The organism is Alloalcanivorax sp. (assembly GCF_964221125.1).
GTDB lineage: Bacteria > Pseudomonadota > Gammaproteobacteria > Pseudomonadales > Alcanivoracaceae > Alloalcanivorax > Alloalcanivorax venustensis.
Genome location: NZ_CAXPXK010000126.1, coordinates 1 through 55,327 on the forward strand (window position 1 = coordinate 1; position 55,327 = coordinate 55,327).

General features: G+C 66.9%; 52 protein-coding genes and 1 tRNA gene (1 of these 53 cut by a window edge). 36 read left to right on the forward strand and 17 right to left on the reverse strand.

The annotated features are described in order from the left end of the window. Positions 1 to 231: 231 nt before the first annotated feature. Together ACEQZD_RS14585 and ACEQZD_RS14590 are read left to right on the forward strand one after the other, a co-directional pair. Complete coding sequence (locus ACEQZD_RS14585) at positions 232 to 738, forward strand: hypothetical protein (RefSeq protein ID WP_370186307.1); 507 nt, start codon at positions 232 to 234, stop codon at positions 736 to 738. An 85-nt stretch (positions 739 to 823) separates the two neighbouring features. Continuing rightward, positions 824 to 2,497 carry an ABC1 kinase family protein gene (locus tag ACEQZD_RS14590; RefSeq protein ID WP_370186309.1) on the forward strand — a complete coding sequence of 558 codons (1,674 nt, stop codon included), beginning with the start codon at positions 824 to 826 and terminating at the stop codon, positions 2,495 to 2,497. Positions 2,498 to 2,500: 3 nt separating this feature from the next. Here the strand turns inward: ACEQZD_RS14590 and ACEQZD_RS14595 are convergent, their stop codons facing one another. After that, positions 2,501 to 3,091 (reverse strand): 2-hydroxychromene-2-carboxylate isomerase, encoded by a 591-nt coding sequence (locus ACEQZD_RS14595; RefSeq protein ID WP_214011798.1) that lies wholly within the window; start codon positions 3,089 to 3,091, stop codon positions 2,501 to 2,503. A 98-nt stretch (positions 3,092 to 3,189) separates the two neighbouring features. Then, positions 3,190 to 4,581, reverse strand: a complete 1,392-nt coding sequence (locus tag ACEQZD_RS14600; RefSeq protein WP_335629773.1) for a PLP-dependent aminotransferase family protein — start codon at positions 4,579 to 4,581, stop codon at positions 3,190 to 3,192. A 281-nt stretch (positions 4,582 to 4,862) separates the two neighbouring features. On the opposite strand from ACEQZD_RS14600, the gene ACEQZD_RS14605 reads away from it, so the two are divergent. From ACEQZD_RS14605 to ACEQZD_RS14635, 7 genes are read left to right on the forward strand one after another with little or no spacing between them, the layout of a single operon-like run. Continuing rightward, positions 4,863 to 5,345 carry an MSMEG_0572/Sll0783 family nitrogen starvation response protein gene (locus ACEQZD_RS14605; RefSeq protein ID WP_142949073.1) on the forward strand — a complete coding sequence of 161 codons (483 nt, stop codon included), beginning with the start codon at positions 4,863 to 4,865 and terminating at the stop codon, positions 5,343 to 5,345. Between the two features lie 12 nt (positions 5,346 to 5,357). Beyond that, complete coding sequence (locus ACEQZD_RS14610; RefSeq protein ID WP_335629774.1) at positions 5,358 to 6,398, forward strand: Nit6803 family nitrilase; 1,041 nt, start codon at positions 5,358 to 5,360, stop codon at positions 6,396 to 6,398. After that, positions 6,355 to 7,485, forward strand: a complete 1,131-nt coding sequence (locus ACEQZD_RS14615; protein ID WP_370186311.1) for an MSMEG_0568 family radical SAM protein — start codon at positions 6,355 to 6,357, stop codon at positions 7,483 to 7,485. Before ACEQZD_RS14610 ends, ACEQZD_RS14615 begins: the two co-directional genes overlap by 44 nt. Continuing rightward, entirely contained in the window at positions 7,482 to 8,024 is a 543-nt protein-coding gene (locus ACEQZD_RS14620) for an MSMEG_0567/Sll0786 family nitrogen starvation N-acetyltransferase (protein WP_335629776.1), read from the forward strand. The genes ACEQZD_RS14615 and ACEQZD_RS14620 overlap by 4 nt, the downstream gene beginning before the upstream one ends. Beyond that, positions 8,021 to 9,043, forward strand: a complete 1,023-nt coding sequence (locus ACEQZD_RS14625) for a sll0787 family AIR synthase-like protein (protein WP_370186313.1) — start codon at positions 8,021 to 8,023, stop codon at positions 9,041 to 9,043. Before ACEQZD_RS14620 ends, ACEQZD_RS14625 begins: the two co-directional genes overlap by 4 nt. After that, positions 9,024 to 9,308, forward strand: coding sequence for an MSMEG_0570 family nitrogen starvation response protein (locus tag ACEQZD_RS14630; RefSeq protein ID WP_142949077.1), 285 nt, complete (start codon positions 9,024 to 9,026; stop codon positions 9,306 to 9,308). The genes ACEQZD_RS14625 and ACEQZD_RS14630 overlap by 20 nt, the downstream gene beginning before the upstream one ends. Before the next feature lie 25 nt (positions 9,309 to 9,333). After that, positions 9,334 to 10,662 carry an MSMEG_0569 family flavin-dependent oxidoreductase gene (locus ACEQZD_RS14635; RefSeq protein ID WP_370186315.1) on the forward strand — a complete coding sequence of 443 codons (1,329 nt, stop codon included), beginning with the start codon at positions 9,334 to 9,336 and terminating at the stop codon, positions 10,660 to 10,662. 232 nt (positions 10,663 to 10,894) lie between these two features. On the opposite strand, the gene ACEQZD_RS14640 is transcribed toward ACEQZD_RS14635, so the two are convergent. Continuing rightward, on the reverse strand, positions 10,895 to 13,054 hold the full coding sequence (locus tag ACEQZD_RS14640) for a 3-hydroxyacyl-CoA dehydrogenase NAD-binding domain-containing protein (protein ID WP_370186317.1): 2,160 nt from the start codon (positions 13,052 to 13,054) through the stop codon (positions 10,895 to 10,897). A 24-nt stretch (positions 13,055 to 13,078) separates the two neighbouring features. Beyond that, entirely contained in the window at positions 13,079 to 14,290 is a 1,212-nt protein-coding gene (locus tag ACEQZD_RS14645) for an acetyl-CoA C-acetyltransferase (RefSeq protein ID WP_335629780.1), read from the reverse strand. A gap of 242 nt (positions 14,291 to 14,532) precedes the next feature. Between ACEQZD_RS14645 and ACEQZD_RS14650 the strand changes: the two genes are divergently transcribed. The 3 genes from ACEQZD_RS14650 to smrA all read left to right on the forward strand — a co-directional run bounded on the left by ACEQZD_RS14650 (position 14,533) and on the right by smrA (position 16,288). Beyond that, positions 14,533 to 15,303 (forward strand): glutathione S-transferase N-terminal domain-containing protein, encoded by a 771-nt coding sequence (locus tag ACEQZD_RS14650; RefSeq protein WP_335629781.1) that lies wholly within the window; start codon positions 14,533 to 14,535, stop codon positions 15,301 to 15,303. A gap of 106 nt (positions 15,304 to 15,409) precedes the next feature. Beyond that, entirely contained in the window at positions 15,410 to 15,577 is a 168-nt protein-coding gene (locus tag ACEQZD_RS14655; RefSeq protein WP_214011807.1) for a hypothetical protein, read from the forward strand. 117 nt (positions 15,578 to 15,694) lie between these two features. Then, complete coding sequence (smrA, locus tag ACEQZD_RS14660; protein WP_335629782.1) at positions 15,695 to 16,288, forward strand: DNA endonuclease SmrA; 594 nt, start codon at positions 15,695 to 15,697, stop codon at positions 16,286 to 16,288. Here the strand turns inward: smrA and sthA are convergent. Continuing rightward, entirely contained in the window at positions 16,285 to 17,685 is a 1,401-nt protein-coding gene (sthA, locus tag ACEQZD_RS14665; protein WP_142949082.1) for a Si-specific NAD(P)(+) transhydrogenase, read from the reverse strand. The two genes, smrA and sthA, sit on opposite strands and share 4 nt — an antisense overlap. 141 nt (positions 17,686 to 17,826) lie before the next feature. Here sthA and ACEQZD_RS14670 point away from each other — a divergent pair, with 141 nt between their 5' ends. Further along, positions 17,827 to 18,147, forward strand: coding sequence for a hypothetical protein (locus ACEQZD_RS14670; RefSeq protein ID WP_142949083.1), 321 nt, complete (start codon positions 17,827 to 17,829; stop codon positions 18,145 to 18,147). On the opposite strand, the gene hda is transcribed toward ACEQZD_RS14670, so the two are convergent. Together hda and ACEQZD_RS14680 are read right to left on the reverse strand one after the other, a co-directional pair. Beyond that, on the reverse strand, positions 18,125 to 18,814 hold the full coding sequence (hda, locus tag ACEQZD_RS14675; RefSeq protein WP_370186320.1) for a DnaA regulatory inactivator Hda: 690 nt from the start codon (positions 18,812 to 18,814) through the stop codon (positions 18,125 to 18,127). The two genes, ACEQZD_RS14670 and hda, sit on opposite strands and share 23 nt — an antisense overlap. A 6-nt stretch (positions 18,815 to 18,820) precedes the next feature. Then, positions 18,821 to 19,900, reverse strand: a complete 1,080-nt coding sequence (locus ACEQZD_RS14680; protein ID WP_335629784.1) for a DUF2066 domain-containing protein — start codon at positions 19,898 to 19,900, stop codon at positions 18,821 to 18,823. A gap of 139 nt (positions 19,901 to 20,039) precedes the next feature. Here ACEQZD_RS14680 and purM point away from each other — a divergent pair, with 139 nt between their 5' ends. From purM to ACEQZD_RS14700, 4 genes are read left to right on the forward strand one after another with little or no spacing between them, the layout of a single operon-like run. Continuing rightward, entirely contained in the window at positions 20,040 to 21,086 is a 1,047-nt protein-coding gene (gene purM, locus ACEQZD_RS14685) for a phosphoribosylformylglycinamidine cyclo-ligase (protein WP_370186322.1), read from the forward strand. Continuing rightward, a complete protein-coding gene (gene purN / locus ACEQZD_RS14690) occupies positions 21,083 to 21,733 on the forward strand; it encodes a phosphoribosylglycinamide formyltransferase (protein ID WP_214011814.1) in 651 nt (216 codons plus the stop codon). The genes purM and purN overlap by 4 nt, the downstream gene beginning before the upstream one ends. Continuing rightward, positions 21,684 to 22,400, forward strand: a complete 717-nt coding sequence (locus ACEQZD_RS14695; RefSeq protein ID WP_370186324.1) for a DUF3108 domain-containing protein — start codon at positions 21,684 to 21,686, stop codon at positions 22,398 to 22,400. Before purN ends, ACEQZD_RS14695 begins: the two co-directional genes overlap by 50 nt. Continuing rightward, a complete protein-coding gene (locus ACEQZD_RS14700) occupies positions 22,397 to 23,110 on the forward strand; it encodes a DUF3108 domain-containing protein (protein WP_335629786.1) in 714 nt (237 codons plus the stop codon). The genes ACEQZD_RS14695 and ACEQZD_RS14700 overlap by 4 nt, the downstream gene beginning before the upstream one ends. A 6-nt stretch (positions 23,111 to 23,116) precedes the next feature. Here the strand turns inward: ACEQZD_RS14700 and dcd are convergent, their stop codons facing one another. After that, positions 23,117 to 23,686 carry a dCTP deaminase gene (dcd, locus tag ACEQZD_RS14705; RefSeq protein WP_214011817.1) on the reverse strand — a complete coding sequence of 190 codons (570 nt, stop codon included), beginning with the start codon at positions 23,684 to 23,686 and terminating at the stop codon, positions 23,117 to 23,119. A gap of 50 nt (positions 23,687 to 23,736) precedes the next feature. Then, on the reverse strand, positions 23,737 to 24,825 hold the full coding sequence (apbC, locus tag ACEQZD_RS14710; RefSeq protein ID WP_335629787.1) for an iron-sulfur cluster carrier protein ApbC: 1,089 nt from the start codon (positions 24,823 to 24,825) through the stop codon (positions 23,737 to 23,739). Between the two features lie 89 nt (positions 24,826 to 24,914). Here apbC and ACEQZD_RS14715 point away from each other — a divergent pair, with 89 nt between their 5' ends. The 7 genes from ACEQZD_RS14715 (at position 24,915) to ACEQZD_RS14745 (ending at position 31,483) form a co-directional block, all read left to right on the forward strand. After that, positions 24,915 to 25,613 (forward strand): SIMPL domain-containing protein, encoded by a 699-nt coding sequence (locus ACEQZD_RS14715; protein WP_335629788.1) that lies wholly within the window; start codon positions 24,915 to 24,917, stop codon positions 25,611 to 25,613. A 6-nt stretch (positions 25,614 to 25,619) separates the two neighbouring features. After that, entirely contained in the window at positions 25,620 to 26,654 is a 1,035-nt protein-coding gene (locus ACEQZD_RS14720) for an AraC family transcriptional regulator (protein WP_370186327.1), read from the forward strand. 126 nt (positions 26,655 to 26,780) lie between these two features. Further along, a complete protein-coding gene (locus ACEQZD_RS14725) occupies positions 26,781 to 28,244 on the forward strand; it encodes a DUF3336 domain-containing protein (protein ID WP_335629790.1) in 1,464 nt (487 codons plus the stop codon). A 147-nt stretch (positions 28,245 to 28,391) separates the two neighbouring features. Beyond that, the gene (locus ACEQZD_RS14730; RefSeq protein WP_142949095.1) at positions 28,392 to 29,030 is read left to right on the forward strand and encodes a peroxiredoxin; all 639 of its coding nucleotides are present in this window, start codon (positions 28,392 to 28,394) and stop codon (positions 29,028 to 29,030) included. Positions 29,031 to 29,131: 101 nt separating this feature from the next. Beyond that, positions 29,132 to 29,205, forward strand: a tRNA-Gly gene (locus ACEQZD_RS14735). 367 nt (positions 29,206 to 29,572) lie between these two features. Continuing rightward, the gene (locus ACEQZD_RS14740) at positions 29,573 to 30,442 is read left to right on the forward strand and encodes a DNA ligase (RefSeq protein ID WP_335629791.1); all 870 of its coding nucleotides are present in this window, start codon (positions 29,573 to 29,575) and stop codon (positions 30,440 to 30,442) included. Between the two features lie 60 nt (positions 30,443 to 30,502). Beyond that, positions 30,503 to 31,483, forward strand: a complete 981-nt coding sequence (locus tag ACEQZD_RS14745; RefSeq protein WP_142949097.1) for an NAD-dependent epimerase/dehydratase family protein — start codon at positions 30,503 to 30,505, stop codon at positions 31,481 to 31,483. On the opposite strand, the gene ACEQZD_RS14750 is transcribed toward ACEQZD_RS14745, so the two are convergent. Then, on the reverse strand, positions 31,480 to 32,445 hold the full coding sequence (locus tag ACEQZD_RS14750) for a methyltransferase (protein ID WP_335629793.1): 966 nt from the start codon (positions 32,443 to 32,445) through the stop codon (positions 31,480 to 31,482). The two genes, ACEQZD_RS14745 and ACEQZD_RS14750, sit on opposite strands and share 4 nt — an antisense overlap. 158 nt (positions 32,446 to 32,603) lie before the next feature. Here ACEQZD_RS14750 and ACEQZD_RS14755 point away from each other — a divergent pair, with 158 nt between their 5' ends. Further along, positions 32,604 to 34,520 carry a transglycosylase SLT domain-containing protein gene (locus ACEQZD_RS14755; RefSeq protein ID WP_370186331.1) on the forward strand — a complete coding sequence of 639 codons (1,917 nt, stop codon included), beginning with the start codon at positions 32,604 to 32,606 and terminating at the stop codon, positions 34,518 to 34,520. 8 nt (positions 34,521 to 34,528) lie between these two features. On the opposite strand, the gene ACEQZD_RS14760 is transcribed toward ACEQZD_RS14755, so the two are convergent. Next, positions 34,529 to 35,275, reverse strand: a complete 747-nt coding sequence (locus tag ACEQZD_RS14760; protein WP_335629795.1) for a hypothetical protein — start codon at positions 35,273 to 35,275, stop codon at positions 34,529 to 34,531. Then, positions 35,275 to 38,157, reverse strand: coding sequence for a DUF748 domain-containing protein (locus tag ACEQZD_RS14765; protein WP_335629796.1), 2,883 nt, complete (start codon positions 38,155 to 38,157; stop codon positions 35,275 to 35,277). The genes ACEQZD_RS14760 and ACEQZD_RS14765 overlap by 1 nt, the downstream gene beginning before the upstream one ends. A gap of 127 nt (positions 38,158 to 38,284) precedes the next feature. Here ACEQZD_RS14765 and ACEQZD_RS14770 point away from each other — a divergent pair, with 127 nt between their 5' ends. Further along, positions 38,285 to 38,758: a hotdog fold domain-containing protein gene (locus ACEQZD_RS14770; protein ID WP_142949102.1), complete on the forward strand. Its 474-nt coding sequence runs from the start codon at positions 38,285 to 38,287 to the stop codon at positions 38,756 to 38,758. Here ACEQZD_RS14770 and ACEQZD_RS14775 read toward each other — a convergent pair. The 4 genes from ACEQZD_RS14775 to ACEQZD_RS14790 form a co-directional block, all read right to left on the reverse strand. Next, positions 38,733 to 39,374, reverse strand: a complete 642-nt coding sequence (locus ACEQZD_RS14775; RefSeq protein WP_335629797.1) for an alpha/beta family hydrolase — start codon at positions 39,372 to 39,374, stop codon at positions 38,733 to 38,735. The genes ACEQZD_RS14770 and ACEQZD_RS14775 overlap by 26 nt on opposite strands. A 77-nt stretch (positions 39,375 to 39,451) precedes the next feature. Then, positions 39,452 to 40,498 carry a PA0069 family radical SAM protein gene (locus tag ACEQZD_RS14780; protein WP_142949104.1) on the reverse strand — a complete coding sequence of 349 codons (1,047 nt, stop codon included), beginning with the start codon at positions 40,496 to 40,498 and terminating at the stop codon, positions 39,452 to 39,454. A gap of 84 nt (positions 40,499 to 40,582) precedes the next feature. Then, positions 40,583 to 40,894: a DUF2288 domain-containing protein gene (locus tag ACEQZD_RS14785; protein WP_142949105.1), complete on the reverse strand. Its 312-nt coding sequence runs from the start codon at positions 40,892 to 40,894 to the stop codon at positions 40,583 to 40,585. Positions 40,895 to 41,166: 272 nt separating this feature from the next. Next, positions 41,167 to 42,585 carry an alkaline phosphatase D family protein gene (locus ACEQZD_RS14790; protein ID WP_335629798.1) on the reverse strand — a complete coding sequence of 473 codons (1,419 nt, stop codon included), beginning with the start codon at positions 42,583 to 42,585 and terminating at the stop codon, positions 41,167 to 41,169. Between the two features lie 126 nt (positions 42,586 to 42,711). Between ACEQZD_RS14790 and ACEQZD_RS14795 the strand changes: the two genes are divergently transcribed. Beyond that, positions 42,712 to 45,501 (forward strand): 7TM diverse intracellular signaling domain-containing protein, encoded by a 2,790-nt coding sequence (locus tag ACEQZD_RS14795; protein ID WP_370186334.1) that lies wholly within the window; start codon positions 42,712 to 42,714, stop codon positions 45,499 to 45,501. Between the two features lie 73 nt (positions 45,502 to 45,574). Next, the gene (gene metG / locus ACEQZD_RS14800) at positions 45,575 to 47,602 is read left to right on the forward strand and encodes a methionine--tRNA ligase (RefSeq protein WP_370186336.1); all 2,028 of its coding nucleotides are present in this window, start codon (positions 45,575 to 45,577) and stop codon (positions 47,600 to 47,602) included. Between the two features lie 166 nt (positions 47,603 to 47,768). On the opposite strand, the gene ACEQZD_RS14805 is transcribed toward metG, so the two are convergent. Further along, positions 47,769 to 48,242, reverse strand: a complete 474-nt coding sequence (locus tag ACEQZD_RS14805; RefSeq protein ID WP_370186338.1) for a Spy/CpxP family protein refolding chaperone — start codon at positions 48,240 to 48,242, stop codon at positions 47,769 to 47,771. Positions 48,243 to 48,472: 230 nt separating this feature from the next. Here ACEQZD_RS14805 and rsxA point away from each other — a divergent pair, with 230 nt between their 5' ends. The 8 genes from rsxA to nth all read left to right on the forward strand — a co-directional run. Next, positions 48,473 to 49,057 carry an electron transport complex subunit RsxA gene (gene rsxA / locus ACEQZD_RS14810; protein ID WP_142949109.1) on the forward strand — a complete coding sequence of 195 codons (585 nt, stop codon included), beginning with the start codon at positions 48,473 to 48,475 and terminating at the stop codon, positions 49,055 to 49,057. Continuing rightward, entirely contained in the window at positions 49,054 to 49,638 is a 585-nt protein-coding gene (rsxB, locus tag ACEQZD_RS14815; protein ID WP_370186340.1) for an electron transport complex subunit RsxB, read from the forward strand. Before rsxA ends, rsxB begins: the two co-directional genes overlap by 4 nt. Then, on the forward strand, positions 49,635 to 52,127 hold the full coding sequence (rsxC, locus tag ACEQZD_RS14820) for an electron transport complex subunit RsxC (protein WP_335629802.1): 2,493 nt from the start codon (positions 49,635 to 49,637) through the stop codon (positions 52,125 to 52,127). The genes rsxB and rsxC overlap by 4 nt, the downstream gene beginning before the upstream one ends. Beyond that, on the forward strand, positions 52,124 to 53,143 hold the full coding sequence (gene rsxD / locus ACEQZD_RS14825) for an electron transport complex subunit RsxD (protein WP_194856968.1): 1,020 nt from the start codon (positions 52,124 to 52,126) through the stop codon (positions 53,141 to 53,143). Before rsxC ends, rsxD begins: the two co-directional genes overlap by 4 nt. Next, the gene (gene rsxG / locus ACEQZD_RS14830; protein ID WP_370186343.1) at positions 53,140 to 53,799 is read left to right on the forward strand and encodes an electron transport complex subunit RsxG; all 660 of its coding nucleotides are present in this window, start codon (positions 53,140 to 53,142) and stop codon (positions 53,797 to 53,799) included. The genes rsxD and rsxG overlap by 4 nt, the downstream gene beginning before the upstream one ends. Beyond that, positions 53,792 to 54,505 carry an electron transport complex subunit E gene (locus tag ACEQZD_RS14835; protein ID WP_194856970.1) on the forward strand — a complete coding sequence of 238 codons (714 nt, stop codon included), beginning with the start codon at positions 53,792 to 53,794 and terminating at the stop codon, positions 54,503 to 54,505. Before rsxG ends, ACEQZD_RS14835 begins: the two co-directional genes overlap by 8 nt. Before the next feature lie 187 nt (positions 54,506 to 54,692). Next, positions 54,693 to 55,220, forward strand: a complete 528-nt coding sequence (locus tag ACEQZD_RS14840) for a glycine zipper 2TM domain-containing protein (protein ID WP_370186345.1) — start codon at positions 54,693 to 54,695, stop codon at positions 55,218 to 55,220. A gap of 99 nt (positions 55,221 to 55,319) precedes the next feature. After that, positions 55,320 to 55,327, forward strand: the start of a protein-coding gene (gene nth / locus ACEQZD_RS14845) for an endonuclease III (RefSeq protein ID WP_370186347.1). Its footprint extends 631 nt past the window's final position; the window shows 8 of its 639 coding nt (coding positions 1-8); the start codon lies at positions 55,320 to 55,322; its stop codon lies off the right edge, out of view.

A 55,327-nucleotide genomic window follows, 5' to 3' on the forward strand; every position in this document is an offset into this window, starting at 1 on the left:
CTCTACTGGCATTTCATCCACCGCCACCGGCGGCGCTTCGAGAAGCACCCGCGCATGAGCATGATCTACAAAGCCTGGGGCCGCATGGCCGAGAGCAAACGGGACGCGATCCTCGCCCGCGCCGACACCCTGCTCGAGGATCCCGAACACCTTTAGGGCGCCCCTGAAGCGTGGTGAGCTTTTTTGTAGTACATTGTGGTGACTCGAACCAACAAGCCGTGACCGACCACCATGACCGACAAGCCGCGTAAAAGCCGCCGTGGAAGACGGCCGGCGCCGGAAAGTGAACGCAAGGACCGGGTGATCCAGACCCGCGTGCCCCAGGACCTGGAAGACAGCCTGCGCCACGCCGCCGAGCGGGAACGGGTAACCGTGTCCCACCTGATCCGCAATGTGCTGGAAGACAGCTTCCGGCTGGTGGACGGCATCGTCGCCGATTCCTCGCAACTGGTGGATAACGTGGCCCGGGACGCGCGCCGCCTGGCCTCCGCCGCCAAGGGCCAGGCCCGCGCGCCGGCCACTTTCGTGCCCGCCGATCAGGGCGGCACCGTGGCCCGTGCCCTGCTCGACGCCGTGGACGCCTGGCAGGAAGTGATCGTCAACAAGCCCACCCACTGCACCCAGTGCGGTGTCACCCTCTCCCGCGGGCAAAAGGCGCTGCGCGGGCTGACCACCGAGCCCGCCGCCCCGGTGGTGTGGCTGTGCCAGGACTGCCTCGACAAAGACCCCGCCGGGTAATTTTGTAACAAGTGTTCACATCGCCATTGCAAGACCGGTCCGGCTGTCCTATTTTGTAATACATTAAATGACAAGGGGCGCCCCTATGACCGTATCCCGGCAAGCCACCGACACTGCTGAACGGACCGACATGGAAAGCCACGACCGCCACTGGCCGGCGCTGAAAGCCTTCAGCGGCCACCAGCAGGACAGCGGCCTGCGCGCCTGGCTGGCGGTGATGGAAGGCACGCTCAAAGCCATCGAACGCACCGCCTGGCAGGGCCGTGAGCTGGCGCAGCAGGCGTTGTCCGCCTGGCGCGCCATTGAGAGCGGCGCCGGCGACGTGGCCGGTGAGTGCCAGGAGCTGGCCCGCGAGGCGAAGCGCTGGCCCGCCAGGCTGAAACGGCTGTCGGTGACCGGCTGGATGCTCACCCGCGTGGTGGCCAGTTACCGGCTCTGGGGCACGCGTTCGGCGTTCCTGCCCTCCAGCATGCAACAGGCGGCACTGACCGCCCTGCACCGCAAGAACGCGCGCCGCTTCCGCAAGACCTCCCTGGAACAGGGCGGCGCCTTCCTGAAGATCGGGCAGATCCTGTCCAGCCGCCCGGACCTGCTGCCCGCCGCCTGGGTGGAAGAACTGGCCCAGCTGCAGGACCAGGCCCGCCCGGAAACCTTCGAGGCGGTGCGCGCGGTTATCGAGGAGGAGTTCGGCGCCCCCCTGGAGCAACTGTTCCAGAGCTTCGATCCGCAGCCGCTGGCCGCCGCCAGCATCGGCCAGGTGCACCGTGCCCGGCTGGCTGACGGCCGCGAGGTGGCGGTGAAAATCCAGCGCCCCGGTCTGGATGAGGTCATCGAACTGGACATGACACTGTTGAAGGTGTTCATCGACAGTGTGCGCGGCGCCCTGCCGCCGATGGACTTCGACACCATCATCGGGGAAATCCAGCGTACTGTCCGCGACGAACTGGACTACCTGGGCGAAGCCGACGCCATGCGGCGGGTGCGCGCCCAGTTGGCGGCGCAACCGGCGGTCACCGTCCCCGCCACCGTGGACACCCTGTGCAGCCGGCGCGTGCTGACCAGCGAATTCATTCACGGGCGCAAGCTCACCACGGTGCTCGACGAGCACCACCAACGCGGTGACCAGGACGCCCTCAGCGGAATCCTGCACGCCCTGCTCGACGCCTGGTTCCGGCAGGTGCTGGTGGGCGGCGTGTTCCAGGCCGACCCGCACCCGGGCAACCTGATGGTCGACGACGACGGCCGCGTGGTGGTGCTCGACTTCGGCTGCACCATGACGCTGCCGGAGACCTACCGGCGCGGCTATTTCCGGGTGCTGCAGGCCGCCATTGTCGGCGAACGGACGGTGATCGCGGAGACCCTGGCGGAGCTCGGTTTCGCCACCCGCAGCGGTCGCCCGGACACCCTGCTGGCGTTCACCGACGCCCTGCTCGATCAGATACGGGTCGCCATGCTGGAAACCGGCGGCGCCGGCGCCCAGTGGCCCGGCCCGGAAGCGCTGATGGAACAGGTGCGCGCGCTGTTGATCCGCATGGAGGACGACCCGGTGGAAAAAATACCGGCGGAGTTCGTGATGCTGGCGCGGGTGTTCGGCACCCTGGGCGGCCTGTTTCTGCATTATCAGCCGCGCCTGGATATAGGCCGTCTGGTGCTGCGCTATCTCACCATGCCGGAAACACTCGGCGACGCCCCCCAGCGGGCGACGACACCTGAAACGCTTCCCTGGTGGCAGCGCTGGGGGCTGGCACCCCGGGCCTGAGTGCTAGCCCACCCAGGCGCGCTCCAGGGCCGCGCCGAGACGCTCGTTACCCCAGAACAGTTCGCCGTTCACCACGAACGACGGGGCACCGAAAATATCCCGCTGCCGGGCCGCCGCCACGTCGGCCCGGGTGCGCTCACCACCGCCTTCCGCCAGCGCCCGGTCCAGGGGCGCGCGGTCCAGCCCGGCCTGACGCAGGCACTCCTCGATCACCGTCGGCGTGGCCGGATCACGACGCTCGGCGAAGCCGGCCCGGAACACCGCCCGGCAGTACGCCGGCAGCCGGAACCCGGTGTCGATCCAGGTGGCGGTTTTGGTGGCCAGGGTGCTGTTGAACGGAAAGCGCGCGGGCCGGCGCCAGGCAATGCCCAGACGCCGGGTTTCGCGCTGCAGATCCAACCACAGGTAACGGCCCCGCGCCGGGTAAAGGTTGAAGGGCGAATCGGTCCAGCCCTGCTCGCTGAAAATCGGGCCCAGCAGGAACGGCTTCCAGACCACCCGCACGCCGGCCTCGGCGGCGGCCGGCTCAATGGTCTCCGCCGCCAGATAGGCGTACGGGCTGGCGAAATCGAACCAGAATTCCAGATCCGCCATATCAGCGCTCCCCCACTTTGACTCTTCCCCACTCGGACAGTGGGCCAAGCATTCCCCATCGGGCCGGCGTTGGCCAGCCCTCCGAAAGTACGGACGGCTCAGAAAAAGCCGGCACTGGCCGCGCCCGGCTGCTGCAGAGCGTCGGCGATCACATGCAGGGCATGCCCCAGATCCTGGCGGCTGGCGGGGCCGCCCAGGCAAAGCCGCACCGCTTCCGGCGGCTTGCCGTTAACCGCGAAGGCGTCGCTGACCACCACATTGATGCCCTGGGCGCGCAGCCGCGCGGCGAACGCCACCCGGCTCCAGGCGGGCGGCATCCGCAGCCAGACGTGGAACGCTTCCGGGTGCGATCGGTAGTCGGCGCCGGCCAGGATTTCCGCGACCAGTTCCTGGCGCGCCTGGGACTCACGGCGGGTCAGCGTCAGTGCCAGGTCGGCGGTGCCGTCCTGGACCCAGCAGGACGCCAGCGCCGCGGTGATCGGCGATGCCATCACGGTGGTGGCGCGCAAGGTTACCGCCAGCCGTGAGCGCAACCGGGCCGAGGGCAGCGCCAGGTAGGCGATGCGCAGCCCGGCCCCCAACGACTTGCTGAAACCGCACAGGTAATAGGTCAGCTCCGGGGCCAGCGCCGCCAACGCCGGCGGCCGGTGGGTGGGCAGCAGGCCGTAGGCGTCGTCCTCGATAATCGGCAGGTTATGACGGCGGGCGATCTGCACCACCCGGTGCCGGCGCTCTTCGCTCAAGGTGACCGCCGCCGGGTTGAGCAGCACCGGATTACAGTACAACGCCTTGGGATGATGTTCCGCGCACAGCTTCGCCAGCGCGTCCGGATCAATGCCGTCGTCGTCCAGCGGCACCCCCACCAAACGCAGGCCCAGCTGCCCGGCAATGGCCCGCAGCCCCGGGTAGGTCAGCGCCTCGCACAGCACCACGTCGCCGGGCCGGGCCAGGTTGCCGAGCACCGCCAGCAAGGCGCTTTGCACCCCGGGGCACACCAGCACCCGGTCCTCGCTCACCGTCAAAGGTCGCCGCTCCAGCCAGGCCACCGCCGCTTCGCGGTCCTCCATGGAGCCGCCGAATTCCTGGTAGCGCATCAACGGCTGAAGGTCCGGCCCCAGGGCGCGCAGCCCGGCTTCCATGCGCTCGCGCAGCAGCGGGTCGCGGGGTTCCGGCGGCAGGTTCATGGTCATGTCCACCGCCCGGTCGGCGCTGGCGCTGCGGCGGCTGGCGCGGCCCGGCCGGCACACGAAGGAGCCCTGCCCGACCCGCGAATAGATCAGACCACGGCGCTGCGCCTCGCCGTAGCCCCGCGACACGGTGGCGTAGTTCAGTTGCAGGGTTTCGGCCAGATCCCGCAGCGGTGGCAGGCGCTCGCCGACCCCCAGCCGGCCGGCCAGGATGTCGTCGCCGATGGCGTCGGCGATACGAATATAGACTGGCTGGCCGCTGTTCTTGAGAACCGGTCGCCAGGCCTCCTGGGATGAGGTCATAGGCACGCTCCGCGCCGGCCGGCGGCGCCTTTTCGCACTGATCGGAGCCACCCCGTGCACCAGTGTCGCTCATCAGGGTGGGCGCCGCCCGGCGCTTTGATTGGTTGCCCGCCGGCCGGTTGTTCGCGGCGCCACGGGATTCGCCGCCTATTGAGCCATAAGGGCACCGACCAATCAATCATTTCACCTCTTGATTGGCATATTGATTGCAATTGAACGGTTACGGAGCGCGGCCCCATCGGCGCCGCCTTCGGCCAACCTCAAAGCATAGGGAGACGGTTATGCCCACCGTAGAGAAAGCAGCGCATCAGAAAGGCGATTTTTTCGTCGACTACGAAGAAAAGGTGTTCGAAGACGTCAAGGCGGAGCCGGGCGAGAAAGCCCTGGTGACCTTCCATACCGTGGCGTTCGAAGGGTCCATCGGGCTGGTCAATATGTTGCAGGCCACGCGCTTGCAGCGCAAAGGGTTCGACACCTCGGTGCTGCTGTACGGCCCCGGTGTCACCCTGGGCGTGCAGCGTGGCTTCCCGACCCTGGGTGACGAGGCGTTCCCCGGCCATATGGCGGTCAACAACCAGATCACCAAGTTCATGGGGGAAGGCGGCAAGGTGTACGCCTGCCGGTTCGCGCTTCAGGCGCTGTACGGCCACGGCGAGCCTTCATTGATTGAGGGGATCAGACCAATCAATCCCCTGGACGTGCTGGACCTGGTGCTGCTGCACCGCCGGGACGGCGCCTTCATCCTCGACACCTGGACCACCTGAGGGAGCGGCGCCATGAACGAAGCCGCAACGGTACGGGCGGCGGCGGCGCAGATCGCGCCGGACCTGCGCACCCCCGGGGGCACGCTGGACAAGGTGTGCGCCACCCTCGAGGAGGCCGCCGGGCGGGGCGTGCAACTGATCGTCTTCCCGGAAACCCTGCTGCCCTACTACCCGTATTTTTCGTTCGTGCGCGCCCCGGCGTTCTCCGGCGCGGACCACCTTGCCCTCTACCAACAGGCGGTGACGGTGCCCGGCCCGGAGTTGGACCGGGTCGCCGCCCTCGCCGCCCGCCATTCGATGGTGGTGGTGCTGGGCGTCAACGAACGGGACCGGGGCACGCTCTACAACACCCAGGTGGTGTTCGACCGCGACGGCCGCCTGCTGCTCAAGCGCCGCAAGATCACGCCCACCTACCACGAGCGCATGATCTGGGGCCAGGGCGACGCCAGCGGCCTGAAGGTGGTGGACAGCGGCGTCGGGCGCATCGGCGCCCTGGCCTGCTGGGAACACTACAACCCCCTGGCCCGCTACGCGCTGATGACCCAGCACGAGGAAATCCACTGCGCCCAGTTTCCCGGTTCCATGGTCGGCCAGGTGTTCGCCGACCAGATCGAGGCGGCGATGCGCCACCATGCGGCGGAATCCGGCTGTTTCGTGGTCAACGCCACCGGCTGGCTGGAGGACCACCAGATTGAATCAATCACCGACGACCCGGCCCAGCAAAAGGCCCTGCGCGGCGGCTGCATGACCATGATCGTGTCCCCGGAAGGCAAGGTACTGGGTGAGCCGATCACCGAAGGCGAAGGCCTGTGCGTGGCCGACCTGGACATGGCGCTGATTCTGAAACGCAAACGGATGATGGATTCGGTGGGCCACTACGCCCGCCCGGAACTGCTCAGCCTGATGATCGACCGACGGCCGGCGGCCACCTGGCACGACGTCCCGAAACCGGACGACCAGGCGCCCACCGTGGCCACTTTCCAATCTCCGTCCGAGAGGAGCGATAGCGATGACCGCGAGCAAAGCGTTGTCCACCGAACAGCTCATCAATGAGCTGCAGACCCGCGGCGTACGCCTGGAGGACGCCGGCCACGGCGCCCCCAGCCGGCGCGGCGGCGCCGGCCCCTCGGACCACAAGGCGCTATCGATCGATGGCCGGGTGGTGATGATCCCGGTGCACACCGCCGGCGCCGATCAGTCACCGTACAGCCTGGGCACCGCCGGCGACGACGGCGGCGCCCTGTCCCGGGAGGGCCGGGAAATCGCCCGGCTGGCGTTCACCCCGACACCGCGCTTTTACGACCTGCGCACCGACGATGGCGTGCCCTATTCGCACATCGCCACCCTGCACGGTAAGGACGTGCTCGCCACCACCGTGCTGCAAACCTGCATCCGCTATAACAACCGCAAGGTCTCCTGCCAGTTCTGCGCCATCGAGCAGTCGCTCAAGGAGGGCCGCACCATCGCTCATAAAACCCCGGCGCAGCTGGCCGAGGTGGCGCGGGCGGCGGTGGCGCTGGACGGCGTCAAACATATGGTGATGACCACCGGCACCCCCAACCTGCGGGACCGGGGCGCGCGCATCCTGTGCGACAGCGCCGCCGCCGTCACCGCCGCCGTGGACCTGCCGATCCAGGCGCAATGCGAGCCGCCGGACGACCCGGCCTGGTTCCGGCGCCTGCGCGACAGCGGCGTGGCCAGCCTGGGCATGCACCTGGAAATCGCCACCCCGGCGCTGCGCGAAAAAATCATGCCCAGCAAGGCCTCGGTGAGCCTGGCGCAGTACATGGACGCCTTCGCCGAGGCGGTGGCGGTGTTCGGGCGCGGCCAGGTCAGCACCTATTTGCTGGCCGGACTGGGCGACACCCCGGAAACCACCCTGGCGCTTTGCCGGCGGCTGATCGAGCTGGGCGTTTACCCGTTCGTGGTGCCGTTCGTGCCGATCTCCGGCACACCGTTGGCGAACCATCCGTCGCCGTCGTCCGCTCACATGGCCAGCATCCTGGAACCGCTGGCGACCATGCTGCGCGACGGCGACCTGCGTTCCCGTGACATCAAGGCCGGCTGCGGACGCTGCGGCGCCTGCTCGTCGCTGTCGACCTTCGAGGACGCGTCGACGGATATGGAGAGCCTGCCATGATCCTGGAACCGGTCACCCCGTTCCGCCCCCGGGAGTACGCCGTCAAAGTGGCGGACCAGGCCTGGGAGCAGCGTGCCGCCGCCGCGCTGCGCCGCCGCGTGTTCTGCCAGGAGCAGGGGCTGTTCCAGGACCACGACCGGGACGCCCTGGACCAACACGCCACCACCCTGGTGGCGCTCTCCTACCTGGCCGGCGGCCCGGACGAGGTGGTCGGCACGGTGCGCATCCACAGCGACCGGCCCGGCATCTGGTACGGCTCCCGGCTGGCGGTGGCGCCGGGCTACCGGCGCGACGCCCATCTGGGCAGCGCCCTGATCCGGCTGGCGGTGGGCAGCGCCCATGCGCGCGGCTGTAACGCTTTTTTCGCCACCGTGCAGGCCGCCAACCAGGCCCTGTTCGAAAGCCTGCACTGGCGCACCCTGCGTAGTCTCGACCTGCACGGCAGGCCGCACGTGCTGATGCGCGCCGATCTGGCCCACTATCCGCCGGTGCACGGTGGCACCCTGCCGCTGGTGGCGGTGGGCAGGAGGGCCTCATGACCCTCACCGCCCTGATGGACGCCCTGCGTGACAGCCCGGCGTTCCAGCACAAGCAGGATATCGCGCCGATGCTGCGCGACCTGGAGGCCGCGCACGGCGCCGTGCCGGTGGGCGACGACTGCGCCGTCCTGGCCGACGGCGACGGCTACCTGCTGTTCGCCATTGAAGGCTTCCTCAACGGCTTCGTGGCGCGGGACCCGGATTTCGCCGGCTATTGCGGGGTGATGGTCAACGTCAGCGACATCTACGCCATGGGCGGCCGGCCCACGGCGGTGGTGGACGCGCTGTGGAGCGCCGGCGCCGATCAGGCGGACGCGATCATGGCGGGGCTGCGCCGGGCCGCCGGCAAATACCAGGTGCCGGTGGTGGGCGGCCACAGCAACGCCCACAACGACCGGGCGCAGTTGTCGGTGGCCATTATCGGCCGCGCCAAACGCCTGCTCACCAGTTTCGATGCCCGGCCCGGCGACCATTTGATGGTGGCCTGCGACCTGCGCGGCGCCTATCGGCCGGCCGCCCCCGGCGAACCGGACAGCCACAACTGGGACGCCAGCAGCGACGCCCCCGGCGAGCGGCTGCGCGGCGACCTGGAGCTGTTGCCGCTGATCGCCGAGCGCGGCCTGTGCCGCGCCGCCAAGGACATCAGCATGGCCAGCTTCGTGGGCACCACCCTGATGTTGCTGGAGTGCTCCGGCGTAGGCGGCCACCTGGCACTGAACGCCCTGCCCCGGCCCGCCGATGTGCCCCTGGCGCGCTGGCTGAGCACCTTCCCCAGCTACGGCTTCGTGCTGGCGGTGCCCGAGGCCCACCGCGACGCGGTCACCGGCCTGTTCCGCCAGCGCGATCTGGCGATCGCCGACGTGGGCCGGGTGCACCCCGGCCACCGTCTCACCCTCTCCCTGGAGGAAGAAGCCGGCCTGTTCTGGGATCTGGGGCGCACCCCTTTTATCGGCGCGCCCGCCCTTCAATCCGCTATTCAACCCGAGCCTGGAGCCCACCATGCCCGAAGTGCATTTTGACGTCCGCTGGCCGGACCAGAGCGAAAGCCATTGTTATTCCCCTTCCACCGTGATCCACGACTATCTGCGCAGCGGCGAAGACTACCCGCTGCCGGAATTCCTGCGCCTCAGCCGCGAGGCGCTGACCCTGGCCGCGGACCGGGTGGAACAAAAGTTCGGTTTCCGCTGCAGCAGCGCGGAAACCCAATTGCTGGCGATCGAAACCCGGGGCCGGCAGTTCGCCGGTGTCGAGGACGCCCGCGTCACCGTCACCCGCATTGGCTGACACTTAATCAATGAAAGGAGCCACCATGACCACGCCCTTTTTCGCAGGACAGCACTACCCGGTGATCGTGGTGGGCGGCGGCCAGGCCGGCCTGTCCGCCAGCTACTGGCTGTGCCGCCATGACATCGACCATCTGGTGCTGGAAAAGCACCAGGCCTTCCACGCCTGGAAAAACGAACGCTGGGACAGCTTCTCCCTGGTCACGCCGAACTGGCAGTGCCGGCTGCCCGGCCACCCCTATGACGGCGACGACCCGGACGGCTTCATGGTCAAGGACCAGATCGTCGCCTGGATGGAGCGCTTCCGGGCCGCCTTTTCGCCGCCGCTGCGGGAAGGCGTCACCGTGCAGGAGGTCACGCCGCGATCCGGCGGCGGCTACCGTGTGCGCACCGACCGGGGCGCGCTGAGCGCCGACCGGGTGATCATGGCGGTGAGCGTCTACCACCAGCCCAAGGTGCCGCCCTGCGCCGACGCCCTGCCCGACCACCTGACCCAGCTGGACGCCTCCGCCTATCGTAATCCGGACGCCCTGCCCGAGGGACCGGTGCTGGTGGTGGGCACCGGCCAGTCCGGCTGCCAGATCGCCGAGGACCTGCACCTGGCCGGCCGCGAGGTGCACCTGGCGGTGGGCCCCGCGCCGCGGGTCTCGCGCTTCTACCGGGGCCGCGACGTGGTCGCCTGGCTGGACGACATGGGCCACTACCGCATGCCGGTGCGCGAGCACCTCAGCGAGGATCAGGTCAAAGCCAAGGCCAACCACTACGTCACCGGGCGCGACGGCGGCCGCGACATTGATCTGCGCCGCTTCGCCCTGGAAGGCATGCGCCTGTACGGGCGCCTGGAAGACCTGGAAGGCGGCCGGATTCTGTTCGGCCACGACCTCAGGGAAAATCTCGACAACGCCGACGCCACCAACGCCCGCATCAAGGCCAGCATCGACGAGCATATCGCGCGGCACAACATCGACGCGCCGCCGGAAGCGCCCTACCGCCCGGTGTGGGAGCCGGCACCGGACCATCCCACCCGCCTGGATCTGGACGCCACCGGCATCACCACGGTGATCTGGTGCATCGGCTACGCGCCGGATTTCAGCTGGATCAAGGTGCCGGCCGCCTTCGACGACAGCGGCTACCCGAAACACGAGCGCGGCGTCACCGCCAGCCCCGGCCTCTACTTCCTGGGCCTGCCCTGGCAGCACACCTGGGGCTCCGGACGCATCTACGCCATCGCCGAGGACGCCGAGCATGTGGTCACCCACCTGGCTGATGAGCTCTGTGGGAGCGGGCCCGCCCGCGAAAGGCCGGAAACACCGGCCGGCAGGATCCCAGAGGCCGATAAAGCAGAACACCAGTAAGGTCTCTGGTATCCCGCCGGGTGGCTGGCGCCACCCTTTCGCGGGCAAGGCCCGCTCGCACAAGGCCACAAAGAATTGCCGGGAGCAATTCTTAACGTCGCACCAGCGACGGCCCGCAGGGTGGCCGCCAGGGATGGCGGCCATAAAAAAGCCCCGCCGAAAGGCGGGGCCGAAGAATACAGAACAGGACTGAAACGGCGGCACCGAAAGTGGCCGGTGCCGCCGGGTTGGCTTACTTGAAGATTTCGCCTTTCTCGGCTTTTTCCACCAGCGATTTGGGCGGCGTGAACCGCTCGCCGTAGGTGTCGGCCAGTTCCTGGGCACGGGCCACGAAGCCGCGCAGGCCGCCGTCGTACTGGTTCATGTACTGAACCACGCCGCCGGTCCAGGCCGGGAAGCCGATGCCGAAGATGGAACCGATGTTGGTGTCGCCCACCGATTCGATCACGCCTTCGTCGAAGCACTTCACGGTTTCGATGGCTTCGGCGAACAGCATGCGCTCCTGCATGTCCTGGAACGGAATCGCTTCTTTTTCTCCGAACTGTTCTTTCAGGCCCGGCCAGAGGTGCGCCTTGCCGTTTTCCGGATACTCGTAGAAGCCCTTGCCGTCCAGCTTGCCGGGGCGGTCCAGTTCGCGAACCATCTTCTCCATCACCGCCAGGGCGGGATGGGCCTGGTTGGCGCCTTCGCCTTTGCTGGCCGCTTCCTTGTACTCATCGGCGATCTTCAACGACAGCTTCATGTTGATTTCGTCGATCAGCTTGAGCGCGCCCACCGGGTAGCCGGCCTGGGTGGCGGCCTGCTCGATGGAGTTGGCGTTCTGGCCTTCACCGACCATGGCGATGGCTTCGTTGATGAAGGTGCCGATCACGCGGCTGGTGAAGAAACCGCGGGAATCGTTGACCACGATCGGCGTCTTCTTGATCTGCAGGGTGTAGTCGAACACCTTGGCGAGCACTTCATCACTGGTGTTTTCACCACGGATGATTTCCACCAGCGGCATTTTTTCCACCGGGCTGAAGAAGTGGATGCCGATGAAGTTTTCCTGCTTCTTCACGCCTTTGGCGAGGCCGGTGATCGGCAGCGTGGAGGTGTTGGAACCCAGTACCGCATCGGGTTTGACCACGTCTTCCACTTCCTGGAACACCTTGTGCTTGAGCTCGGTGTTCTCGAACACGGCCTCGACGATGAAGTCCACGCCTTCCAGGTCCGCCGGATCGGCGGTGGGGGTGATGCGCGCGAGAATTTCTTCTTTCTTCTCTTTGCTCATCTTGCCCTTGGACACTTCCTTGTCGAGCAGCTTGGCGGAATACGCCTTGCCCTTCTCGGCGTTCTCGGTGGAAATATCCTTGAGCACCACCTGGGCGCCGGAGCGCGCGGTGACGTAGGCGATGCCCGCGCCCATCATGCCCGCGCCCAGCACCGCCACTTTTTCGGCCTTGAACTTGGGCACGTCGTTGGGACGGCTGGCGCCGGCGTTGATCGCCTGCAGGTTAAAGAAGAAGGCGGTGATCATGTTCTTGGAAACCTGGCCGCAGGCCAGTTCCACGAAGTAACGGCCTTCGATGGTGAGGGCGTCGTCGAAGCTCACCTGGGCGCCTTCCACGGCGGCCGCCATGATGTTGCGCGGTGCCGGGTAGTTGGCGCCTTTCAGCTGCTTGCGCAGGTTGGCCGGGAACGCCGGCAGGTTCTGCGCCATGGCAGGGGTGCTGGGGGTGCCGCCGGGGATCTTGTAGCCTTTTTCGTCCCAGGGTTGCTTGGACTTGGGGTTGGCTTTGATCCACTCGCGGGCCTTGGCCAGCATCTCTTCCTGGCTGTCCACCACCTCGTCGATGATGCCCACGGATTTGGCTTTTTCCACTTTCAGCCGCTGGCCTTGCATCAGCACCTGCATCAGGGCGTTCTGGATGCCCAGCATGCGCACGCTGCGCACCACGCCGCCGGCGCCGGGCAGCAGGCCCAGGCTGACTTCCGGGAAGCCAAATTGCGCTTTCGGATTGTTCAGCGCGATACGACGGTGGCAGGCCAGCGCGATTTCCAGACCGCCGCCCAGGGCGGTGCCGTTGAGCGCCGCGACCACAGGTTTGCCCAGGGTTTCCAGGCGGCGCAGTTGCGCCTTGCCGGCTTCCACGCCCTTGGCGAATTCGGCGGCGTGTTCCGGGGTCACTTTGATCAGGTCATTGAGGTCGCCGCCGGCGAAGAAGGTGCTTTTCGCGGAGGTGACGATGACGCCGGCGATCTGGTCTTTTTCTTTCTCCAGACGGGCGACCATCTCTTCCATGGAACGCATGTAGCGCTCGTTCATGGTGTTGGCGGACTGCTGGGGATCGTCCAGGATCAGGGTAACGATGTTATCCGCGTCCTGTTCCCAGCGGATGGTTGATTCACTCATATTCTTTCTCCGAATCCGTTGGGTTTACAGACGCTCGATAATGGTGGCGATGCCCATGCCGCCGCCCACGCACAGGGTGCACAGGGCGAATTTCTTATCACGGCGTTCCAGTTCGTCGAGCGCGGTGCCCAGGATCATGGCGCCGGTGGCGCCCAGCGGGTGGCCCATGGCGATGGCGCCGCCGTTGACGTTGACCTTGTCGTGGTCGAGGCCCATGTCACGCATGAAACGCATCGCCACGGAGGCGAAGGCTTCGTTGATTTCCACCAGATCCATCTGATCCACGGTCATGCCGGCTTTCTTCAGTACCTTGCGGCAGGCCGGCGCGGGGCCGGTGAGCATGATGGTGGCGTCGGCGCCGCTGATCGCGGTGGCGACGATGCGCCCGCGCGGCTTCATGCCATAGTCCTTGCCCACCTGCTCGTTGCCCAGCACCACCAGGGCGGCGCCGTCGACGATGCCGGAGGAGTTACCGCCGGTGTGCACGTGGTTGATCTTCTCCACGTGGTGGTATTTCTGCAGGGCCACGGCGTCGAAGCCGCCCATTTCGCCCATCACTTCGAAGGACGGGTTGAGGTTGCCCAGCACGTCGGCGGTGGTGCCGGCGCGCACGTGCTCGTCGCGGTCCAGCACGGTCATGCCGTTGCGGTCCTTGACCGGTACCACGGAGCGCTGGAAGTAGCCTTTTTCCCAGGCGTTGGCGGCACGGGCCTGGGATTCGGCGGCGAACTCGTCCACGTCGCGGCGGGAAAAGCCCTCGATGGTGGCGATCAGATCGGCGCCGATGCCCTGCGGCACGAAGCCGGTTTCATAGTTGGTGATCGGGTCCATGGCCCAGGCACCGCCGTCGGAGCCCATGGGAATGCGGCTCATGGCTTCCACGCCACCGGCGAGAATCAGATCGTCCCACCCGGAGGCGACTTTCTGGGCACCGGTGTTCACCGCTTCCAGGCCGGAGGCGCAGAAACGGTTGAGCTGGTAACCGGCCACGGTATCGGGCAGGCCCGCCGCCAGCGCGGCGGTCTTGGCGATACAGGCGCCCTGGTCGCCCACCGGAGTGACCACGCCGAGCAGCACGTCGTCGATGCGGTTCACATCCATATCGGGGAAACGGCCGCGAACTTCGTCGATCAGGCCGACCACCAGGTCCAGCGGTTTAACGGTGTGCAGTGAGCCGTCCCGCTTACCCCGGCCACGCGGGGTACGGATAGCGTCATAAATATAGGCTTCGGTCATGTAACCTTCCTCTCGCCTTGGGCCAATGCCGGCGGCGCCCGCGAATCGGGAGCGCCGGCTCCTGTGAAAATCAGGCGCTCAGAGTGCCCCACCGGCGGCGCCTCAACAATGACAGGAGTGCTCAACGGCCCTGAGCGGAAAGGACACGCCCTTTCCGATAACGCCCGCGCCGGCGGCGGCACGGCCATTGCGGGCCCGGGCGACAGGCCCTAGCGTAGCGTCAACCGATCAAGGAGTTACCCATGTCCCCACCCCTGCCCCGCACCCTGGATGTCGCCCGTTCCCTGGCCTCGACGCTGGCCCAGCAAGGCCGTGGCATCGCCACCCGCCCGGCCGGCCGGCAACCCGCCGAGCCGCTGGAGCTGTATGACATGGAGGGCTGCCCGTTCTGCCGTCTGGTGCGCGAAGCGCTCACCGACCTGGACCTGGACGTGCTGATCTACCCTTGCCCCAAGGGCGGCGACCGCTACCGGCCGCTGGTGGAAAGGCTCGGTGGCAAGCAACTGTTCCCTTATCTGATGGACCCCAATACCGGCGTGGACCTGTACGAGTCCGCCGATATTATCGATTACCTGTACCGCGAGTACGGCGGTCGCCCGGCGCCCGCCGCCTGGCGTCTGCGTACCTTGCGCACGGCCAGTTCGTTCGCCGCGTCGCTACCGCGTGGCGGGCGCGGTCTGCGCAGCCAGGACAGCGAGCCGGCCAAGGAACCGTTGATTCTTTATTCCTTCGAGGCCAGCCCGTTCGCGCGGCTGGTGCGCGAACGCCTGTGCGAGCTGCAGCTGCCGTTCCTGGTGCGCCAGTGCGGGCGGGATCAATGGCAGGACTGGCTGTTGCCGCAGGTGCGCGCGGCGCTTGATATGGACTACCAGCCGAGCCAGCGCCACCGCCAGGAACTGGTGGCCCGCACCGGCCGGGTGGCGATTCCCTATCTGATTGATCCCAATACCGGCGAAGAACACTTTGAGTCCGGACACATTCTTGACTACCTGGAGGAAACCTACGCGCGTTAAATAACAACGCGGCCTTCTCCGGGACCGCTTTCGGTGCTATATAAGACTCAGTTTATTGCGATATCGATATTGCGACATAGCCACTGTGATATAGAGAGTACCGAACATGAGTCGTCGCCAATTTGATGACTACGACGCCCAGGAATGGCGGGAAGAACACGAGCGGGCCGACAAGGAACGTCGTAAACGGGAAGCCAAGAAACAGCGCCATCACCTGGATGATGACGACACGGCTCCCGCGGGACGGTCCCGACCCCAGCGCGACACGCACTGACCTTTTCCGTCCCCGCTGAGGCACACCCCAGGGAACATGCCCGCATGCGCCCTGGCTCCCCTTTGATGTGTCGTCTTGGTAGGATTGGGTCTCACACTTCTTTCAAGGAGAGGGGCCATGGCCGACTTCGACGATGATTTATTCCGTCAGGAAATGACCGGTGTGGCGCCTCTCAAGGAAGACGACCGGGTGCGCGACTTCCGTCGCGGTGAGCCCACGTTGACCCAGCGCCTGCGCCGCGCCTCCGCGGTGGCCCGCCCGGACCGCGATCCCAACCCGCTGACCCTGCCCGACCAGGTCCCCCAGGCCGGCCCCTACGATATTGTCGGTTTGAAGAAGAACGGCGTGCAGGAAGGCGTCTACCGCAAGCTGCGTCTGGGCAAGTACGAGCCCCAGGCGACCCTGGATCTGCACCGGGTACGCCTGGTGGAGGCCCGCGACCGGGTCTATCTGTTTATCCAGGAATCCCAGCAGAACGGGCTGCGCACGGTGCTGATCAGCCACGGCAAGGGCGAGCACAGCGAGCGCCCGGCGCTATTGAAAAGCTATGTGCTGTTCTGGCTGGAGCAGTTCGAGCAGGTGCTGGCGTTTCACAGCGCGCCGGCCAACCGGGGCGGCGCCGGCGTGACGCTGGCGCTGCTGCGCAAGTCCACCGGCGCCAGCCAGAAAACCCGGGAATTCTTCCACGAACGCAGCCGCGCCCAGCGCTAGCGGCTGACCCGGTTCATGCCGTTGATCGCCGCCACCCGGTAGCCCTCCGCCATGGTCGGGTAATTGAAGGTGGTGTCGACGAAATAATGCAGGGTGTTGTTGGGGGCGGGCTGGCGCATCACCGCCTGCCCCACATGGACGATTTCCATGGCCTGGTAACCGAAGCAGTGAATCCCCAGCACTTCCAGCGTTTCCCGGTGGAACAGGATTTTCAGCATGCCCACCCGCTCGCCGGTGATCTGTGCCCGCGCCAGATTCTTGAAAAACGCCTGGCCCACTTCGTAGGGCACACGGGCCTCGGTGAGCTCCTGTTCGGTGCGGCCCACGGAGCTGATGCCGGGAATGGTATAGATACCGGTGGGCACGTCGGTGACCTGTTTCACCGGGCCGCCCTCGACGATGCCCTGGGCGCAGAACCGGCCCTGGTCGTAGGAGGCACTGGCCAATGACGGCCAGCCGATCACGTCGCCCACCGCGTAAACGCCGGCCACTTCCGTCTGATAGCGCTCGTCCACCGCCAGTTGGCCACGGCTGTTGGGCTTGAGGCCCAGGTTTTCCAGGCCGATGTTCTGGGTGTTGCCCGAGCGGCCGTTGCTCCACATCAAGGCGTCGGCGCGCAGCCGTTTGCCGGAGCGCAGCACCAGCGTCACGCCGTCATCGTCCGCCTCGATATGGGTGTATTCCTCACTGTGGCGGATGGTGGCGCCCTGGTCGCGCAGGTGGTAACTGAGCGCGTCGGAGATTTCCGCGTCGAGGAAATCGAGCAGATGCTGACGGTTATTGACCAGGTCCACGCGAATGCCCAGGCCGGTGAACAGGCAGCTGTATTCGCAGCCGATCACGCCGGCGCCGTAGACGATCATATTGCGCGGCGTGTGCTTCATTTCCAGGATGGTGTCGGAGTCGTAGATACGCGGGTGGTCGAAGTCCACGTCCGCCGGGCGGTACGGCCGCGAGCCGGTGGCGATCAGAATGTTGCGGGTGCGCAGGGACCACTGGCGGCCGGCCTGGTCGTCCACCCGCACTTCACCGGCGCTTTCGATACGGCCCTGGCCGTTAAACAAACGCACCCGGTTGCGCACGTAAAAATCGGTGCGCACCTGCACCTGGCTGTCCACCACTTCGCGGGAACGCTGAATCAGATCCTGCCAGCGCACCTGGCGCGGGCTGATCAGCCCGCGAAGCAACGGGTTGCGCTGCGAGCGCACCACCTGACGCACCTGGTGGCGCAGCGCCTTGGAGGGAATCGTGCCCCAGTGGGTGCAGTTGCCGCCCATCTGGTCGTCACGGTCGACCATGGCGACGCGCAGGCCCCCTTTGGCCGCCTGCATGGCGGCGGCTTCCCCGGCCGGGCCGCTGCCCAGCACCACTAGATCCCATCCGGAGCTGATATCCATAACTGGCTGTTACCTCCCGCATCGCCCGCGCCTCCCCGGGAGGCGCCTTGATAAATACTTGACCGAGACCGTGATAGTCTGGAACTTCTTTACAGTATCGCCGCACGCGAACTGCCCGCAGCGAACCGAAGGAGCCGATCTATGGAAACGGACCCCTATGACACCCGGCACTCATCGTCCCCACTGGGGCGCACCGCGCGCGGCGCCGGCGGCTGGCTGCGCCGTCATCCGCTGGGCGCGCTGCAGATTCTGCTGCTGATCCTGGTGTTGATCGTGATCGCCCAGAACCTGGAAACCACCTCCATCGACGTGCTGTTCTGGACCCTGGCGAGCCTGCCCAAACTGGTGCTGATTCTGATCAGCATGGTGGTCGGCGCTCTGGTCTGGGAAGGGCTGCGCCGCAAGCTGCTCAAGCCGGACCGGGCGCGCGGCGCCACGGTCACCAGCCGAACACATCCTTGACGAAAGGAATGGTCAGCGCCCGCTGGCGGGCCAGGGCCACCCGGTCCAGGGTGGCCAGCCGCTGAATCAGGGCCGCCGGCGCCCGCTCGCTGCGCAGCACCATGAAGCGGGCCACGTCGCCGCCCAGCTTGAGGCCGCGCTCGTTGGCGCGCTCGATCAGCAGGGTCACCAGGTCGTCCTCTTCCAGGGGCTGCAGCCGGAACACCGGGCCGGCGGCCAACCGCGTGGCCAGGTCCGGCAGGCCCCAGGGCACGCCGCCCGGCGAGGCGCCGGCGCTGAACAGCAGGGTGCCGCCCAGGGCCATCACCCGGTGATAGAGGTGGAAAAGCGCTTCCTCCCACTCCCGGTGGCCGGCGAACAGATCCACGTCGTCCACCGCCAGCAGCTGAAACTGCTCCATGGATTCCAGCACGTCCGGCACCAACGGCAGCAGTTCGGCGGCGGGCAGCAGGCAGGCGTCGCGGCCCTGCTCCTGGGCCCGGCGCACCGCCCCTTCGAGCAAATGGCTGCGGCCCTGGCCGGCGGCGCTCCACACGAACACCTGACGCTCGTCGCCGTCGCCGGCGGCGGACACCGTGGCCCAGGCGGCGCGGTTCGGCCCGGCGTGGAAGTTCTCCAGAGCGTGGCCTTCGCGCAGCTCAAGGGCGAGGGGCAGTTGACCGGTCACGGGCGGCTAGCGGAAACAGAACGTGGGTGATTCGGCGGCCGGCTCCTCGCATTCGCTGAGCCCCTCCACGCCGGTGACGCTGCGTATCAATTGCGAGCGACCGCCGGCGAAATCCACCTCGAACTGAACTCGGTCGTCACTGGCCACCCGCAGCGCCACCGAGCGCATCAGCCCCAGATCGGACAGCGCCTGGCGCAGCCGCTGCCAGTCGGTCAGGCTTTGAACGCCGCGCACGGTGATCCAGCCGGAGCGGTCCACCAGCGCGTCGCCGGCCGGCTCGGAGGGCTCGCCATCGTCGGCCCCATCGCCGCCGTCGCCGGCGCCGGAACGCACCGAGTAACGCTCGGCGATGCGGTCGGCGATCACATCCACCAGGCGGTCCAGGGCGGCGCCGCTGTCGTCGGCGCGGTCGCGGCTGCTGGCCACGGCATCGCCGTCCTGCAGCAAACGCCAGTTCAGGGTGGTGGCGCCGCCCTGGCCGCTGTCGTAGAGCACCGCCGTGGCCACCCAGTCGGTCTCGTAACGGCGGGAAGCCTGCAGCAGCGGGCCGTCGAAGCGGCCGCGAATATCGGCCACGGCGACCGTGTCCCGGTCGCGCTGGTCCCACTCGGGCAGCGTCAGGGAGACGCCGCGGCGGGCCGCCGCCGAAGTGAGTTTTTCCGCCAGCGGTTCGCCGGCCGCCACCATGCGGCCCTGGCCAGTGCCTTCCGATACCAGCCACACCAGTACCGGCGGCCGCTCGCCGCTCCATACCGGCGCGCCCTGGTCGGACAAATGGCGCACCAGCGCGCGGTCGTCGAACACCGCGTTCAGGCGCGGCGGCGTGCCGCCGTCGTAGGCGTAGCGCATCAACCAGCGCGACGGGTCCTCGAGAACGCCGGCGACGCCGGGCAGATCCGCCACCTGGTCGCGGCCGGTGAGCCGCCGGATCACCGTTTCCAGGCCCTGCCGCAGTGCCTGCTCACGGGCCTCCGCGCCCCGTGGTTGCTCGCCCTCCAGGGGCACCGACACTTCGCCGGCATCGGCGGCGAACACGGGGGAAACGCACAGAAACCCGACAATCAGGCCTAACAGCAAGCGATACATCGAACCATTCCGAATCAGAGAACTTCAGGGCGCGACATTATCACTGATATGGCCGGCGCTGGCGAATATCCACTCGCCGGTTCCCCCGCAGGGACGGCGGTTGCTAGAATAGCGCGCCCTCACCTTCCTGGAGCCTGCCATGAGCGAACAAAAACGGCCGCTGACGTACCGCGACGCCGGCGTGGACATCGATGCCGGTAATGACCTGGTCAAGCGCATCGGCCCGATAGCCAAGCGAACCCTGCGCCCGGAAGTGATGGGCGGCCTGGGCGGCTTCGGCGCGCTCTGTGCCCTGCCCGAGGGCTACAAGAACCCGGTGCTGGTGGCCGGCACCGACGGCGTCGGCACCAAGCTGCGTCTGGCCATGGAACACGACAGCCACGACACCGTGGGCATCGACCTGGTGGCGATGTGCGTCAACGACCTGGTGGTGGGCGGCGCGGAGCCGCTGTTCTTCCTCGACTACTACGCCACCGGCAAGCTGGACGTGGACACCGCCGCGCGGGTGGTCTCCGGCATCGGTGAGGGTTGCGAGCAGGCCGGCTGCGCGCTGATCGGCGGCGAGACCGCGGAAATGCCCGGCATGTACGAGGGCGAGGACTACGACCTGGCCGGCTTCTGCGTCGGCGTGGTGGAGCGCGACGGCATCATCGACGGCAGCAAGGTGGCGCCCGGCGACACCATCATCGGCCTGGGCGCGTCCGGCCCGCATTCCAACGGCTACTCCCTGGTGCGGCGTATTCTCGAGCAGGCCGACGACACCGATGACCTGGACGGCAAGCCGCTGATGGAGCACCTGCTGGCGCCCACCCGCATTTACGTGAAAAGCCTGCTGGAGCTGATCAAGCAGGTGCCGGTGCACGCCCTGGCGCACATCACCGGCGGCGGCCTGCCGGAAAACCTGCCGCGGGTGCTGCCCAACGGCACCCGGGCGGTGATCGACACCCAGTCCTGGCAGTGGCCGGCGGTGTTCCGCTGGCTCCAGGAGCAGGGCCAGGTGCCGACCAACGAAATGTACCGCACCTTCAACTGCGGCGTCGGCATGGTGGTGGTGGTGCCCCGGGAGCAGGTGGACCAGACCCTGGCCTTACTGGCCGCGGGCGGCGAGGACGCCTTCGTGATCGGTGCCATTCACGCCAGCGACAATGACCAACCCGAAGTGTCCCTGGAAGGCCTGGCGTCATGACCCACCGGCTTGCGGTGCTGATCAGCGGCACCGGTTCCAACCTGCAAGCCATTCTTGACGCCATCGACGCCGGGGAACTGCCCGCCCGGGTCAGCCTGGTGCTGAGCAACAAGGCCGGCGCCGCCGGCCTGGCCCGCGCCGAGCGGGCCGGCGTGCCGGCGCAGGCGATCGACCACCGGGGCTTCCCGGACCGCGCCAGTTTCGACCAGGCGATGATCGAGGTCATCGACGCCCACGGCGCCGATACCGTGGTGCTGGCCGGGTTCATGCGCATCCTCAGCCCCGGCTTCGTGCGCCACTACCAGGGCCGGCTGATCAACATCCACCCTTCCCTGCTGCCCAAGTATCCGGGGCTCAATACCCATGCCCGGGCGCTGGAAGCCGGCGACCACGAGCACGGCTGCTCGCTGCATTTCGTCACCGACGAGCTGGACGGCGGCCCGCTGATCGCCCAGGCCCGTTTCCCGGTGGCGGCGAACGATACCGCCGAAACCCTGTCAGAAAAGGTTCAAGCGCAAGAACATCGCTTGTACCCTCAAGTGTTGCGCTGGCGTGCGCAGCAGCGCTTACAGATGACCGACCAGGGAGTGGAACTGGATGGCGAACGCCTGCCCCCGCAGGGCTTTCAGATGGACACGCACGGCTAGCCTGCTGCTCGCCGGCCTGCTGGCCGCGACCCCGGCTTTGGCGGAATCCCCGGTGCAAAGCTTCAACACCCAATACCGGCTGAAAGCCGCCGGCTTCCCGTTCACCGTGGGCGCACAGCGCACCCTCTCCAAGGCCGGCGGTGAGCGCTGGGAAATGGAAGTGTCGGCCAGTAATTTTCTCGGCGAAATCCGCGAAACCTCGGTGTTCACCTGGCAGGGTTGTCTGCCCGTGACCCAGTACTACGGCTACCACCGGGAAGGCCTGGGCCGGGTCAAGGCGGCGGAGTTGCGTATCACGGACAAGCAGGCCACCAGCGAACGCACCGACCACGAGCCCTACCGCTACGCGGTGGACGAGCCGGCCACCGACAAGATCGCCCTGACCCTGGCGTTGCAGTGCCGCCTGGCCCGTGGCGACCGGGACATCACCCTCAACGTGGCCGACGAGCGCGGCGTGGAAAAACAGCGCTTCCAGGTGGAAGGCCGGGAAACGCTGGAAATCGACGGCAAGGACCTGGCCACCGTGAAGGTGCGGCGGCTGCGCGAAGCGGACAGTGAGCGGCAAACCTGGCTGTGGTTCGCTCCCGGGAGCGATTACACCCTGGTGCAACTGGTTCAGGAAAACGACGATGGCCGCCACGTCATGAACCTGGAGAGCCTGCCATGAGATACCTGAGCGGCCTGGCCCTGCTGGTGACGGCAAGCCTGTTACCGGTGCTGGCGGCGGGCGCTTCGCTGCCGCCCTTCTCCGCCGAATACCGCATCTACGTCAATAAAATCCCCACCCCGATCAAGGCCGACCTGGTGCTGGAGCCGGCCAGCGGCGAAGACCGCTACCACATGCGCTTCGAAGCCCATTCCTGGCTGCTCAACAACCGCGAGGAAAGCTGGTTCCACTGGAACGACTGCGCGCCCCGCACCGAACGCTACACCCACGAGTTCAAGGGCTTCGGCAAGCACCGTTACCACGACACCGATTTCAACTGGGAACAGGGCCGGGCGGTGAGCGAATCGGATTCCGGCGAGGAGTCCTTCCCGATTCCCGACCAGGCGTTGGATGAGCTCAGCATGCTGCTGCGCGCGCGCTGCGTGTTCGCCACCGGCGACAAGGAATACAGCGCCACCAGTGTGTACGGTGACGATATCCGCGAGCATCACTTCATCGTTATCGACCGGGAAACCATCGACACGCCGATGGGCGATCTGGACACCCTGGTGGTGGAAAAGAAACGGGAAGAAGACAAGGAAGAGAGCCGCCGCACCCTGTTCTGGGTGGCCCCGGAGGTGGGCTACATGGTGGTCAAAGCGCGCCACATTGAAAGCGCGCTGTTGCACGGGGAACTGATCATGACCGAATACAACGGCCCCACGCCCTAGGCCGGATCAGGTGCGCGGCAAGGTGACGCCGCGCTGGCCCTGGTATTTACCGCCGCGATCCTTGTACGACGTCTCGCACTCTTCATCGGATTCCAGGAACAGCATCTGCGCCACGCCCTCGTGGGCGTAGATGCGCGCCGGCAGATTGGTGGTGTTGGAAAACTCCAGCGTCACGTGCCCTTCCCACTCCGGCTCCAGCGGCGTCACGTTGACGATGATGCCGCAGCGCGCGTAGGTGGATTTGCCCAGGCAGATGGTCAGCACACTGCGCGGAATCCGGAAGTACTCCACGGTGCGCGCCAGGGCAAAGGAGTTGGGCGGAATGGTGCAGTAGTCGCCCTTGATGTCGACGAAGCTTTTCTCGTCGAAATGCTTGGGGTCCACGGTGGCCGAATGAATATTGGTGAACACCTTGAATTCGTCGGCGCAGCGCACGTCATAGCCGTAGCTGGAGACCCCGTAGGAAATCAGTTTTTCGCCATTGGCATCGGTACGCACCTGGCCTGCCTGGAACGGCTCGATCATGCCGTGTTCGGTGGCCATGCGGGTGATCCAGCGGTCGGACTTGATGCTCATTGGAATCCTTTATCGGTTCGGCAACCCTAAACGGTGAATGGTACCCGGAATCAGTGCTGCATCACCACCTTGGGAAACGCACGCCGCCCTTCGCGGGTCAGGGACAGGCGCGCCGCCATGCGCCGCGCGGTATCCAGATACAAGCGGGCCTCGGCGCTGTCCGGGTCCGCCGCCACGGTGGGCGTGCCGCCGTCCGCCTGCTCACGAATACGCAGCGACAGCGGCAGCGAGCCCAGCACCGGGGTATCGTAATCGCGGCCCATGCGGTCGGCGCCGCCCTGGCCGAACACGTGCTCTTCGTGGCCGCAGTTGGAGCAGATGTGCACCGCCATGTTCTCGACGATGCCCAGCACGCCGATGTCCACCTTGCGGAACATCTCCACGCCTTTGACCGCGTCCAGCAGCGCGATGTCCTGGGGCGTGGTGACCACCACCGCCCCGGCCACCGGAATTTTCTGGGCCAGAGTCAACTGGATGTCGCCGGTGCCCGGCGGCAGGTCGACGATCAGATAATCCAGATCGTGCCACAGCGTCTGCTGCATCATCTGGGTGAGCGCGCCGCTGGCCTTGGGCCCGCGCCACACCACCGGAGTCTGCTCGGTGACCAGGTAGCCCATGGACATGGTCTGAATGCCGTGCGCCATCACCGGCACGAAGGCGTTGCCGTCGCGGGTTTCCGGGCGGGTGCCCTTGGGCAGGCCGAGCATGATCGGCTGGCTGGGCCCGAAGATATCCGCGTCCAGCAGGCCCACCTTGGCGCCCTCCGCGTGCAACGCCAGCGCCAGGTTCACGGCGGTGGTGGATTTGCCCACCCCGCCCTTGCCGGAGGCCACCGCGATCACATTGGCCGCCTGCATCATCGCCGGCATGTCGTGCTGGGCGCGGTGCGGTTTAATACGCACCGACAGGTCCAGCACCAGCTCACGGCCTTCCAGCAGCGGGCTCACCCGCTCTTCGATCTCCCGGCGCAGCGCCGGCAACCGCGAGGCGCAGGGGTAGCCGGGGTGCACCGCCAGACGCACACGCCCTTCCTGTTCCTCGATTTCCGTCACCGTACCGGCGGAAACCAGGTCGACGCCGAGTTCCTCGGGGATGATTTCACCCAGGGATTGTCTAATCGCCTGCTCAATACGCGTCATGGTACCTCCTGCAACTCAGGAGGGGATGATAGAGTTAGCGCAGTCCACAACCAAGGGCCGTACGCACTTAATCACAAGGAGTCACACCCATGAGGAACACCGCCCACCTTTTGACCGGCCTGCTGGCCGTACTGGCGCTCACCGCCTGCGGCGGCAACGGCCAGCCGCTCGCCGACCGCGATACCGTCAGCGTATCCGGCGAGGGCACCATCAAGGCGCGCCCGGACATCTTTAATCTGGTGGCCGTGGCCCGCGAGCGCGGCGACGACGTGTCCGCCATGAAGGACGAGGTGGACCGGCAAGTGCAGGCGATGCTGGATCTTGCCGAGCAGTTGCAGATCGACGACAAGCACATCACCGCCAGCGACATCCAGATCGCCCCGGAATGGGAGTATCAGCCGGAACGCAAACTGATCGGCCATCAGGTGAGCCGCGAAGTGAGCTTCCGCACCTCCGGCGTGGAACGCTACGCGGAACTGGCGGACGGCCTCGCCGGCCTGGGCCTGAAGGAAGTGCGTCCTGGCGGCACTGAAATCAGCAACGCCAACGAGCTGGCCAACCAGGCCCTGGAAAAGGCGGTGCGCGCCGCCCGTGAAAAGGCCGAAATACTGGCCCGGGCCGCCGGCCGCGAGCTGGGTGAGGCGATGCAGATCAACGCCCAGGGCTATAACGTCCCCGGTCCGATGCCGATGCGCGCCGCCATGGCCAAGGAAGACGCCTCGCAAAGCTACCGCCCCGGCGAGCAGGACGTGACCGCCAGCGTTCAAATCACCTTCCAACTGAACTGATCACCCATGGGGCCGCTAGGCTTTGTTTCCGCGACCGGGCTGCGCGCCTATCTTGCCGCGGCCCGGGCCGCCGGCGTGGACAACGCCGGCGCCCTGACGGCGGCGGGCCTTGACCCGCGGGCGCTGGATCTGCCGGACCTTCATGTGCCCGGTGATCGCTTCGAAGTGTTGATCGCGGAACTGGCCGATCGCAGCGGGGACCCGCTGTTCGGCCTGCACGCCAGTGAATATCTGCCCCCGGGCGTGTTCAACGTGCTCGGCCATATCGCCCTGAGCGCCAGCACGCTGCTGGAGGCCCTGGCCAAGGTGGCGCGCTACGAGAAACGGGTCGGCGACCTGGGCAGCGTGGAAACCCGGCTGCGCGGCAATGAATCGCGGATACTCTGGCATCCCCGCTGCAACCGCCAGCCGGTGCGGCGCCATCTGGTGGAGGCCGTTTTCGCCGGCTGGCTGCGTTACACCCGCTGGCTCGCCGACGATCAAGCGCTCAACCCGGAGCGGGTCTGGTTCGAGCATGCCGGCCCCAGCGACCCCCAGCAGGCCCGGGAATACCAGCGCTTGTTCGGCTGCCCGGTGGACTTCAACCAACCCTACTCCGCGCTGATCGGCGACCGCGACATGCTCGCCCGCCCGCCGCGCCGGCCCGAGCCGCATCAGCTGGGCCCCCTTGAAGAGCACGCCGCCCGGCACCTGGGAACCCTGGGCATCGCCACCAGCCTGTCGCTGCGCGTCCGTCATCACCTGCAGGCGGCGCTGGGCGGCCCCCTCCCCGACCGCGATCAGGTGGCCCACGCCCTGCGGTTCAACACCCGCACCCTGCACCGGCATCTGGTCGCGGAAGGCACCGGCTGGCGGGAAATCCTCGACAGCGTGCGCCTGGAGCGCGCCAAGGCCCGTCTGCTGGAAAGCCGCTGCCCACAGGCGGAGATCGCCGCGGACCTGGGTTACGCCGACATACGCTGCTTCCAGCGCAGTTTCAAGCGCCATACCGGCGTCACACCCGGGCAGTACCGTCGCGGCATGGACAGCGACGGCGAATAGCCACAATATTTACATTACCTGATGGCAATATTACGCGTTTGTCGGACAATCCGGGCATCAGGGGCCGGTCCGGCGAGGCTAGACTCGGGGACAACGATAAAAACAGTATCCGCCAGGGAGAACCGCATGAAACGTACGCTCAAGCAGCTTGAGCGCGCTATCGCGCAAGCCAGCAGCTACGACGAATGGTGCCGTGCCAGCCGTGAATACGACCGGCTCGGCGGCGCCGACGAGTGGAAAGACATCGACCGCTCGCCCCACTACGATTACGAACTGATCCGTAACCGCCTGTGGCAGATCCGCCAGGCCCGCGAGCGCAACGACGTCAACAAACTGGTCTTTCACCTGCATGAAGGCCTGCACGGCAACCTGGGCAATATCTCCAACCCCGCTCTCTACGGCCACAGCCGCACCGGCACCAAGCGGCTGATCGAGCGCTATCTGGAAGAGGTATGCACCGCCCTGGACTACCTCTGTGACGGCGACTTCGCCGAGTTCGGGCTCAAGCAAAAACTGGATTTCTTCGAAACCACCGGCCAGGCTTTCGGGCAAAGCTGCCTGATGTTCTCCGGCGGCGCCGCCCTGGGGCTGTTCCACATCGGCGTGGCGAAAACCCTCTGGGAACAGGGCCTGCTGCCCTCGGTGATCTCCGGCTCCAGCGCCGGCAGCATCGTCGCCGCCGTGGTGGGCACCCATGACAACGACGAACTGGCCGCCAAGCTGGAACCGGAAAACATCTATATGGAAGCGTTCAAGGCGATCGGCTGGAAAGGCCTGCTGCGCGGCACCCCGGTGCTCGACGGCGACCACCTGGAAGCCTGCCTGGAAGAGAACATCAAGGACCTGACGTTCGAAGAGGCCTACCGAAAGACCGGCCGCGAGATCAACATCACCGTCAGCCCCTACGACCGCAACCAGCAAAGCCGCCTGCTCAACTGGCGCACCTCGCCCAATGTTCTGATCCGTAAAGCGGCGCTGGCGAGCTGTGCGATTCCCGGCATCTACCCGCCGGTGAGCCTGTGGGCCAAGAACCTGGACGGCGAGCGCGTGCCGTACATCCCCGGGCGCAAATTCGTTGACGGCTCGATTCAGGACGATCTGCCGATCCGCCGCCTGTCACGGCTGTTCGGCGTCAACCACTCCATCGTCAGCCAGACCAACCCGCACGTGGTGCCCTTCCTGCCGCGCAGTGAAAGCACCGATTCCAGCCTCAGCACCCTCAGCGACTGGGCGATCCGCAACGTGTCCATGAACCTGCACTACGCGCTGGATTTGGTACGCCGCCGGGTGCGCTCCAACGACCTGGGGCTGGTGGTCGACAAAGCGCAGACCGTGGTCAAGCAACGCTACATCGGCGACATCAACCTGATCCCGCCGCGCCAGCCCCGCAACGCCCTGCGCGTGCTCAGCAACCCGTCGCTGGAAGACGTGCGCGCCTTCATTCGCGCCGGCGAACAGACCACCTGGCCGAAGCTGGCGATGATCGACAACACCACCCGCATCAGCCGCACCTTCCGTGCCTGCCGGGAGCGTCTCGACCGCCTGGAAGAACGCACCCTAAACCGTCTCAGCGTGGCCGCCAACGGCTGACCGCCACCGGCACCCCGCGCCGCGGGGTGCTATTTGCTTAGCGCGATTGATTATGACCGGCCCCCTTTAAAGGGGGGCCGGAAGCCTCTATGTTCTTAGCACCAGCCAAACAACATCGCATTCGTACTGAGACCAGGAGACACACCCATGGCACTGCAACTCGGCGATACCGCCCCGGATTTCAAACAGGATTCCACCGAAGGCCCGATCTCATTCCACGACTGGGCCGGCGACAGCTGGGTGGTGCTGTTCTCCCACCCGAAGGATTTCACCCCGGTGTGCACCACCGAGCTGGGCGAAGTGGCCCGCCTCAAGCCTGAATTCGACAAGCGCAACGCCAAGGTCATCGGCCTGTCCGTGGACCCCCTCGAGGACCATAACGCCTGGTGCGGCGACATCGAGGAAACCCAGGGCTCGGCGCTGAACTTCCCGCTGCTGGCCGACGCGGACCGCTCCGTGAGCCAGGCCTACGGCATGATTCACCCCAACGCCGACAACACCCTGACGGTGCGCAGCGTGTTCGTGATCGACCCGAACAAGAAGATCCGCCTGACCATCACCTACCCGGCCAGCACCGGCCGTAACTTCGATGAAATCCTGCGGGTGATCGACAGCCTGCAGCTCACCGACGGCTACAAGGTGGCCACCCCGGTGAACTGGAACGACGGCGACGACGTGATCATCGTGCCCTCGCTGGACAACGAGGCCGCCGCCAAACTGTTCCCGGAAGGCTGGGACGAGAAGAAGCCGTACCTGCGGATGGTGAAGCAGCCGAAAAAGAGCTGATGCGCCAGGGCCTCGCGCCCTTTCGCGGGCCGGGCCCGCTCCCACATTGTGCGGAACCGGCTGGACAGGGCGCGGGAATCCCGGTGTAATAGCCGCCGTTCGCGGGTGTAGTTCAATGGTAGAACGGCAGCTTCCCAAGCTGCATACGAGGGTTCGATTCCCTTCACCCGCTCCAGACATGAGAAGGGCCGCCTAGCGCGGCTTTTTTTGTGTCTGGAGCCGCCTGCCTGCGAATGGAAACGGAGTTGTGGGAGCGGGCCCGGCCCGCGAAAGGGAGCGAAGCTCCCGGCAGGATGCCAGAGAGATTTCTGACGGCAGCACCATCAACGTCTCTGGGATCCTGCCGGCCGGCTTTGCCGCCCTTTCGCTTGCAAGGCAAGCTCCCACAAAGCTCCGGCTTAGTAGAATGTTCCGGAGCGCTTAATCAATCGCGTTCAAAACTTGCCGTTCTGGCTTACAGCAATTTCAGCCCTGGCCGACAGAGCCCCGTCCCCGATTGTTGGAGACTGACCACTTCCGTTTATTGATGGGAGGGGACAAGGATGTCTCGTGCAATTTTTTTGTTCGTACTGGCCACGGTGCTGGCGTTCGGCGTGGTGGTGGCCAGTGTCGGGCACGGCCGCACCGTGCCGGCGCTGACCCAGGCCCGGGTCTATCAGGGGGAAGCGGACCTTTCCCGCTACTGGGTCAGCGAAAAGTTTGACGGCGTGCGCGCCTACTGGGACGGCGAAGACCTGATTTCCCGCCACGGCAACCGCTTCGATGTGCCGGCGGCGTTCACCCGGGGCTTCCCGGAGCAGCCCCTGGACGGCGAGCTGTGGATGGGGCGCGGCACCTTCAGCCGAATGGTGGGCCTGATCAATCGCCACGACACCGGACCGGAGCACTGGCGGGATGTCTATTACATGGTGTTCGACCTGCCCCGGGCGGCGGGCCCCTTCGACGACCGCCTGCAAACCCTGCGCCGGTTGCTCAAGGATCATGACAATCCGCATTTGCGTCTGGTGCGCCAGCTCAAGGTCCCCGACCGGGCGGCGCTCGACCGGCGCCTGGAGAAAGTGATCGAAGCCGGCGGCGAAGGGTTGATGCTGCACCGGGGCGACGCCCCCTACCGCAGCTACCGCTCGGCGGATCTGCTCAAGGTGAAGCCCTACCAGGACGCCGAGGCGCGGGTGGTGGCTCATCTGCCCGGCGAGGGGCGGCTGGAAGGCAAGATGGGCGCGCTGCTGGTGGAAACCGCGAGCGGGCAGCATTTTCGTCTCGGCAGCGGTTTCAATGACGCCCAGCGGGCGGAGCCGCCGCCGATCGGCAGCCTGGTGACCTACAAGTTTTATGGCCGCACGCGCCACGGCCTGCCGCGCTTCCCCAGCTTTCTGCGGGTGCGGCGGCAGGGGCCGGGCTTTATCCGCTGAGGGTTGCAGGACGGCGCCCGCTGGGCGATAAGTAGCACACCGAAACAAGGAGTGCGCGCTATGCCCAGCGCTTTTATTACCGGTGCCCGGGGTTTTCTGGGCGGCCATATCACCCGACAGTTGCTCGACGCCGGCTGGGAAGTGACCGCCCTGCTGCGCCCCGGCAGCGACGGCGCGGCCCTGTCCGCCCTGGGGGTCAAAGTGGTGGAGGCGCCGATGGACAACGCCACGGAAGTCACCCTGGTGATGCCGCCGGCGGTGGACGCGGTGTTCCATGTGGCGGGCAATACCAGCCTTTGGCGGCACCTGAACCAGCGCCAGTACCAGGACAATGTGATGGGCACCCGGGCGTTGATCACCGCCGCGCTGCGCAACCAGGCCGGGCGCTTTATTCATACCTCCTCGATTTCCGCCTGGGGCATCCAGGACGAGGCCATCGACGAGGCGTCACCGTCCAACGCCGCCGACGACTGGATCGGCTATAACCGCACCAAGTATCTGGCCGAGGAAGAGATCCGTCACGGTATGCAGCACGGTCTCGACGCGGTGATTCTCAACCCCTGCGGCATTATCGGCGCCGGTGACACCCACAACTGGTCGCAGATGATCACGCTGATCGAGCAGCGCAAGCTGCCCGGCGTGCCGCCCGGCGGCGGTAACTTCTGCGCGGTGGAGGAAGTGGCGCGGGCGCACCTGACGGCGGTGGAGAAAGGAGTGCGCGGCGAGAACTATATTCTTGCCGGCGTCGAGGCCAGCTTTCTGGAGCTGGCCAACACCATCGGCCGGCTGCTCGACCGGCCCACGCCGCGCAAACCGATGCCGGTCTGGCTGCTGCGGCTGGCCGGGCAGGTCTACGCGGTCGGCGGGCTGTTCACCCGGCAGGAACCGCGCCTGACCCCGGAGAAGGTGGCGCTGGTCACCAGCCGGGTTCACGCGGATGGCAGCAAAGCGGTGCAGGAGCTGGGGTTCGACGCCACGGTGCCGCTGGAAACCATGCTGCGCCGCTGCATCGACTGGATGCGCGAGACCGGGCGCCTTTAGCGCAGCGCCCGGTAGACGCGAAAGCGGTTGGTTTCGCTCACCACCTGCACGTGCCGGAAGGCAGCGTCGAGCCACTGCACATAGGGCAGCTCGCGGTTCGCCACCATCCAGAATTCACCGTGTTCCTCGAGATGGCGCGGCGCCTGTTCGATCAGGCGCCGGGTGATCGACATGGTGCGGTCACGGCCGTCGTGGAACGGTGGGTTGGTCACCAGGGTCTGGTAACGCCCCTCCACGCCGCCGTAGAGGTCCCCGCCCACCACCTTGCCCTGCAAGTGGTTGCGGTTGAGGGTGCTGCAGGCGGCGGCCACCGCGGTGGCGCTCACATCGGTGCCGGTCACGTTGCAGCCGGCATGGGCCAGCGCGGCGGTGATCACGCCGCAGCCGCAACCCATATCCAACGCCTTGCCGCGGGGCGCCGCCTCGGCGAGCGCCTGCAGCAACAGGGCGGTGCCTTCGTCCAGGCGGCCGTGGCTGAACACCCCCGGATAGCTGATCACGTCCAGATCGTCGACGCGCACCACGCTTTCCACCTGCTCCAGGGAGAGTGCCGGCCCCGGCCGCAAGGCGCCGCGATAGACTTTGCAGTGACGGGCGCTGTCCACCAGGGTCACCCCGTCGGCGTGCCGGGACAGCCGCGTCACGCCGCCGCGGATGCCGCCCTTGGCCGGCCCCACCAGCCACACCTCCAGCGGTTCCTCGACGCTGCCGGCAAGGCCGCGCAGCAACAGTTCCAGGCGCTCCGACGATTTCGGCAGCGGCAGGATCACCAGGTCGGTGTCCTCGGGGAGCGTGGGCAGAGGCGCCCACTGGTGGGCACCGACGGTGTAATCGTCGGCGTGCAGATAGACCTGCTCGGCGGGCAAGTCGGCCAGCTCCGGGTCGTTGGCGTCGACCACCAGAACCCGCCGTCCGGCCAGGCTCTCTTCCTGTCGCCACAGTAACCGTGTGCTGTTTTCCATCGCTTGGCGCCTCGGCAAATCGGGCAGTATAAACAAACCCGGCCCCGGGGGATAAATCCGGCCTTCACGGCGCGCTTGAAGTTTTACATAAACACCACGCCCCGGGTGCTTTCCTACCGCTAGAATGCGCGAATCAGATGATGTTGTGGAGGCAAAGGATGGTCCGTTCCGCAGTTCTGGCTATTGGTATTCTAGTGGCGTCCCTGGCCTGCGCCGATAACAGCGACAGCGTGTTTGAAGAAGCGCTGCACGCCGCCCGCAATGATGATTGGAACGGTCTGGCGCAGGCACAGAAACGCCTGTCCGACGATCACCCGCTGCAGGCTTACCTGGAATTCCACCGGCTGCGCGCCGCCCTGCCCGATCTCTCACCGCAGCGCGTGGTGGAATACGGCAAGCGCTACCCGGATTCGCCGCTGCCCGACGATATACGCCAGCACGCCCTGGTGGCCTACGCCAAGGAATCGCGCTGGCGCGACGTGCTGAAGGTCTACGACCGCGCGCCACGGGGCACCGAGCTGCGCTGCTATTACCTGCGCGCCCAGTGGGAAAACGGTGACAAGGGCGTGCTGCCCCAGGTTCGCGAGCTCTGGCTTTCCGGCAGCTCAAGACCGTCCAGTTGCGACCCGCTGTTCGAAGCCGCCCGGGACCAGGGCGTGATCGGCGAACAGGAAATCTGGGAACGTCTGCTGCTCGCCTTCGACCAGGGCGCCACCGGCCTGATGAGCTACCTGGCCGACATGCAGAGCGGCGCCGACGCCACCGCCGGCGAGTGGCTGGGCCGCCTGCACCGGGACCCGGAGCGGCTGCGCGAGCTGCCCGAGGGCATCGGTGATGAACGCCGTGAACAACTGCTCAGCGCTGCCCTGCGCCGTCTCGCCTACACCGACACGGTGCGCGCCCGGGAGCTGTTTGAACAGGAAAGCGCCAACCTGGGTCTCAAGGACCCGGCCCTGCGCGAGCGCGCCGCGGAGCGCATTGCCTGGTACTCCACCATTCGCGGCATTGAAGAGAACCGCCAATGGCTGGACGGCTGGCTGGCCAACAACGGCAGCGCGGACACCCTGGACCAGCGCGCCCGGCGTAGCGTGATCGAACAGCGCTGGGACGAGCTGCCTGACTGGGTGGCCCGCCTGCCGGCGGCGGCGCGCGACGACAGCCGCTGGCAGTACTGGCTGGGCCGTGCCGCCGAGGAGAACGGCGATGATGAGGCAGCCCGCGCCCACTGGGGCCGCGCCGCCGGACAGCGTAACTTCTATGGCTTCCTGGCCGCCGAACGGCTCGGCCAGGCCCCGGTGTTCAGCAATGCCTCGCCGGCCACCGGCGACAGTGCCCCGACCCAACCGGGCCTGGCGCGGGTGGCGCTGCTGCGGGAGATCGACGAGCCGCAACTGGCCTGGGACGAGTGGAACTGGATGCTCTGGCACAGCAGCGAGGGGCAGCGCCGCAAGCTGGCGCAGCACGCCTTGCAGCAAGGCTGGTACGACCTGGTGGTGCAGGCGTCGATTCAGGCCCGTGCCTGGAACGTGCTGGCCTGGCGCTTCCCGGCCGCGCACCGGGACCTGTTCGTGAACGCCGCCCGTCGCCACGATCTGGACCCCTGGCTGAGCATGGCGGTGGCGCGCCGCGAAAGCGCGTTTTACCCCCACGCCCGTTCCCCGGTGGGCGCCCAGGGCCTGATGCAGCTGATGCCGGGCACCGCCCGCAAAGTGGCGCGCGACGCCGGCCAGACCCCGCCCGACGCCCGCCAGGTGATGGACCCGGACATCAACGTGGCCCTGGGCACCCGTTATCTGGCGGAGTTGCTGGAGCGGTTCAACGGCAACCGGGTGCTGGCGCTGGCCGCTTATAACGCCGGCCCGCACCGGGTGGACGACTGGCTCGCCGAGGAAGAGGACGCGGTGCCGGCGGACGTCTGGATCGAGTCCATTCCCTTCTATGAAACCCGGGAATACGTGCAGGCGGTGCTCACCTACCGGGTGCTGTTCCAGGGCTTGCACGGCAACCGGGAAGAACTGGTGCTGCTGCGGCCCGACGAGCGCGGCACGCCCTACTCCCTGGCGATGATGGATTAGGCGCCGGCTCAGTCGAGCTGGCGAATGTGGTAATCCAGGCGCCCCCGGCGCAGCAGCGGCGCCAGCCGGGCGTCCTGCTGCAGGCGGCGGCGCAGATGCACGCTGCGCGCCGGGTCGCGGGTGAAGGCCACCACCGCGTTGTGGCAGTCGCCGCAGGATAACCGGAAGCGGCTGCTCCAGCCTTTCATGGTGTGCTGGTCGGCGGCGTGGCTTTGCCGGTATTCGGTGAAATCGCCGAAATTCATCACCAGGGTGCCGCGTGCGCTGACGTGCCGGGCCAGGGTCCGCACCCAGGCCCGGTCGGCGGGCACCGCCCGGCTCACCGCCTCGTTATCCGGGGCGAACAGATCTTCGATGATCAGATCGAACGGCTCGCCGTCGTAGGCATTGAGCCAGGCCACCGCGTCGCCGAGCACGGTCTGCTCGCCCTCGCCCACCACCGAAAACACCTCGCGGGCCACCGCCAGGTGGTGCGGGTCCAGCTCCACCGCGATCAGCTTGTCCGGGGCCAGCAGTTCGCGGATCGGCGGCAGCAGGGTGCCGCCGCCCAGCCCCAGAATCAGCACCCGCCGGAAGCGCTGCGGCTCACTGAGCAGCGCCGGCAACCAGAGCAGGTCCCAGACGCTGCCGGTGACCAGCCGCTTGGGGTGGAACTCGGAGTGCTGCACACCGTTGGCAAACAGGCGCATGCGGTCGCCGCGGCGGTGTACCTGATACAGCACACCGTCTTCCTGACGCTGCCAGACCACCGCCATCAGGAGTCGACGCCCAGGCCCACCCCGGTCACGTCGCCGTCGGCGCGGGGATCGCCCAGCCGCACCTGGTCCTCGGGCAGGCCGTGCTCTTCGATCAGCCGGTCACGGGCCTGCCGGGCCCGCTCCCCGGCCAGCTCCAGAAGGGTCTCGTCGTCCACCTCGGCGGCCGCCTGTTCCAGCATCCGCCGCCAGGCTTCCCGGGCGCGATCGGCGTCGCTGTCGCCTTCCAGGGTGTCCCGGTCGCGGTCCAGGCGGTCCTCATAGGTGTCGAGGATACGTTCGCGCCAGTCTTCGCCGGTGAGCGCGGTGTCCAGGCCCGGCCAGTCACCGCCCAGGTCGTCGATCACCTCGGCTTCGCCGAGCGCGCGCCGATCGTCGTCACTGGCCTGCCCGGTGAGGATCACCGTCAGGTTGTTCCGGTCCTTGAGAATGTCCGCCAGGCGCGCCACCTTATCGCGCGTCTCACCCGTGGGCCGGTCGTCGCCGGCCCGGAAAGGCAGGTATTGCAGGTCGTCGTCGCCGCCGCCGGCGAGGCTGGCGAGCATGGAGAACGGCGCGGTGGCGGCTTTCACCAGCACATTGCGGATCACCCGCAGCACCACGCCGCCGGCGCTGAACCCCGGGTCGTTGAGATCACCGGCGATGGTCACCGGCAGGCGGATCATGCCGGAGCTGTCACGCAGCACCGACAGGCCCAGCTTCACCGGCGCGTCCAGCGCCTGTTCGCTGTCCACCCGTTCGCCCAGGTAGAACTTGTCGGCGGCGATCTTGGTGGTGCTGTCCAGCTGGCCGTCCTCGATCGACACTTCGGTGTCCACGTCCAGACGACCGCGCTCGACCCCGAAGCCCAGATAACGGGTGGTGAACGGGGTCAGGGTTTCCATGCCGTAGCCGTCCAGCTGCCCGGTGAGGTCCAGGTACAGCGGGCTCACCGCCAGATCGCCCTGGGCGCGCAGGCGAGCCTGGCCGTTTACGCGCCCCGAGGTCTCCAGCCGGGCGCGGCCGGAGCCGGTGTCGAAGTTTTCCATGACGCCGCTCCACTGCTCCAGCGTGACGTCGAAATCCGGGGTCAGGGTGTTGTCCCGGTGCGCCAGCCGGGACTCTTCCACCGACACGCGCCCGAGCATCACCCGCCAGGCCGGACCGCCGTCCTCGCCGTCATCGTCGCCGGCCAGGCGCGTCATCAAGCCGCGGCCCTGCTCGTCGAGAAGATGGCGAAAATCAATGCCGCGGCCGGCCAGGCCGTCCACGGTTACGCGACGGTCGGCGGTTTTGACACTCAAACCGTCGGCGGCCAAACGCGCCACGCTGAGGGTCTCGCGGCCGTTTTCGCGGATGTCGGCGTCCGCCACGCTGGCACGGCCGGTGACGGTGATATCCGGCGTATCGCCGGCCACGGTGAGCGTCAGCTCGCCGCCGGCGCGGCCCTGCTCGATGGTCAACGGCACGGCGTTGGCGAGCCAGGGTGACAACGTGGTCAGCGGCAACTCCTCAAGGTCGAGATCCGCGGACACCTTCAGCGGCGCAAGCTGCCCGGTGCCGGAGTGCGACAGGCGGCCGCTTTCCGCCAGCACGGCGCTCCCCTCCCACTGCCAGCGGACGCTGTCCTCGACGCGGAAATCGGTGAGGTTGAGGGCCCCTTCACTGAGCGTTACTTCAACCGGCTCGGGCAGGGTCTGGTCGCGGAACACCACGCTGCCGTTCTCCACCTTGAACCGGTCCAGGGTGACGGCCCAGGCCTCGCCTTCGCGGATCCGCTCGGCGGATTGGTCCGCTTCCTCGCGCACCTTTTCACGGGTCTCCCGGGCCCGGTCCGGATCGGACGGCAAAAACAACGTGGCCAGGTCCAGCCCTTCGCCGGTCAGCACCGCCCGCATCGCCGGCTCGGTCAAGGTCACTTCCGGCACGCTGACACGGCGCTTGGTGAGATCCAGGCTGACGCCGTCCACCTTGAGGGTGGGCACCTCGAAGCTGGGCGCCTCGTTACCGTCGCGAAGAATGCGCAGCCGGTCCAGCTGGAAACGGCCGTTGTCCACGGTCAGGCCTTCGCCGTCCCCGGTGCCGTAGCGGTAATCCGCCGCCAGCCCGAGCATGCCGGACGGCACCTGGAACGGAAAATGCGGCTCCAGCAAACGGGTGAAGGCGGCCACGTCCACCTTGTCCATTTGCAGGCGGCCTTCCACGGTCAGCGGCTCGAACACAAAGCGGCCGCGCCAATCCAGGGTGCCGCCGTCGGGGCCTTCAACGTGCATCTGGTAAAGGTTGTCTTCTTCACCGACGCCCCGGGTGGTCAGGTCCTCGATGCTGAACGCCACCGGCAGAGTCAGGGAACTGGGCTCGCTGCCGGACACGTCGTTCAGCGTCACGCGGCCTTCGGACAGGCGCAGATGGCTGATGGTGAACGCGGGCGGACCGGAGGCTTCGTCTTCCGGCGGGGGCTCGTCGGCGGTGTCCGCCTCGCCGCTTTCGCGCAGGCGGGTGACGATGTCGTCCAGGTTGAGGGCGCCGTTCTCGCCCCGGCGCAGGCGGACCTCCAGGCCGGCCAGGTCCACATCGCTGACCCAGGGGCGCCAGTGGAACAGCGACGCCCAGAAGGAGGTATTCACGTACAGGCGGTCAAACCGGGCCAGGAAGTCGGTGTCCGGATCCGCGATCCGGAACCGTTCCGCGGTGGCCGACAGCGTCAGCGGGTTGAGCCGCACTTCTTCCACGGTCACGTCCCGCCCCAGCGGACCGGACAACCGCTGCTCGATCTCCCCACGCGCCCAGCCGGGCAGAATCAAAAACACCGTCAGCGCGTACAACACATACAACAGGGCCAGAATCGCCAGAATCCGGGCGCCCCATCCCCGCGAGCGCCACCATTGTATCGGTGTGTCCATGTCGTCGTTCCCTCTGCCCGGTTGCGCAAGCGCAAAGTCTAGCATTAACGCCGTGAACAGGTCGCCCCGGCGGCCATTGCGCCGGCGGCGGCAAGGTTCACACTCAGCCTTTTCCAAGGAGGCCGCCATGAGCGACAACTATCTACTCAAGATGTACCAGAAAGCGGCGAAACTGCCCCGCGGCCGCCGGCTTTTCTCGATCATGTTCAGCCGCAAGGCGCCCTATTTCGGCACCATCAAACCGCTGATCGCGGAGCTGCGTCCGGATTACTGCAAGGTCACCTTCAAGAAGCGCAGGGCGGTGGAGAACCATATCGGCACCGTGCATGTGATCGCCATATGCAACGCCATGGAAGCCGCCATGGGGGCGCTGGCGGAAGCGTCGATTCCCAAGCACCTGCGCTGGATTCCCAAGGGCATGGACGTGCGCTATACCGCCAAGGCCACCTCGGACATCACCGCCATTGCCGAGGTCGCGCCGGGTGCCTGGGAAAACGGCCCCGAGTTGCCGGTGACGGTGACCGCGTACCGCGACGACGGCACCGTGGTGGTGGAAGGCACCATCCACCTGTGGGTCACCGAGAAACCCGCCCGCGAATAAAATCAGCGGCCCGGTCGGCGGCGCCGGCCAGGTTCGCCCGCGGGTCGATGCCGCTGCGTTTGCGCGGCGTGAGATCGTGATCGCCGTCGGGTACCCAGTGCAAGGTTACCCGGGACGGCAGGCTGTAGCCGGCCACTTCCGGGGGCTTTCCGAACGGATCCCGCTCCCCCTGGCAAATCAGCACCGGCGCCGCCAGCGCCGGAAAATGATCCAGCCGCGTCTTTTCCGGTTTGCCGGGGGGATGGAAGGGGTAGCCGAACACCACGCATCCGTCCGGGGCGGTGTCCGGGTCCGCCGCCAGCATGGTCGCCATGCGTCCGCCCATGGACTTGCCGCCCACCCAGACCGGGCCCGGCGCCGTCCGGCGCACCTCGTCCAGCACCGCCTGGAAACACGCCATCAGCCGGGGGGCACGATCCGGCGGCGCCTTGATGCCTTCTTCGCGGCGCCGGGCCATGTAGGCGAACTCAAAGCGCGCCACCTCGATGCCGCGCTCCGCCAGCAGCCCCGCCATGGTCGCCATGAACGGGCTGTCCATGGGCGCGCCGGCACCGTGGGCCAGCACCAGGGTGGCGACGGGCGTGGCGGGCGCGCGGTTCCAGAGAAGTTCCGGCATCGGCGTTGATTCCTTTGTGCGGTTAAACCGGAGCCACAATGTGGCCGATCCCGACTCCCCTGTAAACGCGGGCGCTATCAGGCCTCCCAGAGGTGCATCTGGCCGGCCAGGCCGGGCGGCCGGAACGCGCTGCTGTCCAGGGTGAAACTTTCCCGGGGCGCCAGGCCGTGGCGCTGGCAGGCCACCTGGAAACGGCGCGCCAGCAGTTCCGCCATCGGCCCCTGGCCGCGCTGCCGGTGGTGCCAGCGGCTGTCGTAGCTGGCGCCGCCGTGCATTTCCTTCAGCGCCGACATCACCCGTTCGGCCCGCTCCGGATAATGCCGCTGCAGCCATTCCTCCCACAGCGGCCCCACTTCATGGGGCAGGCGCAGGGCCACATAGCCGGCACTGCGGGCGCCGGCCGCCGCCACCTGCTCGACGATATCCTCCAATTCCTGATCGTTGATAAACGGAATCAACGGCGCCACCAGCACGGTCACCGGCACCCCGGCGCGGGCCAGCTCGCGCACCGTTTTCAGGCGCTCACGGCCGCCGCTGGCACGCGGCTCCAGCTGGTTCTTGAGGCGGTTGTCCAGGGTGGTCACCGACACCGCCACCGAGGCCCGGCCCTCGACGGCCATCGGCGCGATCAGGTCCAGATCGCGCAGCACCAGCGCGCTTTTGGTGATCAGGCTGAAGGGGTGCCGGCATTCCGCCAGCACCTGCAGAATCTCCCGGGTTATAAGCCGCTCGCGCTCCACCGGCTGGTAGGGATCGGTGGCGGTGCCGATCACCAGCGGCCGGCAGCGATAGCCCGGTTTGCGCAGGGTGTCGCGCAGTACCTCGGCGGCGTTGTCCTTACAGAAAATCTCGGCCTCGAAGTCCTGCCCCGGAGAGAGGTCCACATAGGCGTGGTTGGGGCGGGCGAAACAGTAGATACAGCCGTGCTCACAGCCCCGGTAGGGGTTGATGCTGCTGTCGAAGTGCAGGTCCGGGCTCTGGTTGTGGGTAATGATCGACCTGGCCTGCTCCCGGTGGTAGCGGGTGGGCCGGGCGGTGTCCGCCTCGTCGCTGACCACGGTGGTGACCTGAAAGCGGCCGGGGTGCCGGCTGAGGGTGCCGCGGTTGGATGCGCTGGTGGCCATGCTGCCTCCAAATACTGATCATATGGACAGTATTATGGGCAGCCCACCGGGGAACCGCAACAGCTGATTAGTAAACCGGGTGAATCAGTGGGGCCGCACCGGCTGCACCAGCACCCAGGGCATCACGACCACGGTCCACAGCGCCTGGTCGGACTCGAACCAGGCCCGTGCCTGGTCGTCGGTGACGCCGCCCACGCGGCCCTGGTCACGCCACGGCTTGAGCTGCTCGGTCCGGTCTTCGGCGAACGCCACGGCCACTTCGATCAGATCCAGGTCGCCGGCCACGGCCACGGTCTGGCCGCGGGCAAAGAACGGCTGCAGCTCTTTCCAGTCCGCCTTGGCGGTTTCCTGGTTGAGTTTGGCTCTGAGAATGTCGCTGTCGGTGGGGTCGGCCATGACGTCTCCTGTTGGTGGCCCCGGCGCGGCTGGCGACCGGGCGGCGCCATTATCGCCCACGACGTTCGTAACGCAAGGGAGCGCTTGTGGGAGCGGAACTGAAGAGAGGGAAAAAAGAGCGCCCGCCTGGGGAGGACGGGCGTCTGTACCGAAAGGAACGTCCGTGTTCTTTCGCGTCCTTGCCCGATCCAATATAAGAGCCCCGCCGGCTCTTACCTATAATCCATCGCCGTCAATCCGTGTAAGAGATTTGCTCATTGTCGGCGACGTTATTACCACCTGATCTCGGTACCGATGTCGGGGACCGGGTTGCCGTCGCGGTCGAACAGCGCCAGGGTGGCGCCGTTTTCGTCGACGCTGACGCGGGAGAAGGCGTCCCGGCTGTAGACCTCGCCGGGCACCGTGACCCGGCCCAGGGACGGCTTCCAGAGGCCGCGCAGGGTGTGGTGGTCACGGATCATCGGCCGGTACCAGCGGAACGCCATCAACGCGGTGGGCCAGAACAGGCCGGAGCAGATCCAGCCGTGTATCGGGTTCCGTCCGCGCCGGTCCAGGCGGGCGTACAGGGAGGCGTGCACGTCGCCGCTGAGCATCAGTAATCGCCGACAGCCGCTGTCGTGGATGGCGTCCACCAGCCGCTGGCGCTGGGCGGCGAAGCCTTCCCAGCTGTCCTGCCCGCGGAACGGCCAGCGCTGCTCGGGAAACAGCGGCACCGAGGACACCAGGCATTTGACCCGGTCCGGCTCGTCCTCGAGCCAGGCCACCACCGCGTCCTCCTGGGCCCGGGACATGATTTTGCGTTGCCAGGGCCAGCGGCTGAGCACGCGCTCGGTGCGCAGATCCATCAGGAAGAAGTCCGCGCAACCCCAGCGAAAGCGGTACCAGAGCGCGTCCGGGTCGCGCTCCAGGCGGGTGCCTTCCGCGTTCAGCGGCACCGCCGGGGAGTGCGAGGCCTGGTAGATCTGGTAGGCCTTCATGGCGGCCGGGTATTTGCTGGTCCACAGATCCGGATTGGCGCGCGCCGGCCAGTTGTTCTCGATTTCGTGGTCGTCGAGGATCATGTGGTGGTTATAGTTGGCCATCAGCCGGCGGATGTTGGGCTGGCCGAAACTCTGGCGGTAGAGGTCGAAATACTCCCGCTGGGAGGAAGCCGCCGCCACTTTCCAGGTGGAATCGGCGTACACCTGGTCGCCGCCGTAGAGGACGAAATCCGTGGGGCTGGCGGCGGCGTTGTCCGCCATGCGGGAGAAGATGCGGTCGGCCCGACCGTCCTCCACCTCGTGGTTGAGCCCCACGAAGCGGTAACAGCAGGAGCCGAACAGGAAGCTCACCGGCGCCCGGGGCGAGGCCGGCGCGGTGCGGAAGTGGCCGGTGTTGACGTGGCCCCAGTCCAGTGCCTTGTCCTCGCTGTCCGCCGCCGCCACCGCGCCGGCCTGGAACTGATAGCGCCGCCCCGGCTCCAGGTCCTTCAGCACCACCACGCCGCTGCTGTCGAAGTTACCGTTGATGCGGAAATGCCTCGGCCCGCGCCAGCGCGTCTCGCCTTCCAGCCGCCAGCGTATGCGACCGTGCGGCGCCTTCTGGCCGGCCTTCAAGGTTCCGGCGGGCATCACGCCGAGAATACGAATGCTGGTTTGACCGGCGGTGCCCACGATCGGACCGACGACAAACGGCTCTACCCTGCTCTGCATTTAGTGTTCCCCCGAAAGAGCGCGGATACGTCACTGATTGAGCCACCTCTTAAGCACTGCTAGCATCCAGAAAGATTACTTAGCGGGGTGGCGGTTATTTTGTTGCAAGATGCGGTATCTCACACCTTGCGGTTCGCCGCTCTGGTCCTGCTGCTCGGCGCCGCCGCCGGCCCGGCCCGCGGCGACGATGCCGCGGTGTTGACCTCACAAACCGAAACCCTGAAACCGTATCCGGCGGTTCGTTATTTTTGTAGCCCGGCGGCCGAATCACCGGCGCCGGAGCAGCTGTTCGGCAACCCCGAGGCCTGGCCCTGGCGGGCCACCGGCAACGAGATGGCCAACCTGGGGTTCACCGCCGATCACTGCTGGTTCCATTTGACCGTGCGCAACCAGGACAACGCCGAGAACGAATGGCGCCTGGTGGTGAACTACGCCCTGCTGGGGCAGTTGGACACCTATGTCCTGACCTCCGACGGCGAGCGCCTGGCGCACTTCAGCGCCGGCATGGACAGCGCCTTCAACGAGCGGGCCAGCGCCGAAGCGACGCCTTCTTTCCCACTGAACCTGCCCCCCGGCGAGCAGCGGGAGCTGTATCTGAAGGTGGTGTCCCCACACAGCATTCAACTGCCTCTGGAGTTGATGAGCAACCCCGCGTTCCAGTCCGCCACGCTGGCCCACACGCTGGTTCAGGGTTTGTTCTTCGGCGGCATGCTGGTGATGATTCTCTACAACCTGTCGCTGTTTTTCTCGATCCGGGAAAAGGCCTATCTGCTGTACGTGTGCTGGTCGCTGGCGATCACCCTGTTCATGGCGGTCCTGCACGGCTATGCGCAGAAGTATCTGTGGCCCGGCTCGGCGCTGATCAGCCAGTACATTCTGCATTACCTGCTGCCGCTGCTGGTGATTCTGCCGTCCCTGTTCACCTTGCACTTTCTCGGCCTGCCGGAACGCTCCCCCCCGCTGGCGCGGCTGCTCAGAGGCCTGGTGGGCCTGGGCGTGGCCCTGCTGCTGGCGGCGCCGTTCGTAAGCCGGGAGCTGCTGATTCCGGTGGCGGTGCTGGCGATCCTGGCGATGGATTTCAGCATTCTGCTGATCGGACTGCTGCGCACCAAGGCCGGCGACCCCGACGCGCGGGTATTCACCCTGGCCTGGCTGTGCTTTTTGGTCGGCGCCGCCGCCATGTCGCTGAACAAGTACGGCATCGTGCCGCGCAACGGCTTCACCGAAAACCTGCTGCAGGTGGGCGTGTTCCTGGAGGTGGTGCTGCTGTCACTGGCCCTGGCACGGCGCATCAACCGCCTCAAGGAGGCCCATGCGCTGTCAGTGCGCGACAAGGCGGTTGCCGAGATGGACGCCTTCAAGGCCGGCGCGCGCAACCAGGCGAAAAGCGAGTTCCTGGCCACCATGAGCCACGAAATCCGCACGCCGATGAACGGCATCATCGGCATGACCGACCTGCTGCGGCGCACCACGCTCAGCGGCCAGCAGGCGCAATACGTGGACACCATCTACCAGTCCACCCAGTCGCTGGTGACGGTGATCAACGACATCCTGGATTACTCGCGGATCGAATCCGGCAAGCTGGAGCTGGAGTATCAGGAAGTGGACGTGGAGCACCTGGTGGACGACTGCGTGCGGCTGTTCTCGCTGCGGGCGTCGGAGACCCGGGTGCCGCTTTACACCTTCATCGATTCCCGCGTGCCCCAGCGCATCCATACCGATCCGATCCGCGTGAAACAGGTGCTCACCAACCTGCTCAGCAACGCCTACAAGTTCACCGACCAGGGCCAGGTGGCCTTGCACCTGAGCGTGCGCCAGCCCCCCGACGACCAGGGTCAATGCGTGATGATGCTGGAAGTGGTCGACACCGGCATCGGCCTGGACGAGGCCCAGCAGCAGAACCTGTTCCAGGTGTTCAGCCAGGGCGCCCCCGGCAGCCGCCACAAGTCGCAGGGGGCCGGGCTGGGCCTGACCATCTGCAAACGGCTCACCGAGTTGCTGGGTGGGGAGATCGGCGTGTCCAGCTCACTGGGGCGCGGCGCCACCTTCTGGATCACCCTGCCGACCCGGGTCGGCGCCCCCAGCCGCGAGAAAAACCCGCTCGCCGGCCACCAGGTGATGATGATCAACGAGAACGCCTCGCTGTCGTTGAGCCTGTCTCAGCTGATGGCCCGCTGGGGGCTCGGCGTGATCGAGTTCGCCGACTGCGAGCAGGCCCTGGCGGGCCTCAGCGCGGACACCCTCCGGGCGGACATTCTGCTGGCGTCGGAGGCCAACCTGGCCCGGCGCGGCGAACTGATCCATATACGCAACCGGCTGGGTGACCCGCCCCTGCTGATTCTCCAGGCCACCGGCGCGGAAATCACCGGCGAGCTGCCCGGCGACATGCTGCTGGTGGAGACGCCGGTGTCCTCGCGGGCGCTCAAGCACACGCTTTCCACCCAGCTGCAGGAGCGCCTGGACCAGGCCGAGCCCGCCGACAGCGCCCCCAGCGGCGCCTCGGAGCATCCCGGCCTGCGCCGTCTGAACGTGATGGTGGTGGAAGACAACGCCGTCAACCAGCTGGTGATCGACAGCATCCTGCGCTCCATCGGCATCCACGCCACGCTGCTCAACGACGGCGCCCAGGCCCTGCGCCGGGTCAGCGAGCGCCCCGGCAACTGGGACGTGATCTTCATGGATTGCGAAATGCCGGTGATGGACGGCTACCAGTCCACCCGCGAGATCCGTCTGTTCGAGCAGAGCCGGGACGTGGACCCCTGCTGGATCATCGCCCTGTCCGCCCACGCCGCCGGCGATTACGTGCAAAAAGCCCGCGACGCCGGCGTCGACGATTACCTCAGCAAGCCGGTGTCCCGCTCCCAGGTGTTGGAGGCGCTGCAGCGCAACCGGGCGCTGTCCGCCGGCGGCGACTGATCGCGACGGATGAAATGGCCGGCGCGGGCCAGTATCATGTCGGTTCGTTTTTCTGCCGACGTTGAAGTTCTCCATGAGCGAAGCACCCCGCAAGATACTGGTCACCAGCGCCCTGCCCTACGCCAACGGTCCGATCCATCTGGGCCACCTTCTGGAATACATCCAGACCGACATCTGGGTGCGCTTTCAGAAGCTGCGCGGCGAGCAGTGCCTGTACGTTTGCGCCGATGACGCCCACGGCACCGCCATCATGCTCAAGGCGGAAGAGAAAGGCATCACGCCGGAGCAGCAGATCGAGCAGGTGAAAGCCGAGCACGAGCGCGACTTCGCCGCTTTCCAGATCCGCTTCGACAATTACTACAGCACCCACAGCCCGGAGAACAAAGCGCTCTCGGAGATGATTTTCCAGCGCAACAAGGACGCCGGCTACATCCTGGAAAAAACCATCACCCAGCTCTACGACCCGGAAAAAGGCATGTTCCTGGCCGACCGGTTCGTGCGCGGCACCTGCCCCAAGTGCAAGACCGCCGACCAGTACGGCGACAACTGCGAGGCCTGCGGCGCCACCTATTCGCCGTCGGAGCTGATCGACCCGTATTCCGCGGTGAGCGGCGCCACGCCGGTGGAGAAAGAAACCACCCAGCTGTTCTTCGACCTGCCTAAGTTCGAGCCGCTGCTGCGTGAATGGACCCGTTCCGGCTCGCTGCAGGAAGGCGTGGCCAACAAGCTGCAGGAGTGGATGGAAGACCTGCAGCCCTGGGACATCTCCCGGGAAGCGCCCTACTTCGGCTTCGAAATTCCCGGCTATCCGGGTAAGTATTTCTACGTGTGGATGGACGCGCCGGTGGGCTACATGGCCAGCTTCCAGAATCTGTGCGAGCGCGAGGGCATCAATTTCGACGACTACTGGAAAGCGGATTCCGACGCCGAGCTGTATCACTTCATCGGCAAGGACATCATCAATTTCCACGGTCTGTTCTGGCCGGCCATGCTCGACGGCGCCGGCCTGCGCAAGCCCACCGCCATCTTCAGCCACGGCTTCGTCACCGTGAACGGCGCCAAGATGTCCAAATCCCGGGGCACCTTCATCATGGCGCGCACCTACCTGGATCATCTGGATCCGGAGTATCTGCGCTACTACTTCGCCGCCAAGCTGAACAGCCGGGTGGATGATTTCGACCTCAACCTGGAAGACTTCGCCCAGCGCGTGAACACCGACCTGGTCGGCAAGGTGGTCAACATCGCCAGCCGCACCGGCAACTTCGTCAAGAAATTCGGCGGCCGGCTCGGCGACGACCTGGATAACCCGCTGCTGGCCCGCGAAGCCCAGGAGGCGGCGAGCCGTATCGCCGCCTTCTACGAACAGCGTGAATTCAGCAAGGCGATGCGCGAGATCATGAGCCTGGCCGACCACGCCAACGGCTACATCGCCGACAAGGCGCCCTGGAGCCTGGCCAAGGAAGACGGCAAGGAACAGGAGGTGCTGGCGATCTGCACCACCGCCCTGAACGTATTCCGGCTGCTGGTGCTGTACCTGAAGCCGGTGCTGCCGGGCCTGGCGGAACGCGCCGAGGCCTTCCTGGATATTCCGCCGCTGACCTGGGCGGACGCCGGCACCCTGTTGCTCGACCACCCGATCAACAAGTTCAAGCCGCTGCTGTCACGGGTGGACATGGCGCACATCGAAGCGATGCTGGCCGATTCCCGCGACACCAACCCGGCGGCCTCCGCCGGGGAAGCGGCGGCCCAGGACACGCCCGAGGAGGAAGACGACACCATCACCATCGACGACTTCCTCAAGGTCAAGTTGCGCGCCGCCCGCATCGCCAAGGCGGCGCCGGTGGAAGGTGCCGACAAACTGCTGCAGCTGACCCTGGACGTGGGCGAACTGGGCGAGCGCAACGTGTTCGCCGGCATCAAAAGCAAATACCGCCCGGAAGACCTGGAAGGCCGCATGGTGGTGCTGGTGGCCAACCTGGCGCCGCGCAAGATGAAGTTCGGCGTCTCCGAAGGCATGGTGCTGGCCGCCGGCCCCGGTGGCGACGATATCTTCCTGCTCAGCCCGGACGATGGCGCTCAGCCCGGGATGGAAGTGCGCTGAGGCCTCGCTGGGGCCATAAAATTGTGGGCGCTTGCCTTGCAAGCGAAAGGCCGGCTTTGCCGGCCGGCAGGATCCCAGAGGCGCTGGCATAAAAAAACCGCGGCCGGTTGGCCGCGGTTTTTTTGGTTCCGTGGCGCCCGCGCGGGGCGCCGTTCGGACAGGGGGTTTACCGACCGCCCTGCTGACCGCCCTGCTGCTGACGCATCTGTTCCTGCATCTGACGCATCTGCTCACGCTGCTGCTGAGCGCGTTTTTCCAGGGTGGCACGCTGCTCTTCGGTGAGCGTGTCCTGGATGCGGGCCTGCAGGAGAACGCTTTCGGCGGTCACATCGCCGGTCAGCTCGCCCAGCTCTTCCGCGTTGTCGCGGATTTCGCCTTCGTCGTAGTCCGGACCGATCTGGTCGCTCAGGGCCTGCTGCAACTGCTGCGCTTCGGTGCGCATTTCCGTGATCTTGCCTTCGGAATCCTTGATCAGTTCACGCAGTTCCTGCTTTTGGTCGTCGCTCAGATCAACCATTTGATCCAGCTGGTCCACCTGGTCGCCCTGCTGCTGGCCGGGGGCCGCTTGCTGAGCGGTTGCGGTGGCACCGAGACCGAGGGCCAACAGGGCCGCCAGGCTCACTTGCTTTAAGGTCATCATAGAGATCTCCCAGACGTTTTATGGACTGTTTGCAAATTCGTGAACGGGTCACGCTACCGGATCAGGCAACGGAACGTCACCCCCGGTTCCCCGGGCAACCAAGAACGGTTTCCCCTGACTTCCGGGTCACGGCTGTGCAGCCGAGTCATGACGCGGGGTCCAGCGGGACACCTCGGAAACGGAAAATTTTGCTAAACTCGCCGTTCCCAAGCTCGAACCGACCCTAATTGATGACTGAATACCTCCTCATCCTGATCAGCGCGGTGCTGGTGAACAACTTCGTCCTGGTGCAGTTCCTCGGCCTGTGCCCGTTCATGGGCGTCTCCAATAAGGTGGAGACCGCCATGGGCATGTCGCTGGCCACCACCTTCGTGCTGACCCTGTCATCGGTGCTCGCCTACCTCACCTGGGCCTATATCCTGGTGCCGTTCGAGCTGGAATACCTGCGCACCATCAGCTTCATTCTGGTGATCGCGGTGGCGGTGCAGTTCACCGAGATGTTCGTCAAGAAAGCCAGCCCGCTGCTGTACCGGGTGCTGGGCGTGTTCCTGCCGCTGATCACCTCCAACTGCGCGGTGCTGGGCGTGGCGCTGCTCAATGTGCGTCAGAGCGACGCCACCTTTATGAGTTCCCTGACCTACGGCCTGGGCGCCGCCCTGGGCTTCTCGCTGGTACTGATTCTGTTCGCCGCCATGCGTGAACGGATCGCCGTAGCCGATGTGCCCGAGGCCTTTCGCGGCCCCAGCATCGGTCTGATCACCGCCGGGCTGATGTCCCTGGCGTTCATGGGCTTTTCCGGGTTGATCAAGTTATGACCACGGTACTGATCGCCATCGCCGCCCTGCTCGGGCTGGCGGCGCTGTTCGGCGCCGTGCTCGGCTACGCCTCCGAGAAATTCAAAGTGGAAGGCGACCCCATCGTCGAGCAGATCGACGCCCTGCTGCCGCAAACCCTGTGCGGCCAGTGCGGCCACCCCGGCTGCCGCCCCTACGCCGAGGCCATCGCCGAGGGCGAAGAGCACAACCGCTGCCCGCCCGGCGGCGAAACCACCGTGGAAGCGCTCGCCGACCTGCTCGGCCGCGAGGTGCTGCCGCTGGACAACGAGGGCGCCGAGGACGCCAGCGTGGAGCGCGTGGCCTACATCCGCGAGGACGAATGCATCGGCTGCACCAAGTGCATTCAGGCCTGCCCGGTGGACGCCATCGTCGGCGCCGCCAAGCAGATGCACACGGTGATCGCCGACGAGTGCACCGGCTGCGACCTGTGCGTGGACCCCTGTCCGGTGGACTGCATCGACATGATCGAGCGCCCGGTGACCCTGGCCACCTGGACCTGGGACCGGCCCGCCGGCATCGGCCGCCGTCCGGAACAGCGCATTGAGGTGGTGAACCTGTGAGAGCGAACCTGTCCCTGTTCCAGCGTCTGCTGCCCGGTGCGCGCCGCGCGCCGGTGTATGACTTCCCCGGCGGCGTGCACCCCGCCGAACACAAAACCGTGTCCAACCGGACGCCGATCGCGCCGGGGCCGAGGCCGGCGCAGCTGGTGCTGCCGCTGAACATGCACCTGGGCGCCCCGGCCCGGCCCATCGTGGCGGTGGGCGACCGGGTGTTGAAGGGGCAGATGCTGGCCGAGCCCGCCGGCGCCGTCAGCGCCGCCCTGCACGCGCCCACCTCCGGCACCGTGGTGGCCCTGGGGCCGCGCCCGATTCAGCACCCCTCCGGCATGGACGCGCTCTGTATCGTGCTGGAGCCGGACGGCGAGGACCGCTGGGCGGAGCGCCGGCCGGTGGCCGACCACACCCGGCTGGGCCCGGGCAAGCTGATCGCCCTGCTGCGCGACGCCGGGGTCGCCGGCTTGGGCGGCGCCGGCTTCCCCACCAGCGTCAAGGTGAACCTGGGCGACCATCAGCGCGTCGAGCAGCTGATCATCAACGCGGTGGAGTGCGAGCCCTACATCACCGCCGACGACCGCCTGATGCGCGAACGGGCGGACGAAATCGTGCTCGGCATTCAGATTCTGCAGTACCTGCTCAACCCCCACGACACCCTGATCGGCATCGAGGACAACAAGCCCGAAGCCATCGCCGCCCTGCGCGCCGCCTGCGCCGACAGCGACGTGGAAGTCCGCGTGGTGCCCACCAAATACCCTTCCGGCGGCGAAAAACAGCTGATCCAGCTGCTCACCGGCAAGGAGGTGCCCAGCGGCAGCATCCCCGCCCAGTGCGGCGTGGTGTGCCAGAACGTGGGCACCGCCTGGGCGGTAAAACGGGCAGTGCACGACGGCGAACCGCTGCTGTCGCGCATCACCACCGTAACCGGCGACGCCGTGGCGCGCCCCGGCAACTACGAAGTGTGGCTGGGCACCCCGGTGGCCGACCTGCTGCACCACGCCGGCGTGGACAAGGAGCGGCTCGGCCGTCTGGTCATGGGCGGCCCGATGATGGGCTTTACGCTGCACGATCCCTCCGTGCCGGTGGTCAAGACCAGCAACTGCGTGATCGCCGCCAGCGCCGAGGAACTGCCGGAACCGCCGCCGGAGCAGGCGTGCATCCGCTGCGGCGCCTGCGCCGAGGTGTGCCCGGCCAACCTGCTTCCGCAACAGCTCTACTGGTACGCCAAGACCGACGACTTCGAGCGCGCCCAGCACCACAACCTGATGGACTGCATCGAGTGCGGTGCCTGCGCCTATGTGTGCCCCAGCCATATTCCGCTGGTGCAGTACTACCGCTACGCCAAGGGGGAAATCCGCACCCAGGCCGCCGAGCAGATCAAGGCGGACCGCGCCCGGGAGCGTTTCGAGGCGCGCCAGGCCCGGCTGGAGCGGGAACAGGCGGAGAAGGAAGCCCGCCGCCGCGCCCGTCTGGAGGCCAACCGCAAGAAGCAGGAAGCGGCGACCGACAGCGGCGCCGGCGACGAGAAGCTGGCGGCGCTGAAGAAGGAAGTGGGCCAGGCTTCCAGCGCCTACAAAGCGGCGGTCAAAGCGGCCAAGACCGCCGAAGCCCAGGAAGCGGACAACGCCGCCGAGCTGCGCGCCCGGGCCGACAGCCTCAAGGCGGAAGCGGACCGGGCCAAGGCGGCCCTGCGCGACGCCAAGGCCGCGGCCCCGGCGCCGACGGCGGCGCCCGCCGAATCCACCGCCCTGGCGGACCTGAAGAAAGCAGTGGGCGAGGCCTCCAGCGCATACAAGGCGGCGGTGAAAGCCGCCAAGACCGCCGAAGCCGAGGAAGCGGACGACGCCGCTGAATTACGCGCCCGGGCCGACACTCTGAAAGCGGAGGCGGACCGCCTGAAGGCCGAGTTGCGCGACGCCAAGGCGGCCCAGGGGCCGGCGGCGGCCCCCGCCGCGCCGGCGCCGTCGACGCAGGACAAGGACACCGCGGCGGAGAAACCGGCCGCCGCCGGGGCCGCGCCCAAGGCCGCCGGCGATGACCAGGCCGCCGCCAAGCGCCAGAAGCGCCTGAAAGCTCTGAAAACCGCCTACAACATGGCGCACAAACAGTACAAGGAAGCCCACGCCGCGGTGGAACGGGCCGAGCGCGCCGGCCAGGAAAGCGACGAGGCCCTCGCCGCCATGCACGCCAAGGTGGAGAAACTGAAAGCCAAGGCGGACCACTGCCGCGACGCCCTGGACGCGCTGGTGGAGCAGGCCAAGGCGGATATCCTCGCCCACACCGGCAAGGACCTGAAAACCCTGAAGCTGGACGCGGCCCGGGCGGAAAGCGCCCTGCGCGACAAGGCCGACGAGCTGGAACGGCGCCGCGACACCTCCGACGCGGACACCCTGGAAACCCTGAATTCGGAACTGGACGCTTTGCAAGAACACGCGCAACTGACCCGCCTGGCGCTGAAAACCGCCGTGGAAGAACAGGGGCTGGTGGAAGAATGAGCCTGATCAACGCCCCTTCCCCGCACACCAGCCGGCACACCGACACCGGCGCCGTCATGCGCCAGGTGGTCTATGCCACCCTGCCCGGCCTGGCGGCGCTGGTCTGGCAGTTCGGCCTGGGCAGCCTGCTCAACGTGCTCTGGGCGGTGCTGGTGGCGGTGGTCTGCGAGGCCCTGTTCCTGCGCGCCCGGGGCAAGCCGGTGGCGTTTTACCTTAAGGACTGGAGCGCGGTGGTCACCGCCGTGCTGCTGGGCCTGGCGCTGCCGCCCACCGCGCCCTGGTGGCTGACCCTGATCGGTGTCGGCTTCGCCATCGTGGTGGCCAAGCAGCTCTATGGCGGCCTGGGCATGAACCCGTTCAACCCGGCGATGATCGGCTATGTGCTGTTGCTGATCTCTTTCCCGGTGGCGATGACCCAGTGGATCGCGCCCGGCGAGGCGCCCGCCCCGGCGGACAGCCTTGCCCTGTTCCTCGGCCAGGCGCCGGCGGACGCCTTCACCGGCGCCACGCCGCTGGATACTTTCCGCACCTGGGCCGGCGACGCCGAGGCCCTGGCCGGCCGCGACATTCTCGCCGGGCAGCTGGCGGGCCCCGGCTGGGAGGCCGTCAATCTGGCATTCCTGCTCGGCGGCCTCTACCTGCTGGCGCGCCGTATCATCACCTGGCAGATCCCGGTGGCGTTCCTGGCCGGCCTGGCGCTGCCGGCGCTGATCGCCCACCAGGTGGACGCGGCGCGCTTTGCCGGCCCGCTGTTCCATCTGTTTTCCGGCGGCGCCATGCTGGGCGCGTTCTTCATCGCCACCGACCCGGTGAGCGCCGCCACCAGCCGCCTGGGCCGGTTTATCTACGCGCTGCTGATCGGCCTGCTGATCTGGGTGATCCGCACCTTCGGCGGCTACCCGGACGCGGTGGCGTTCGCGGTGCTGCTGCTCAATCTGTCGGCGCCGTTTATTGATTACTACACCCAGCCGCGCGCCTACGGGCACCGCAAGGCGAACAAGGGGGCCAACCCATGATCCGCCAGGCGATAACCCGCAACGCCGTGATCCTGGGGCTGTTCGCCATCGGCACCGCCGCCGCCCTGGCGCTGACCAACCAGGCCACCCTGCCGCGGGTGGAGTGCAACCGCCAGAACGCCCTGATCGCGTCTCTGGCCCAGGTGATGCCCGACGACCGTCACGACAATGTGCTGATCACGGACCGCATTGAAGTGCGTGACCCGCTGCTCGGCAACGGCGCGCAGCATATCTACCGGGCCCGCCGCGACAGCGCGCCGTCCGGCGTGGTGCTCGAAGCCACCGCCCCGGACGGCTATGGCGGCGCCATTGATCTGATCGTGGGCGTGGACACCGGCGGCCGCGTGCTGGGCGTGCGGGCGGTGCCGCCGCACAACGAAACCCCGGGCCTGGGCGACAAAATAGAACGGCGCAAATCCGACTGGATCACCACCTTCAACGGCCGCTCCCTGACCAACCCGGACGACGCCGGCTGGGCGGTGAAGAAAGACGGCGGCAGCTTCGACAGCTTCACCGGCGCCACCATCACCCCGCGCGCCGTGGTCGGCGCCGTGCACCGCGCCCTGCTTTATTTCCGTGATCACAAAGAGCAGGTGTTCCAGGCACCGGCCACCGACGACGCGCCAGACAGCATGAGGGAGGCCTGCCGTGGCTGAGACCGACTACCGGAAAATCACCCTCGACGGGCTCTGGAACAACAACCCGGCCACCGTGCAGATACTCGGCCTGTGCCCGCTGCTGGCGGTCACCGGTACGGTGGTCAACGCCCTGGGGCTGGGGCTGGCCACGCTGGTGGTGCTGATGGGCTCCAACGGCGCCGTGTCGCTGATCCGCGGCTATGTCACCGACGCGGTGCGGCTGCCCGCCTTCGTGATGATCATCGCCGCTCTGGTGACGGTGATCGAAATGCTGATGCGCGCCTTCACCTTCGAGCTGTACGAAATCCTGGGTATTTTCATTCCCCTGATCGTCACCAACTGCACCGTGCTGGGCCGCGCCGACGCCTTCGCCAGCAAGAACCCGGTGCTGCCCTCGCTGCTGGACGGCTTCATGATGGGCGCCGGCTTCCTGGTGATCCTGGTGATTCTCGGCGGCATGCGCGAGCTGATCGGCCAGGGCACGCTGTTCGATAACATGCAGTTATTGCTGGGCCCCGTCGCCTCCGGCTGGCGCCTGGAAGTGTTCCCGGACTACCCCGGCTTCCTGTTCGCGGTGCTGCCACCGGGCGCCTTTATCGGCCTGGGGCTGATCATCGCCGGCAAGAACGTTATCGACCGGCGCCTCAAAGCCGCCCGCAAGGCCCGGCAAGCGGACCAGCCCACCGCCAGCCGGCGGGTACGCACCACCGGCAAGGTGAGCTGAAAAGCGGGTGATCGGGCCAACACGGTTGCCGTTCTAATGTCGTAGCCCCAGTGATCTGGTTCAAAAGCACGGCGCTTTTAACAGCGTTATACAACTTTCACCGGGCTTCCCGGGTAAAAATAGCGCCCACTACGTTAAAGCGCGCGCCAGTGATCGGCGCATGCCAAGAATCAGAAAGGAGGCCATTATGAAAACAGCAGCAACCGTGGCACTCGCCGTGGTAGGCACCGTGGCCGTCGCCGGTGTCGGTTACGGCGGCTATCAGGCGCTCAACGACGAAGGCCCTTACGCCGAAGTGGTCAAAGTGGAGCCCGCCACCAAAACCTGGCAGGAACCCAACCAGCGTTGCGAGCAAGTCACCGTGCAGCGGCAGAAACCGGTCAAGGACAAACACCAGATCGCCGGCAGCGCCATCGGCGCGGTGGTGGGCGGTGTTATCGGCCACCAGTTCGGTGGCGGCAGCGGCAAGGACGTGGCCACCGCCGCGGGCGCCGTGGCCGGCGGTTACGCGGGCAACAAGGCGCAGGAACGCATCCAGGAAGGCAACACCTACACCACCACCGAAGAGCGCTGCCAGACCATTATGGAAACCCGCAGCGAACAGGTCGGCTACAACGTCACCTACCGCTTCGACGGCCAGACCCAGACCGTGCGCATGGAAAACGAACCCGGCGCCCGCCTGCCGGTGGAAAACGGCCGGGTGGTGACCGACTAAGGCGCCCCGGAAGCGCACCACGCCAGCACCCACCGGGTGGCGTCGCCGCCCGGTTCCCCCTTCGTTATACTGTCCGTTTTTCGCCAGCGAACCGACGCCATGAATCG

Excerpts from the sequence above, each read along its gene's own strand:
- ACEQZD_RS14585 (WP_370186307.1), top strand. The coding sequence starts at position 232 with ATGACCGACAAGCCGCGTAAAAGCCGCCGTGGAAGACGGCCGGCGCCG.
- ACEQZD_RS14590 (WP_370186309.1), top strand. The coding sequence starts at position 824 with ATGACCGTATCCCGGCAAGCCACCGACACTGCTGAACGGACCGACATG.
- ACEQZD_RS14595 (WP_214011798.1), bottom strand. The coding sequence starts at position 3,091 with ATGGCGGATCTGGAATTCTGGTTCGATTTCGCCAGCCCGTACGCCTAT.
- ACEQZD_RS14600 (WP_335629773.1), bottom strand. The coding sequence starts at position 4,581 with ATGACCTCATCCCAGGAGGCCTGGCGACCGGTTCTCAAGAACAGCGGC.
- ACEQZD_RS14605 (WP_142949073.1), top strand. The coding sequence starts at position 4,863 with ATGCCCACCGTAGAGAAAGCAGCGCATCAGAAAGGCGATTTTTTCGTC.
- ACEQZD_RS14610 (WP_335629774.1), top strand. The coding sequence starts at position 5,358 with ATGAACGAAGCCGCAACGGTACGGGCGGCGGCGGCGCAGATCGCGCCG.
- ACEQZD_RS14615 (WP_370186311.1), top strand. The coding sequence starts at position 6,355 with ATGACCGCGAGCAAAGCGTTGTCCACCGAACAGCTCATCAATGAGCTG.
- ACEQZD_RS14620 (WP_335629776.1), top strand. The coding sequence starts at position 7,482 with ATGATCCTGGAACCGGTCACCCCGTTCCGCCCCCGGGAGTACGCCGTC.
- ACEQZD_RS14625 (WP_370186313.1), top strand. The coding sequence starts at position 8,021 with ATGACCCTCACCGCCCTGATGGACGCCCTGCGTGACAGCCCGGCGTTC.
- ACEQZD_RS14630 (WP_142949077.1), top strand. The coding sequence starts at position 9,024 with ATGCCCGAAGTGCATTTTGACGTCCGCTGGCCGGACCAGAGCGAAAGC.
- ACEQZD_RS14635 (WP_370186315.1), top strand. The coding sequence starts at position 9,334 with ATGACCACGCCCTTTTTCGCAGGACAGCACTACCCGGTGATCGTGGTG.
- ACEQZD_RS14640 (WP_370186317.1), bottom strand. The coding sequence starts at position 13,054 with ATGAGTGAATCAACCATCCGCTGGGAACAGGACGCGGATAACATCGTT.
- ACEQZD_RS14645 (WP_335629780.1), bottom strand. The coding sequence starts at position 14,290 with ATGACCGAAGCCTATATTTATGACGCTATCCGTACCCCGCGTGGCCGG.
- ACEQZD_RS14650 (WP_335629781.1), top strand. The coding sequence starts at position 14,533 with ATGTCCCCACCCCTGCCCCGCACCCTGGATGTCGCCCGTTCCCTGGCC.
- ACEQZD_RS14655 (WP_214011807.1), top strand. The coding sequence starts at position 15,410 with ATGAGTCGTCGCCAATTTGATGACTACGACGCCCAGGAATGGCGGGAA.
- smrA (WP_335629782.1), top strand. The coding sequence starts at position 15,695 with ATGGCCGACTTCGACGATGATTTATTCCGTCAGGAAATGACCGGTGTG.
- sthA (WP_142949082.1), bottom strand. The coding sequence starts at position 17,685 with ATGGATATCAGCTCCGGATGGGATCTAGTGGTGCTGGGCAGCGGCCCG.
- ACEQZD_RS14670 (WP_142949083.1), top strand. The coding sequence starts at position 17,827 with ATGGAAACGGACCCCTATGACACCCGGCACTCATCGTCCCCACTGGGG.
- ACEQZD_RS14680 (WP_335629784.1), bottom strand. The coding sequence starts at position 19,900 with ATGTATCGCTTGCTGTTAGGCCTGATTGTCGGGTTTCTGTGCGTTTCC.
- purM (WP_370186322.1), top strand. The coding sequence starts at position 20,040 with ATGAGCGAACAAAAACGGCCGCTGACGTACCGCGACGCCGGCGTGGAC.
- purN (WP_214011814.1), top strand. The coding sequence starts at position 21,083 with ATGACCCACCGGCTTGCGGTGCTGATCAGCGGCACCGGTTCCAACCTG.
- ACEQZD_RS14695 (WP_370186324.1), top strand. The coding sequence starts at position 21,684 with ATGGCGAACGCCTGCCCCCGCAGGGCTTTCAGATGGACACGCACGGCT.
- ACEQZD_RS14700 (WP_335629786.1), top strand. The coding sequence starts at position 22,397 with ATGAGATACCTGAGCGGCCTGGCCCTGCTGGTGACGGCAAGCCTGTTA.
- dcd (WP_214011817.1), bottom strand. The coding sequence starts at position 23,686 with ATGAGCATCAAGTCCGACCGCTGGATCACCCGCATGGCCACCGAACAC.
- apbC (WP_335629787.1), bottom strand. The coding sequence starts at position 24,825 with ATGACGCGTATTGAGCAGGCGATTAGACAATCCCTGGGTGAAATCATC.
- ACEQZD_RS14715 (WP_335629788.1), top strand. The coding sequence starts at position 24,915 with ATGAGGAACACCGCCCACCTTTTGACCGGCCTGCTGGCCGTACTGGCG.
- ACEQZD_RS14720 (WP_370186327.1), top strand. The coding sequence starts at position 25,620 with ATGGGGCCGCTAGGCTTTGTTTCCGCGACCGGGCTGCGCGCCTATCTT.
- ACEQZD_RS14725 (WP_335629790.1), top strand. The coding sequence starts at position 26,781 with ATGAAACGTACGCTCAAGCAGCTTGAGCGCGCTATCGCGCAAGCCAGC.
- ACEQZD_RS14730 (WP_142949095.1), top strand. The coding sequence starts at position 28,392 with ATGGCACTGCAACTCGGCGATACCGCCCCGGATTTCAAACAGGATTCC.
- ACEQZD_RS14740 (WP_335629791.1), top strand. The coding sequence starts at position 29,573 with ATGTCTCGTGCAATTTTTTTGTTCGTACTGGCCACGGTGCTGGCGTTC.
- ACEQZD_RS14745 (WP_142949097.1), top strand. The coding sequence starts at position 30,503 with ATGCCCAGCGCTTTTATTACCGGTGCCCGGGGTTTTCTGGGCGGCCAT.
- ACEQZD_RS14750 (WP_335629793.1), bottom strand. The coding sequence starts at position 32,445 with ATGGAAAACAGCACACGGTTACTGTGGCGACAGGAAGAGAGCCTGGCC.
- ACEQZD_RS14755 (WP_370186331.1), top strand. The coding sequence starts at position 32,604 with ATGGTCCGTTCCGCAGTTCTGGCTATTGGTATTCTAGTGGCGTCCCTG.
- ACEQZD_RS14760 (WP_335629795.1), bottom strand. The coding sequence starts at position 35,275 with ATGGCGGTGGTCTGGCAGCGTCAGGAAGACGGTGTGCTGTATCAGGTA.
- ACEQZD_RS14765 (WP_335629796.1), bottom strand. The coding sequence starts at position 38,157 with ATGGACACACCGATACAATGGTGGCGCTCGCGGGGATGGGGCGCCCGG.
- ACEQZD_RS14770 (WP_142949102.1), top strand. The coding sequence starts at position 38,285 with ATGAGCGACAACTATCTACTCAAGATGTACCAGAAAGCGGCGAAACTG.
- ACEQZD_RS14775 (WP_335629797.1), bottom strand. The coding sequence starts at position 39,374 with ATGCCGGAACTTCTCTGGAACCGCGCGCCCGCCACGCCCGTCGCCACC.
- ACEQZD_RS14780 (WP_142949104.1), bottom strand. The coding sequence starts at position 40,498 with ATGGCCACCAGCGCATCCAACCGCGGCACCCTCAGCCGGCACCCCGGC.
- ACEQZD_RS14785 (WP_142949105.1), bottom strand. The coding sequence starts at position 40,894 with ATGGCCGACCCCACCGACAGCGACATTCTCAGAGCCAAACTCAACCAG.
- ACEQZD_RS14790 (WP_335629798.1), bottom strand. The coding sequence starts at position 42,585 with ATGCAGAGCAGGGTAGAGCCGTTTGTCGTCGGTCCGATCGTGGGCACC.
- metG (WP_370186336.1), top strand. The coding sequence starts at position 45,575 with ATGAGCGAAGCACCCCGCAAGATACTGGTCACCAGCGCCCTGCCCTAC.
- ACEQZD_RS14805 (WP_370186338.1), bottom strand. The coding sequence starts at position 48,242 with ATGATGACCTTAAAGCAAGTGAGCCTGGCGGCCCTGTTGGCCCTCGGT.
- rsxA (WP_142949109.1), top strand. The coding sequence starts at position 48,473 with ATGACTGAATACCTCCTCATCCTGATCAGCGCGGTGCTGGTGAACAAC.
- rsxB (WP_370186340.1), top strand. The coding sequence starts at position 49,054 with ATGACCACGGTACTGATCGCCATCGCCGCCCTGCTCGGGCTGGCGGCG.
- rsxD (WP_194856968.1), top strand. The coding sequence starts at position 52,124 with ATGAGCCTGATCAACGCCCCTTCCCCGCACACCAGCCGGCACACCGAC.
- rsxG (WP_370186343.1), top strand. The coding sequence starts at position 53,140 with ATGATCCGCCAGGCGATAACCCGCAACGCCGTGATCCTGGGGCTGTTC.
- ACEQZD_RS14840 (WP_370186345.1), top strand. The coding sequence starts at position 54,693 with ATGAAAACAGCAGCAACCGTGGCACTCGCCGTGGTAGGCACCGTGGCC.